Raw genomic sequence first — 57671 nt, forward strand, 5'->3', positions numbered from 1 at the left:
ATCTGTGCCGTCGGCGCCCACATCGTTCACATAGATCTCCGGTACTGTCAGGGTTTGGTTGTTGCTGAGCCTGGACCGGTCGTCTGTAGACATGGGCGCCTCCATTTTATAGCAGGCGGTTAAGATCAACAGGGTTCCCAGGAAGAAGAAAAGTTTTCCTTTTAACATAACAGGTATGCTTGCATACATTTTCCGGGTCATAACGAATTGATTTTGGATTTATAAAATGAGTAATTCAATCAACGCAAAAAAAGCGCATACCGGTCCTTTCCAAAAAAGCATAATAAGCCCTTTCCGGCCATGAGACCAGTTTACAAGCCATGCCATGGAAGGGCTGCTTATTGATAAGACAATCGGAAAACGGGCAGGGAGTACCCGGGAGGAAAAAAAAGAAAGGACTGCCGGAATTAAAGCAGCTCGGCCAGATCGGCCCGGTTGTTTTTCATAGCCAGCGCCAGCGGTGTAAGCCCTTCGTTGTTAAGAGCGCTGGAAGGCAGGTTGGCATTGCATAACAGCTGAATGGTGTTCTTCACCGTGCCGCGGGACAAAACGGCCTGGTGCAACAACGTATTCCCGTTTGCATCTCTTAACGCAGCTATGGCCGGTTTGAAATTTTTCAGGAAGGGCGCAAGCAGGTCCTGCTCATTTCTTTTCACCAGGCTGAAGATGGATGCGGGCATAACGGCGATCATCCATTCCAGCAGCCAGTGGGGGCGGGGAGAGAAGAATGCTTTGAAATGTTTCCTGGCCTTGTTGTTACTGGTGAAGCCGTTTACCAGGCATGTAGCGGCCGCTTCGTTGATATCTGCCCGCAGGCCGTCCAGGTAAGGTTTTAGACGATCATCCTCGAAAGGGAAAAGCGTGGTTAACCACTTCTCATTGACAGCCGCTACCCTGCTGAAAAATGAAGGGGGAAGCTCGTGCTCCTCCGGTGAGAGCGGTGAAAAACCAAGCGCCATCACTCTTAATATGACCTTCTCCTGCAGATCCGCTACATCAGGAGCATTATCCAGGCAGGCGATAAAAGTTCTGAAAGGATGAAAGCCGGGGGGTACAACTTTATGATCGATCACCCAAGGGAATACGGTATAATAACACGCGTATTGATCGCGGTTGCAAGGATAGGTGGGGTGACCGGTACCTAACGCCAGGTAGATGCACAACCATTCCAGGCAGGTGGAGCCTCCGTTGCCGGCGTAAGCTTTCTGTGCCCGCAGATCCGCTCCCGCGGTGATCGTCAGCCGGGTGATGCGGCTCGCGGTATCAAGACCGGCGGGACTGGTTATTTTGTGAATATCCTGGATGAACATGGCGAGGTTGTAAGTGCCCAGCTCATCATTTCCCAATAAAGTGGCGGAAGCTCCCGACCGCACAAGTTCCTGCAACGACCGGAAGATTTCTTCCAACCCGGAAAGTGATGCAAGCGTTTCAAATGCAGCTTTGAACTGTTCATCCAGGGCATTGGCTTCCGCTTTGCTCAATTTTTTTCTTGCAGCCGACCACGACGCAGTGTCCTTCTCCAGTTCAAGGCGGCTGGAAATGATATCCTGCTTTACCTGGAGGAAGGATTCCATAGGAAAATCAGGCGCTGTCGCATTGCTCCGGTTCATACTGTCTATACGTTTATATAGTTTGTGTTTTTCAGGCTATTGGGCTTAAGATAGATGTAAGTCCTTTGCGCATCGATGATGAGGTTGAATCTTTTCAGGATGTCGAAACCCATAATGCTCATCTTTTGCCTGCCGATGGCGCCTTCAAAGAAGCCGGCGGGAACGTTCAGCAGTTTTTGCCTGCCTATTTCCAGCGCGGGCAGCATCACTTTTTTTGTTTTTAAGACATTGCCATAGGAATCTTTCAGCTCTTTCTCTCCCACGGTTTGCAGTATTTTCCCCAGTTGGTGGTCCGCTACGAACTGGTCATCCAGCAGAAGCGCCCCGGAATAGCCGGAATGCAGCAGGAATTTATTGGTGAGCGTTCCTTTCCCGGTTTGGCAGGCTGCTTCCATGAACATAAGGTCGTTTTCAAAGACCAGCCTGAGCTGCCCGTATTTCCTGGATTTGCGGGGAAGGTTTTTATGCAGCACAATATGCCTTTGATCGAAATCTATTTCCACCACCCGGTTTTCAAAAAGATCAGTCCCGAATTTACCATCGGTACCATGCCCGGAGTTTTTATTTTCCCAGATGGAAACATTATTCCATTGCAGCCCGGCGATCTGAAGGGAATTGCCGGGGCTGAACCTGGCTGCATTGCCGCCGCCGCCCCAGCTGCTAACGGTATCTGTGTGGTTGAAATGAAGACTTGTTATTTTTTTGACGGCATCTTCCGTCAGGGTAAGCGAACCGGCTGCTGTGTGGAACATCAGCTTCACGGTATCGGTGTTGTTCAGCACAGCTTTTACCGCCAGGTTGTTGTGTCCGGTGATCTCAAAAGGGATGATGTATTTTTCCTGCGCGTGCGCAAACTGGAACAGGACAGCCAGGATGGCGGAAAGGTACAATCTGGTCTTGGGCATGGTTTCGTTTATGGGTTGATAAAGACAAGCGTTACTTCCTGATCCGTGAGGATCATGACGATCAAAGCTTCCGGAACTCCGTTTCCCGCCCTGCGCGGTCCTTTAGCCTGAATCCCGTGATCACATCTCCTTCTTTTTGAAGAACGACGAATAAATATGTCTCCTCCCTGGCGTAATTAAAAGCAATTTCCAGGTAATCGCCATACTGGTTGCTATGGAACCAGTAGGTGCCGATCTTATCGGCGCCTCCGCCTTGCCATACGAGTTTATGACCTTCCCCTTCCGGGAAGAACCGGATCGTTTGGCCGGATGCGGTATCCTTGAAAACAACAGCAGATGGGAACGACAGCATAACCGATCTTATTTAGATCATAATATAAACAAAAAATCACAAGGGCAATAACCTGCAGCCCGGCTTCGTTAAATCCACAGAGTCGTAGCCAAGCCATGTCGCATTAAATATACTAAATATGCGTTTTCCGTTGTTGATAGTGACCATCCTGCTTTTCCTGTTCAGCTGTGCCCGCGTCAGTCATGTTTTTGAGCGCAAGGAACGGGTTTACCAGCCCCCGCGTATCGGGGCGGAATCCCGTTTTGAAGAAGGGCTCAAAAGAGAAAAGCGCCCGCAGGAGCTGTTCAGCAAAAAAGAAAGGAAAGATATGGAGAAGATGGGCCTCATCACTCCCAGGGGCCGCTATGCTCCCGGGGAACGGATCACGATCGGGCAGGCAGACAGTATCCTGACCGGTAAAACAAGAGACACCACCAAAGTTCCAACGGATAGCATACAGGCCATCCCCGCCGATTCCACGCTCCCCAGCCCGGTGGATACTACCACGCGCCAATGATCACCATCACCGCCTTATGAACCCTCATCCTGCTTGTTACGGCAGCCCATACGATTTTTAAAGACGGGCCGAAAAAAGTAACTTCCGGTCATGCGCCTTCTCCACATCATCACGATCATCCTTTTCCTGGCCGCATCCGCAGTTTCCTGCCGCAGCACCTGGCAGCTTCCATTGCCGCCCCGGCAGCCGGAAGCCCTTACCGGCAGGGAGTTCTACCGGGTGGTGGATAGTATGAAATGGAATACCCGCGAGCCCATCGCTTTGAAGGAGATATTATCGGGTAATGTGCCGTCTTTCTTACGGAAGTTCGTGCCTGTCCATACCTCCGTTACCGGACCTGATGGCAAAACGGTTTCCGCCACCTGGTTTGTGGCGCCGGATTACCTCTCCATCGGCAGCGATGCGGACTTTGCAAGGATCCCCCTTACACCCATGACGGCCCAGCGGATTGCAGACAGCCTGCAATGTTTTCTGCCCACCCGGAAAATGGTGAACGATATCTACCTTGCCGCGAAAGTAAAGCTGGAACCCGTTCCGCTCTATGCTTTCCGCGACAGCGCCATCATTTTCCGGCATCATCATCTCATCATCGAAGGGCAACGGAAAGGCAGAAGCGGGCTTATTGCGGGCATCAAGAAAGATGTGGTGATCAGCAGCAAAATATCCGCCGACCCGCGCCCGGACCGCGTTGCCATTTATGGCTGGCATAAGCCGGACGGTAAGCCTATCCAGCCTTTGTATACAGGGCATGTGAACTGGTATGTGGATTATTCACACGGTATCAGGCTCGTATACCGGAAAATAAAAGTGAACTGGCGGTGGATGGATTATACCGAAGTGCTGAAACACCCGGTGTATAAGGCGTTGCTATGCGATGAAGAAGTATGTGATTATTTCCGGTACGGCCAGTGATTGGCGGGAAGGCTATTTATTTTAACCTGCCGGCGTAAACTTTTGTTGTATAGCTGATCCTGATCGTGCCATTTTCCCGGTATTTATCGAACAGCGTTTCAAGGTCGCGCATCATACCGGCATAACCGGCTTCATGGCTCAGCGGCATGTAGGACGACGAGGAAAGGCGGCCCTTCAGTCCTTCCAGGTCAAACTGCTGGCCATTGGTGAAAGATTCCATTTCCACCGGCAAAGGGGCGAAGAAGTCCGCAATATGCGCCATGTCTATATTCCGGTGCTGCACTTTCACATAATCCTTCCCATGCCGGTTGATCAATGCCTCGTATGCTATTTCAAAAGGGGAAAGCACGTTGCGTTCGTTCCATATCAGCACGGTTATACCGCCCGGCCTGAGTATCCGCTGGAATTCCGCCTTGCTTTTTTTCGCGTCGAACCAATGGAAGGCTTGCCCGGCGATCACTGCATCCACGCTTTTGCCCGCCAGCGTTGTGTTTTCGGCCGAGCCGTTCACGGCATGAAAGCCGGGGAATTTACCCAGCGTTTCAACGGCTTTATGCAGCATTGCCATATTGGGCTCCACTGCAAATACGGTATAGCCCGCGTTAAGGAATAACGCGGTGGAAATACCCGTTCCCGCGCCTACGTCCGCCAGCGTTTTATCTGCTGTCAGGCCGTGCTTTTCCTGCAGGTAAGCCACCACTTCCGCCGGGTAATCCGGGCGACAGGCGGCGTAGTTTTCTACACGGTTGTTGAATCTTTGAGTATTATCCATTCCGTAAGGTTTTCAAAGTGTGCCGGACCGCTGCTGGAGAAAATTTTCGAGCCGTTTGCGGGTGATGGTCTGGTTGCCGCGGAAGAACGGATCCGGATCATTCAGCCGCGCCAGCGAAGCGGTGGATTGAAAAGCCAGCCAGTCCACGAAAGCTTCCCTGCTTGCGAACTTCGAAGGAGCCCTCAAAAGGCCGTCCATATAGCCGTCGTGCAACTCGCCGTAAAGGTATTCGCCTTGCTCATTTTTCTGCAGGCCCATCCCGCAGTAATCGCGGTGAAAATAACCGAGGGATTGCCCTTCGTCTAATTGACCGGCCACCTGTGAGGCGAGGTGATGGCCGAAGTAAGCAGTGTCTGCCGCCAGTTCTTGCAGGTATGAAGCGTCCAATGGATATAGTTTTACAGCAAGTTAATTAAACCCTGCCGAAAAAAAATCCGGCTGTGTGTAACTTTTTCATTTTCGCCGCCGTTTAAACCATATCGCTAACATGAGGTATTTAACCTAACTATTTAAAATCGGAAACATGATGAAACACACATTGCGGACGCCGGGAAAGGCGCTGCTTGCTACTGCTTTGTTCGGTATCTTTCTTGCGGCTTGTAACGACGATGATACGCCGAAACCTCCGGCCAAACGCAGCAAGGAGTACGCGTTGACCGTATCCACCGGCACCGGAGGCGGTAAGATCACTGCCAAGGAACTTACAGACAGCACGTTCGACCTGATCATCCGCATCGACAAGTCCACCAGGGACACCACCTACAACTTCGCCCTCTACAAAGGCAAAAAGGAAGACGGTACACTGGAGATTTTCCAGACCATCACTTCCATCAAAAGTCAGACCACCGGCGCCGCTGTGGAAGCCAAATGGGCAAATGTGAAGAGTGTTACGGTAGACGGGCAGACGAAGAAGTTCAACTACGACAGCCTGCTGAAGTACAAAGCTTTTGCGCGCGTTTCGTTCGTGAAGAAAAATGTTACGCCGAATGCGGACAGCGTCGTGGCTGTTGGCAACATCGGCGGAAGCGCCCAGTAGTCCCCATTTTTAAGTTGATATCAGGAGAGCTGTTCCGTTCAAGGGACAGCTCTTTATTTTAGTTTGGCCGTGAGCCGGAAGGAGATCTTCCTGCGCGTGGTAAAACCCATATGCTCATACAGCCCGATAGCCCGTTCGTTTTTTTCGGATACATGCAGGAAAGGTATCTTCCCGGCTGCAAGATTGCTGTTCACCAGGTGAGCGATCAGCTGCTGTGCATATTTGCGGCCTGTAAAACCCGGATGGGTGCAGATGGCGCTGAGTTCCGTGAACCGGCCCGTGCGCATGCGTTCCCCTGCAATGGCCACCAGCTGGCCTTCCTGGCGGATGCCGTAGTAGTGGCCCATGCGGTGCGTGTTGAGCAGGTAATAGCCGGGCTGAACAAGCTGGACCAGATCGTACATCTCTTGCGCATGTTTTTCCTCCAGCGGCTGAATGCCGCTGCTGACGGGGATTGTGGCGGTCGCGTTGTATACCATCTGCAGGCAGACCAGGTCGTTCTTCACTTCCCAGCCGGCTGGTAACGGCGGCAGGTCGCCGATGATGAAGAATTGTTCGCCGGCTGCCATGAACGGGTCCAGTGAAGCGGCAGCTTCAGCGACAGGCTCCGCAAAAGCGGTGAACGATACGATATCAGGACGGTAACGTTTTGCCAGGCCACCGCCTACGGCAAACTCCTGGTGCTCGCTGGTAAGCGCGTTCCAGGCTGGATTATCCAATTCAGCATATTGATCTTTCATGCCGGGCTTCCTTTTTAATTTTCAGCGGAAGGAATATTTCTCCTCCGCTGAAAATTACGGTCTTTCCCGGTTTTTACCGTGCCCGTTTTTTGAAAATTGCTCCATCAGCCAGTGGGCCTACATCTCCCGGTTTCAGCATCTTCACGGTGACGGGTTTTGCCGACACCTGGTCTGCTCCCGCATCCAGCGGTGAAATGCGGGGCTGGCCGTCTAAATCCGCGATAACGGCGGGAAAATTCTCCCTGGCCGCTCCTATGGCCGGGCTGCCTTTCTGCAAATGGTAAATGCCGGCCTTATCCCTCGCCAGTTTTGGATCCGCCTGTACAAAACCCGAATCGGGCAGCTGTCCCGGCCCTTTTGTCTGGAAAATGATATTGCCTTTGAAAGAAGGCTCCAGGTATAAAGGCCCCTGTATGGAAACCGCTTCCCCACCGCCCTGGATAATGTTATAGGCCAGCGTGATAAACGTAGAGCCGATGCCGTTAGGACGAATAGTGCGGGTGATATTCTCTTCGTTGTCCACCAGCGTGTTGAACGCGATCAGCACACGGTCCGGCCGGTCGTGCGAGGTGAGCGGCGCCCCGTCCGCCACTTCAGCGCCCCCGTTGCCGATATTGATGGCCGGTTTGCACTTTTCGAAATAATTGCTGAAAATGATGTGATCGTCTCCGAAAATGCGCAGGCCGGGCGTAAGCGTGAAATAATTGCCGTACACCTTGCAGAAGTTCCCGTGGCGCAGCGTGAACTGTGCCTTGCAGTCACGGATGGTATTGTAACGGAGCGTTACCGCGGAGGCTTTCACGGAGATCAGTTCATTTTCCCCTTCACATTGCTCAAAAAGATTGTACTCAACGATGCTGTTGCTGGAAGAAAGGCTGTAGCCGCTGAGCCCGAACTGGAACGCTTCTGCGCCGTTGCCGCTCTGTTTGGTAAAATCCACAAAATAATTGTGATGTATCCAGAGGCGCTCCGCGATCTGCTTGCCCGTTCCCCTCACGCCAATAAACTTGCCCAGCGAACGTTTATGCTGGAAAGTGTTGTAGTCCACCTGGTGGTCGCTACCCATGATGGTGAGGTAATTGCCCTCGCCGGTGGTCTGGAACACGTTGCGGGTCCAGCGGCAGAAGGTGGTGCCGGGCTCCATCTTCGCTTTGTCTGAAGCATGGGTGAATGTGAAACCGGTGATCGTGATGTGCGAGGCCGGGCTTACGATCCGGAAACCGCCCGCACCGGTGATCTCCACCCCGCCGGGAGATTGCGCGCCGATGGTAATGGGCTTCTCCGCTGTGCCGGCTTTGTTGACCAGGATATCGTCGGTTGTGGTATACACTCCTTTTTGCAAAAGGATGATGTCGCCGGGAAGGGCATTGCCGATAGCGGCCTGAAGCTCGGCAATAGAGCGTACGACGGTCGTTTTGGCCGCCGAGGCATGGCATGCCAGTACGCACAGGCATAGGCCAATGAAAAGACTTGTTTTCTTCATGTGGAATTTTATTGGGTTAAAAATACAGTTATTTTATTCCGGACAAAATAGGGGAAGACATATTCGTGCGCGTCATTTATATAATTATTTCTTATACATAACTTCTTTTCATAGTTTAGCAAAGCAAAACAACCGACCTCATGAAGCACCGCTTGCGTCAACTTCTTATTTGCAGCATTTTATTGATGGCCGGGCTGGCCATCCAGGCCCAGGACACAGCCCGCACCGGGCGGCCGCGATACGACAGCCAAGGCTCCGGATCTGATACAGGCAGAAGGCGGTGGGATGGGGATACCAGCCGCAGGCGACCGGGCGATACTACCCGCCGCCGGGGAATGGGCATGGGAATGGCTTCGCTGTTCGCCGATTCCGCGAAAATGACCAGCAGCGATTACCAGCTGCAAATAGAAAATACCTACGTGATACTCAACAACGTGGAGAACAAAAGCGAGCTGCCCATTGCGGTAGAGCTGGTGGCCATCAAGCTGCAGGACAGCGATTCGGTGCTTTCCGTGTTGAAGGACAATGTGCTGAACAACAGCCGCGCACTCAATCTCCGCAACCTCCAGGTGTTCCGCACGCTGTTGCAGAACATCCAGCTGGACCTCCGGGAGCATCGCCAGCTGCTGGACAGTGCCGAAAATAAGCTGAACAGGCTCCGCGCCAGCCTGAAACCTTTGGCGGGCGATACCGTGCTGCGCCAGCTGATGCGCGACTCCGCGCTGCGCCAGCAATTTGCGCCGCAGCTGAAAGATATGCGGGAGGCCTTCCGTGGCAGCACGCGCGCGCTGCGGGAAAGCCTTGTACGGGTGAACAGCCTGCAAACCCACACCTCCGCCAATGCCATTACCACCAGCAAGCTCCTGGAAAAAGTGAACAACCTGCTGAATACTTCCGCCGCAAGGATCTTCGGGAAAGAATATAATTACCTCTGGGAAAAAGATACCGTAAACGTCTCTTCCAGCGCGCGCTCCTCCTTCGGCAAGGCATATGAAGGAGAGAAGAAGGCATTGAATTATTATTTTAAGGACAGCGGCAACAAGCGCCTGTTCCTGCTGCTCATCGGCGTGCTTTTTTTTATCTGGATCTTCCGCAGCATCCGCACCCTCCGCCGGAGAGACGCGCTGGGGGCCATCAGCGACCTGGACTTTGTATACCTGCCTTCAGGGTACATCGTTTCCTCCTTCATCACCATGTTCGCCATCGCCCCGTTGTTCGACCTGCATGCGCCTTCCGCTTACATAGAATCCATGCAGTTCCTGCTCATTGTGATACTGACCATCATCTGCTGGAAAAAATGGCCGCGCAGGCTGTTCCTGTACTGGATCGCCATGGTGGTGCTGTATATCTGCTTCTCGTTCACGCATCATATCGTGGATCCCGGCTTCGGGCAGCGTTTGTGGCTGATCCTGCTCAACGGGCTGTCTATCCTGTTCGGCGTGCTGTTCCTGTCGCGGATGAAGGAACATCTGCCGCTGAAAGGGTTTTTGCGTTATGTGATCATTTTGCATAACGTGATGAACGTACTATCTATCCTCTGTAATCTCTGGGGCCGCTTCTCCCTCGCCCAGATCTTCGGCAACGCCGCTATATTTTCTTTCACGCAGGCCATCGGCCTGGCGGTGTTCAGCAAAATATGCATAGAAGCCATCTTGCTGCAGATCGTGGCCAGCCGCGTGAAACGGGGCGTGCAAAGCCGCATCGACTATCAACCTGTGCTGGACAGCTTCAGGCGGCCGGTGCTTTTCCTCGTGGTCATCCTCTGGCTGATCGTGTTCACCACCAACCTGAATATCTATACGGTAGTGCTGAACGGGTTGATAGACATCTTGCAGGCGGACCGCAATATCGGCAACGCCACGTTTACCATCGGCGGCATTCTCCTGTTTTTCCTCATTATCTGGATCGCGCACCTGTTGCAGAAATACGTGGGTTACTTTTTCGGGGATGCAGGGCTGGATGAAGAGATCAGCAACAAAGGCCAGCGCAGCCGCCTGCTCATAGCCAGGCTGGTATTGCTCTGCCTCGGTTACCTGTTGGCTGTGGCGGCTTCGGGCGTGCCGGTGGACAAGATCACGATCGTGCTGGGCGCTTTGGGCGTCGGTATCGGTTTGGGTTTGCAGAATATCGTGAACAACTTCGTATCCGGCATCATCCTCATTTTCGACCGGCCTTTGCAGATCGGCGACGTGGTGGAGATCGGCGATAAATCAGGAAAGGTGCGGGAGATAGGCCTGCGGTCCAGCACGCTGCTTACGCCCAACGGCGCGGAAGTGATCATCCCGAACGGCGACATCCTGTCGCAGCAGATCGTGAACTGGACGCTGAGCAACAACCAGCAGCGCCTGGATATGGAGCTGACCGTGAGCGGCAGCAACGATATGGAAACCGTGTCTACCGCTGTGAAAAAAGCTATCCAGCATTCAAAACATGTGTTCGAAAACCGTGAGCCGCAGGTATTGTTCACCAAAGTGCACGAGAACGGCTTCGACCTGAAAGCGTACTTCTGGTGCAAGGATGTAGCGCGTTCGGAGGAAGCGATGAGCGAGATATTGCTGCTGTTGCATAAGAGATTGAATGAAGTGAACATCCATATTGAATGATAACTAACTGTACCGGCTATACGGTATTACGTTACCAGGGCGGCCCGCAAGGCCGCCCTTTTTTTTGCGCTGTATGCCTTATTTTTGAAAGGTGGAAAAAACAACGGAACCCGGCATTTTCAACCCTTTCCTCCAGGCATGGAACCTTACGCCCGATGGAGAAATGATCATCACCCACGGCAGCCGCCTGTTGCCGGTAAGGCAAGGGGAAATGCCCGCCATGCTCAAAATGGGGGTGAAAGAAGATGAGCGTTTCGGCGCGCTGATGATGCAATACTGGGATGGCGACGGCGCTGCCAGAGTGCTGGCGCGGGAAGACAACGTGATGCTGATGGAAAGGGCCATGGGGGAAAGGTCGCTGTTGAACATGGTGCAAAACGGCCGGGATGAAGAGGCTACGCGCATCATCTGCGGGGTAACGGCCCGCCTGCACAAGCCCCGCAACAAACCCCTGCCCGAACTGATCCCGCTGGAACAATGGTTCAGGGAACTGTTCCGGCACGCGGAAAAATATGGTGGCATTTTCCCGGAATGCGCGGCAACCGCCCGCAGGCTGTTAGACAGCCAACGGGAGATCGTTCCCCTGCATGGGGACATCCACCACGAAAACATCCTCGATTTCGGGGAACGCGGCTGGCTGGTGATAGACCCCATGCGCATTACCGGCGAGCGGACATTCGACTATGTAAACATCTTTTCCAATCCCCTTGATCTTGACTTTGTTACAGCACCGGGCCGCTTCCTGCAACGGCTGGCGATGGTAACCGCAATGGCTGGCCTGGAACGGGAACGCCTGCTGCAATGGATCTATGCATGGTCCGGCCTTTCCGCCACCTGGATACTGGAAGACGGCGACGATGCTTCTATTGACCTGGCGGTGGCCGGTATGGCCGCTGCGGCTATGCAGCGATGATATACGCTGAAAGTGAGGTAGGAAGTAAGCTTTTTTCCTTTTTATATTATTCTTCCCATCGCAGGGTCGGTAAACGATTCTTTGCCTGTTTCCACTCTTCCGGCATATCTTCTTTCAAAATCCTGCGAACCTTTTGCCAGCACGCTGAAATCGTACCAGCCGTGCTGTTTGCCCAGCGGCAATATCACATCTTTGCTGCCGCCTTTGGGAATGTCCAGGGTTTTGTCCGCCTGCTTGTAACCATGATCTTTAAACACCACGGTAGCGGCCTCGCCGGTATTTTGCACTTTTACCAGCAGGTTGCCGGTGGGTTTCTTTGCCCTGTCCAGCTCGTAGGCGCAGCTCACTTCCAGTGAAGGATCTTTTTTGCTGCCGCGGAACTCGCGGAAGAAACCGTTCGGGCCGTGCAGGCGGAGGTGATAACGTTGCGCGTCAAATTCTTTAATGGGCCATTCGTACTGAATGGTATCGCCGGCCACTACGCCAAAGTGCCAGTTGCGGGATACTTCGCCGTCGAAGCCGGTAGGCGCGTAAACGGTAAACGGCGAACCCTGCGACCTTTTGCCGAACACCTGGCTGCCCGCCGTCATGCGGATGGTGAAATGATCTTTTTTATCGTTCCAGCTGCCGTCTGCATACAGCTCATACGGCAATGCGCTGGAGGGGCGGATTCCTTTTTCCTGCGCCGCCAGAGGGTTGGCAGTGGCGGGATTGGCGATCATGCCGGAAATTTCTTCAGCAGTCAGTTTTTTATAACCGGAAGGCACATCCTTGAACTTCGCGTTGTAAATATCTTCAATGAACTGCGTTCTTCCCAAAAAAGGCAGCTTGTCGTTGCCTTCGTTGTAGGGACTGAAAGCGGCCGTGAGGTCGCCGCAAACAGCGCGGCGCCATTTGCTGATATTTTCCAGGCGGATATTTTTGTTGAACTTGTTGTTCACGAAATGTTCGAGGAACTGGATGGTGGAGGTATGGTCAAATACCTGTGAACATACCTTGCCGCCGCGGCTCCAGGGCGAAGCGATCAGCATTGGTACCCTGTAACCCAGTCCGATGGCGGCTCCACGGGCCTGTCTCTTGGGGATGCCTTGTGCAATTTCATTTTCCACCCGCACAAATTCCACCTCGGTGTCTATGCCTTCGGAAACCTTGCCGGTGCCGGGTTTTTTATTGTCGGGGATGGAGAAGGGCGGTACGTGATCGTAATAACCGTCGTTCTCATCATAGGTAACAATAAAAATGGTCTTTTTCCACACTTCCGGGTTGCTGGTCAGGATGTCCATTATTTCGGAGATGTACCAGGCGCCATACCAGGGCGCGCTCGGGTGGTCGGAATAATTTTGCGGGCTGGCCAGCCACGATACGGTGGGCAGCTTGCCTTCTTTCACATCCTGGCGGAACTGGTAGAACAGGTCGCCGGCAGGCACGGTAAGCTCGCGCGGACTGCCGCCGTCGTTGTATTTCAGCTGGGTGAGCTTGCGGAATTCAGGATCGGCGCTGTTGATCACGAAGGCGCGTTCGTACAGCTCTTTTTCCTTCGGGGAAAGTTTTGCGAAATTCTCCTTGTTCCACTGCGCCAGCTCAGCTCTTGCATTGTCCAGCGCTTCCTGTTTCTTCGCGATGTCTGTTTTCCGTTTTTTTGTTTCGTCGTCGGAGCCGGAGGTGGCTTCGTTCAGTTTATTGATCTCGTCGGGCAGCGTGTCCACCAGTTTTTGCAGGTTGCGCACGTAGCGTTCGGAGAATTTTACATTGAATGCTTTATAGAACTCCAGGTTGTTGCAGCCAAAGTTGGCCAGCCAGCTGCGTTCTTCGCCCACGTAACCGCCGCCGCAGCTGAGGTCGTTCTGGTAAAATTTCCAGTTCACGTCATTTTCCGTCAGCAGCTCGGGGAAAGTTTTCCAGGGCTGTTTGCCGTAGGTGTAATCGGTATTGCGGATGTTGGCTTTGGGCAGGCCGGCTTCTTCGCTGAAGATCTGCCCGGTCCAGAAGTAAGCGCGGTTGGGCGTGGTGCTTGTCATGGCGGAACAGAAATTCTGGTCGCATACGGTGAAAGCGTCTGCCAGCGCGTAGTTGAACGGAAGGTCCTCACGGGTGTAATAACCCAGGGTGAGGGGAATATGCCAATATTGTTTATTACCGGGTTTCTTGGATAACAGCCACTTGTCATATTTACCGCCGTTGTTGGCATCCACCTGGTCGTGACGGCCATGGGGCAGCGCGCCCATCCAGGTCACCTTGGTGTCTTTGATATGCAGCCGGAAAGGGGAATAGGTTTCGCCCTTGTCGTTGGTTTGCAGCCACACCGGCTTTTTGTCTGGCAGGGAAATGGCACGGGGATCGTTGAACCCGCGAACGCCCTGGAGGGTACCGAAGCAATGGTCGAACGACCGGTTCTCCTGCATGAGGATCACGATGTGCTCCGCGTCAAGAAAAGTGCTGCCCGGAGCGGGATTGATGGCCATGGCCCGTTGGATGGAGGCTGGCAGAAAGGCTTGAAGTCCGGCTGCGCCGGATAAGAGCATTGATTTCTTAAGGAATTCTCTTCTGTTATCCATTATGAATAAGGTGATTTGAGTAGCGGTTTTTTCCGTAATCGTGGACAAAGTATAAAAATAAGTCAGCCGGGTATACTTTCCAATGTTAATTCTATTTTATTTCATTTGGTTTCGTAATTCTTTTTTTAGGTCGTGCCTGAGAGGGGCGGCGAAAGATAATTTAAGGGAGGAAAGGACGAAACCGGGAAGGAAATGTTGGCGGAGGAAACCGTTTTCCAGGGCGAAAACGCTCTGGCCGTCTGCGGAAAAATGAGCGTCCGGACAGTCGCGGTAGGTAAAAACCCGCTGTTCCTGGAGGTCGAACAGCACAGATTCTTTCCGGCCGTTCACCAAAAAATAGCTGCCGTTGAAGGAGAAACGGGTGAATTCCAGGGATTTGACGGAGAAATGGATATCTTTTTCCAGTTCTCCTTTCATATTGTACTGCTGTGTGATATAGGAATTGTCAAACTGAACGAAGAGCTTGTCTGCCGTGCTGAAAACCCTGCTGATGAACCGCCGCCTGGTCTGCACGGTAGCCAGCAGCACGCCGTCCGGCGAAAAAAGATAGAATGAATCGCGCAGGGTGTTGGCTGGCAGCTTGCTGCCCATGTGCGAAAGGGGAAGGAAAATGTTGCCGCCGCATACCGCCCTGGTCCGGGAAAAAGTAGGCGAGCCCCCGGCGGGATAAGAGGCCACCGGCTTGCCGGAGAGATCGAGGAATGTAAGCAACTGGCCTTCCAGGGAAAGAATGATCCTTTGCAGGTCGGGGAGGATGGTAGCGCGGAGTATTGCTTTATCCGGCTTGATGCTGCAAACGAACTGGCCGTCGCGGAAGAAGTCTGCATGCCGTTTGTTCAGCAGGTGCAGGGTGTACACGCCATCGTTGCCGCCAGCCGCTGCCAGGATGCGCCCGGGCAGTTCGGGGTAGGCCTTGAGGCCGTCTTCAGCCCGCAGCACATGCCAGAAGTTGTCGCGGGTCTCGATCAGCAGAAAACGTGCGTCGTCAGTGAATGCCATGCTGCGGACGTGCTGCGTCTTCAGCGGGCGGCGCAGCGGGAGGCGGCCGTCTGTCGGTAAAAGAGAGAGCGTGCCGGCGGCATCTATCGTGGCTACTATCTTTTCATCAGGGCTGAAGGCGGAGTTCCGCGCATCCGGGATCTTAGCCGAATGCAGCAGACCGCGGGTGGCGTGATGGAGATAACTTTTTCCTGCCTGCGCATCTTGTAAAAAAAAGAAATTGTTCGCGGGAGAGGCGGTGAATTGCCGCACGCCTTCGTTTACGGAGAAATAAACAAAAGGAAGGAACTGGTCGTCCCACACCCGCACCTTCCCATCGCCGCCTGCGGTTATGACGGTGCCTGTGCCCGGTATGGCAAGGGCTTTCACGATCTTGCGGCTGTGATCGAAAGTGCGGAGCGGCTCGCCTTTAAAGCTGGTTTCTACAGCGCTGGAATCGGAACCCGAGATCAGCAAAGTATCGCCGTTGCCGGCCGCAATGTAATTCACCAGCGCTTCGAAATTGAAACGGTGCAATACGGCGCCGTTCCGGTCACGAACGGATACGTTGCCGTCTTTATCCGTGCTGAAAATATACCGGCCATCCTCCCGGATATGCACCACGCCAAGGTCTTCGCGCTGCGACACTACTTTGGTGAGCGTTCCGCTGCGGGAGAGGAAATACCCGGCCTGGTATGTTTCCACGTACAGCTTGCCCTGCTTCGTTTCGCGGATATGGCGCACGCCGGTGAGGCCGGCCTTCCCGCTGAGCCGGAAACTTGCCAGGCTGCGGACCTGCAGCTCTTCGTAAGCAAACAGCAACAGGCTTTTGCCTTTGTTCACGAGATAGACCTCCGAAAATTCTTCCGGGATGGCCAGCTCCTGCACCAGCTTCCCGTTCATATCCCACAACCGCCATTGCCCGCCGCCCAATGCGCCCACCTGCTGGCCGCCTGTTACGCGCTGCGTTTGGGTTACGGGCTGTTTGCCGCTGAGCAGCTTCTTTTGTTTTCCCAGCATCCACAATTTACCGTGCGAGGTCAGCGCCACAACGGTTTGATTATCCGCCATCACTTCCACCCACTCCGGTTCGCTGTGTAAAGTATAGGTGAGGTGATCCCCGTTTTCGAGGTTGACGATGAACACACGGTTGTCTCCGCCCGCAGTGGCCAGCAGGCGGCCGTTTACCGACAACGCGATGTCGTTCACGGAACGTTCGTGCGTGTACTCCCATTTGTAAAGCCCCCTGCGCTTCAGCAGCCATTCGTTGTTGAACAGCTGGCAAAGCAGGTAATTCACGCGGGCGGGCACAAACACATTGTGCTTGTGACAGATGCGCACGGCTTCTTCCAGCAGGCGCAGGGCTTGTGTGAGATCAGATTCTTCCAGCTGCTCCACGCGGTAGGAAATTTCCGACACGGTGATGAGCGCAAGGCGTCGCTGGTGTTGTTGCCGCCGCGTTTTCCGCAGCTCCCGGCTGTCGTGCAGGAAAAGTTCTTCCTGCCGGGTGAGGTACTGCGGATGTGAGTGGAGCAAACCGGCGAGGTCGTCCAGGTAAGGGCTGTCGTGCCAGAGCAGCGTTTCTTCGGCTGCGCCCGCGGTGGCCTTGTATTCGTTGGCCACGTCTTCCAATCTTTTCAATAGCGCAAAGGCCTGCATGCCCAGTTCTCCCACCCACTTTGCTATCTGCGGCCAGGAGCGCAGGAACGATTCATGGGCTACCTCAATATGCTGGTCGCCGGCTACGAGCAGGCGGTAATCGGCCGAGGTCATCAACGCCACCACCGCATCCATCCGCCGTTGTTCCGCGGGATCGCTGAAAACCAGCGCGGAGCGGCTGATGCGGCGGGAAATGATGCGGCCGCCGTCTGTATTGATCAGCCTGAAAAGAAGGTGGCGCATCGTGCGCTGGAGGTCTTCCTTTTTCCCAGGTATTTTTTCGTGGATGCGTTCGTACAGTTCATCGGCCATGATGCTGATAGCGCCGTACACGCCGTTCAGTTCATTGTATACTTTTTCCGACAGCACATGCCCGCCGGAACGCTTGAATACGATAGACATGGTGTACGACAGCAAAGGGAGCGGGCTGGGCGCCTGCGAGAGTTCCGTCACGATGTTCTCTTCCCAGCCTTCGGCGCCTTCAAATAACAGCACGGCCTGCTTGGCCGGTTGCAGCAAGGCTTCCCGCAGTTCTTCGCGGCTCATGGCGGGAATGGGGAAGCGGTTGGATGGCCAGGTTCCGCTGAAAGCGCCCTCAGTAAAGTAACGTTCAAAATCAGCGCGCACGGTGATGATGATGCGTGTGGGCAATGCCGCTACCTGTTGCAGGAATAATGCCGCATGCGGCAGGCGCAATGCTTCTTCAAACTGGTCGATGATAAGTATCTCCGGTAAAACGGGCGGGAATCCTTCATCTGGCCGTATGATGGCAAGGGTGCGTTTTTCCGCGCGCAGCAGCGGCACCAGCCCGGCCATTACCAACGAGGATTTGCCGCTGCCCGAAGAACCGGTCACCACGGTAAAGCTGCGTTCGCGGCAGAAGTCATACAACTCGCGCGTTACCCTTCTTCTCCCGAAAAAGAAATCCGCATCTTCTTCCCTGAATTTTTCCAGGCCTTTGTAAGGATTGAGACCGGGCGGTTTGGCAGGAAGCTCAGGCGGATGAACGTTTGGGATAAAAACGAATTCTCCTTTATCATGCCGCGCCAGCGGAAAAATGGCGGGCGTTTGCCGCAGGCTGAGGCTGGCGGTGAGACTGGTTTCTTCCACCTGCCTGCGCAAATAAAGATACAGTTCGGTGGCGGTAACGATGCCGTCGTTGATCATATCCGCTTCGCCGCGGATGCCTTTGAAAAGAAATTCTGCGAAAGGAGAGTGCTGGCTGCCGGCGGTTTCTCCACGGCTGCCGAGGCCCAGCAGCTCATCGATCGCTTTCTGGTCGTGGGCCGATGAAGTGATCACCTGCCAGGCCGCGTCGGTGGTATATCTTTCGAACAATTCCCTGTACATCACGTTGGGCACCCCTTCGCCAAGGTCGCGCAGGCCGATGGACCAGCGGAATGCACCGGAAAAGCAACAATCCAGCAGCAGGAGGAAATGCCGGCAGGGCAGGGAATTGATGAGTGCGGACAGCCAGGCCATGGAAACAAAGGTGGACACATCTTTCTGCCCGTCCCGCGGAATGAGCCAGCCCTCCGGGCGGTTGGCGTGATCGCGCGCGAGGCCGTGGCCCGCGTAATAAAGTATCACCCGGTCATTTTCCCCGATCTCTTTCCGCATGTTTTCCAGGAAATCCATCAGCTCCTGCCTGTCTGCATCATACAGCTCTTTCACGGTAAACTGCTGCCCGCGCAGCAGCTTCGCCAATTCCTTTCCGTCGTGCAGGGGTGTTTGCAAAGAAGCGAAAGAATGGTAGTTGCTGATACCGATGATAAAGGCTTTATGTGCGGCAAAGCTGAACATCAGGGGCGATCTGGCTTTTTATGTAAATTAACCAAATTTATAATGTGTGTGAGGGGGTTTTTTCGTTGGGTCTTCATAACAACAATGGTTTAACGCAAAGGACGCCGCCGGGCCGGCTGTTAGGAAATTCAAATTATTGAGTATCTTACCGGCAGTAAACAGTCAACCAGATCAGAATTACTGTGCGATCCGCTACTATTGCACAGCCACACGCAAACCACGGTAAAGAATGTAAGCCAATGAATCATTCTCCGGATACTCTTTTATTGGACCGCTTGAAAGAAGGGGATGAGACCGCTTTTGAAGCACTCTTCGAAAAATATTATAAGATGCTGTGCATAAACGCTTTCTGGTTCCTGCAACAGGAGCAGGAAGCGAAGGATCTTGTGCAGACGTTCTTCATCGACATCTGGGACAAGAAGCTCTATCACCAGTTCCAGGGCGATGTGAAGGGATACCTCCACACCGCGGTGCGCAACCGTTGCCTGAACCATCTCAAAAAGCAGCGCATCCGCCTGGATCATCATGAAGCATTTTTCAGCATGCATGAAGCCGGGGGCCATGAAGAGCCCGAAGCATCGCACGAATATTACAAGCAGCTGCATTCTTCCTTAAATAATATCACCGGCCAGAAACGCATGGCCATACAAATGATCTACCTGCAGGGCAAACGGTACCAGGAGGCGGCGGAGGAAATGGGCATCAGCCTGAATTCCTTTAAGACCCACCTGAAGCGCGGGCTGAAATTATTGCGGAGCACGGTACAACCTAAAAAATACTAACTTGTTAACCCGGTAACATGAAAGAACAGGATCAAATATTCCAATTATACATACAGCACCTTTCGGGGGAACTGACGCCCGAGGAGGAAAGTTATGTAGAAAAGAAGCTGAAGGAGGATGAGGGTTTCCGTGCAGTGTGGGCCTCATTTTCCGAAGGCGACCGCGCCCGGCGCACGGAAGCTTTTGCGCGCGACCTTTCTACCGACGGCGCGCTGGCCGAAATGAAGCACCGGAGAATTTCCCGTGGCGGCGTGCGCCGCATGTGGTATGCCGCCGCCGCTGTGGTGGCGGGCCTGGTGATCACGGGAAGTGTGTTGCTGTGGCCGTCCCCAAAAAATGCACCCGCCACAGCCCGGCTGCCGGAATTGCCGCCCAGCGCGGTGAACCTCGTGCTGGCTAACGGGCAGACCATCACCCTGAACGGCGACAGCACCCAGACGATCGCGCTGCAACAGGCTACGCTGAATAATAATAACGGCACGCTGGCCTATCAAAGCACCGATACTTCCAGCAGCACGCTGCGTGTGCCGGCAGGCGGCAGCTATAAAATGGTACTGGCAGACGGTACCACCGTTTGGCTCAATGCCTCCAGCAGCCTGCGTTTCCCGTTCAGCTTCGCCGGCCCTACCCGCGATGTGTACGTGGAAGGCGAGGCGTTCTTTAAAGTCGCGAAAGACGCGCAACATCCGTTTATCGTGCATACGCCTCAAACGCAAGTGCGCGTGCTGGGCACATCCTTCAATATAAACACCTACGAACCCGGCGCCGAGCGTACCTCCCTTGTAGAAGGCAGCGTGCAGATGCACAGCCGTAACGGGCAGCAGCTTACTTTAAAACCCGGTTTGCAGGCCGGCTTCTCCGGCGATGGCTTCAGCACCGTTCCTTTCGACGAAGAGGAAGTGACGGCCTGGATGAGCGGCGTATATTACTTCCATAAAATGCCGGTAACCGCCATCACTGCCGCTGCATCGCGCTTTTACGGCATCCGATTCCAGGCGGAAGAGGAACGGTTTGCCAAAGTGACCATTACCGGCGTGATGGACAGGGGGCGCCTGCAGGAATTCCTCAACGACCTGCAAACCACCGCCGGCGCGGAGATTCAAATCGAGAACCAGACCGTTTACCTGAGATAAATTAGACCAACATTAGACAGAGGGGGCATCATTGCGGGGAAAGACCGGCAATGACGGGCTTTTGTTTTGCTTCGTCGTCCCACCCGCTTTATACAGCCGCTTCCCGTAACGACGGCCCGGCATAAACAAATGAATAAATAATTTAAAAAAAGATCTCCCTGGCTGTCACCCGTTTCGGTTAAACGGGTGTAGTTATGCTGAATATCAACCAAACCAATTGTTCCGAAATGAGAAAATGTATGCGCAACCGGCAGGCTATGCGGCTCCTCGTGCTTAGCTGCATCCTGTTTTCCATGTTGCTGCCCGCCACGGGGCAGGTAAAAGATCCCTCCCTTCAAACGCCCGTAACGGTGGCAGGCAACGATATAAGCCTGTTGCAGGTGTTCAGGAGCATTAAAAAACAAACCGGCTTCACCCTCGTGTACAGCAACCAGTTGCTGAACGACGGTGAAAAAATCGACCTCAACTTCCGCAACGCCCGCCTGAAAGAAGTGCTGGACTTTGTGCTGAAGAACAAAGGCATCGTGTACGAAGTGCGGAGCAACCGCATCGTGCTGGACCGCAAGCCTCCCGAAGAAGCGCCTGCAAAGACGCTGACGGCGCAGGACGAAAAGCGGGAAGAAGCGGTGAAAGGCCAGGTGATGGACGCTGAAGGGAACGCCCTGCCCGGGGTGACCGTATCCGTGAACGGCACCAGCCGCGGCGTGATCACGGACGCCCTCGGTATATTCACCATCTCCGCCGCTCCCGGCGAAGTGCTGAAAGTGGTGATGATCGGCATGAACACCGAGGAAATAAAGCTGGCCGGGCAAAAAGTGCTGAAAGTAACCCTCACTCCCAAGATCGACAAGCTCAATGAAGTGGTGGTGGTGGGCTTCGGCAAGCAGAAAAAAGTGACCGTCACCGGTTCCGTGGCCACCGTGAACATGCAGGATATGCAGGCGCCCGTGCGCTCGCTTACCAATAACCTGGCCGGTAAAGTGGCCGGCGTTATTTCAATGCAGAGCGGCGGCGGCGAGCCTGGTTACGACAATCCCAACTTCACCCTTCGCGGCATCGGCACTTTCGCCGGCAGCGTGAGCCCGCTTATTATCGTGGACGGCGTACAGCGCGAAGACGTGAACAGCACTTACGGCGGTGCCTTCAACAACATCGACCCGGAAGACATCCAGAGCATCAGCCTGCTGAAAGACGCGTCCGCCACCGCTGTATACGGCGCCCGTGGCGCGAACGGCGTGCTCATCATTACCACCAAACGCGGCGTGGCCGGCAAACCGAAAGTATCCGCCAAAGTGGAAGCAGGGTATAACGGTTTCACCAAACTGCCCAGCCTGCTGGATGGTGTGACCTTCATGCAGCTTTACAATGAAGCGCAGGAAAACATCGGCGCACCGCCGGTATATTCAGACGAGACCATCGCCAAAACCGCCAGCGGCCTCGATCCATATCTTTATCCCAACGTAAACTGGATAGACCGCATCTATAAAGACTGGGCGCCCATGGCCAATGCGAACGTGAACGTGAGCGGCGGCGGAGAAGCCATGCGTTATTACGTATCCATGAGCTTTTATAACCAGGACGGCCAGTACAACGTTTCCAAAGCAAACGGTTACAACCCCAACCTCAATTTCAAACGATACGATTTCCGCAGCAACGTGGACCTGAACATCACCAAAACAACGACCTTATCGCTGAACCTCGCCGCCATGCTGGTGAACAGCCGGTACCCCGGCAATTCCGCCAATACCATCTGGTACAATTCATATTCCGCCAATCCCATTTCATTCCCTGTTCAATACCCTGACAATATGTGGGCCGGCCCGCGCAACAACGGCGGCGCCAATCCTTTCAACCTCGTGCAGAACAGTGGCTACAGCACGGAGTTCAGGCCTTCCGTGCAGTCCGTGCTTACCCTCACCCAAAAGCTGGACGGCCTTACGAAAGGCCTCAGCGCAACGGGCCGCTTTTCCTTCGACAGCTACAGCGAATTCGGCAATTCCCGCCTTGGCTCCAACGATCTCTGGTACGCGGGTTCCCGTACGCCGGACGGTAAGCTGAATTTCGAGCGTGTGCGCAATGGCCAGACCTTTCTTGGCTTCAGCCAGTATTCCACCGGCGAAAGAGTGATGTACCTTGAAGGCAATCTTACATACGACCGCACCTTCGGCGACCATACCGTTGGCGGGTTGCTAGTGGGCAGTATCAGGAACCGTCAGCTGGGAACAGCAGGCTCCGTGAAGAATTCCATTCCTTTCCGCAACCAGAGCCTCGCCGCAAGGGTGACTTACGGTTTCAGGGATAAATATCTTTTTGAAGTGAACATGGGCGCTACCGGTTCGGAGAACTTTGAACCGGGCAAACGCTGGGGCTTCTTTCCCGCCGTGGCAGCAGGCTGGGTGATCTCCAAAGAAGGATTCATGCAAGGGCAGGATTTCTTTTCTCTCCTGAAGCTGCGCGCCAGCTATGGTTCTACCGGCAACGACGCGATCGAACAGGACCGTTTCGGATATCTTACTTACCTCGAAGGAGGGGCGGGCATTTCCTTTGGCTCTTCCCCCCAGGCATATGGCGGCAATTACGCCCGGGTGATAGGCACGGAAGACCTTACCTGGGAAACTTCCGCCAAAGCCAACCTGGGGCTGGATATCGGGATCGCCAATAAGATCAATATCACCGTGGACGTGTTCAGGGACCAGCGTAAAGACATCCTTATCCGCCGAGCTTCCATTTCTTCCATCGGCGGCTTCGGCCAAAGCGACATCTTCGCCAATATGGGAGAGATGGTGAACAAAGGAATGGACGGGAGCGTGGAATACCTCGCGCAGTTCGGTAAGGATATTTCCCTGCGAGTGTTCGGCAACCTCACCTACGCCCGCAACAACATCATTTTCCAGGATAACCCGAAATATCTCTACGACTACCAGCAGCCGGAAGGGCGCATGCGTTGGGAATATTTCGGTTACAAAGCCATCGGCCTGTTTACCGATGAAGAAGATGTGGAGAAAAGCCCCACGCAGCTGCGCACGGTGTATCCCGGCGACATCAAATACGAAGACCTCAACGGCGACGGGGTGATCAACAACAACGACCGCACTTACCTCGGCAAGTCCGCTTTCCCGGTATGGTCCTACGGTTACGGCTTCAACCTGGGCATCCGCCGTTTTGAATTCAGCATATTGTTTGCCGGCGTGGCGGATGTATCCATCATGGCCAACGGCTCGCAGACCTCACTGAACGACGGCTCGGCCAACGGTGTGGGCGTAGTGCCTTTCACCGGTATCGGGCAATATCCCGCCAACATTCTCAGCAACGTAACCGACCGCTGGACGAAAGACAATCCCCGGCAGGATGCCTGGTACCCGCGCCTCACCGTTGCCAACACTTCCGATAACAACTACGTAGACAGCGACTGGTGGCTGAAAGACGGCAGCTTCATGCGCCTCAAGCAGGCTTCGCTGAGCTACAACATCATTACGGCAGCCAACCGCGTGAAAGGCGTGAGCCAGCTGCAGGTCTACGCTGCGGGCACCAACCTGCTCACCTTCAGCAAATTCAAAATATGGGACCCTGAGCTGGGCTCCAACGGCGCCAAATACCCGTATTCCAAAACCGTCACCCTGGGGCTGAGGGCACAATTCTAACGTTAAAAGGATGATCATATGAACAAGCATACGTACCTGATCCTGCTGTTGTCTTTCACTTTATTTTCCTGTTCCAAGTACCTGGACAAGAAGCCGGACAACCTGCTCACCGAAGAAATGATCTGGACCACCCGCGCCAACGCGGAGAGTTATCTCTACAATGTTTACAGTCATATTTACAATACAGACGGCGGCGATTTCGCCACCATGGGCGCCAGCGACGAATCGTCCGTTTCCATCGGCACGGTGGACGTGCGGCAGATGGTATCCGGCAACTGGAGCGCATCCAGCGGATATTTTTACAACTGGGGGTCTTATTACACCGGTATCCGCAAAACCTTCATATTCGAGCAGAATATAGACAAGGTGCCCGCCCACCAGCTGAGCGCCGAGCTGAAAGCGCAATACAAGGCAGAGGTGCTTTACCTGCGCGGTTATTTCTATTGGATGATCCTGAAGCAGTACGGCCCGTTTGTAAAAGTGACGGACGTGCTGAGCCCGAACGAAGATTATAACAAATATCCCCGCGCGCCTTTCGATGAATGCGTGGCAAATATCAACGAACTGATGGATGCGGCGGCTGCCGTGCTGCCAGAGGAATGGGAGTCCAGCACCAACCTGGGTCGCCCCACCAAAGGAAGCTGCTGGGCCGTGAAGGCCAAAGCCGCCATGCTGGCCGCCAGCCCGCTCTGGAACGGAAACCCTGCTTTCGCCAATTTCAAGAACCAGGACAATACGCCCCTGGCGCCGCTCACCGCCGATCCCAACCGCTGGAAAACCGCGGCGGATGCAGCCAAAAAATTGATAGACGGCGGCAAGTACAAACTGTTCACCAATCTCGACAATGGCGGCAGCACCTTCGATCCCTATGCCTCCGTTCGCGATGTGCATCTCACCAACTGGAACAACGAGATCATTTTCGCGGTAGTAGGCTGGAGCCGCTGGGGCTGGACCAAATGCGCTTCTCCGGGGCCGGGCGGCTACAATATGTACTGCGCCACGCAGAACCTGGTAGACGCGTTTTCCATGAAGAATGGCCGGACGATAGACGATCCGCTTTCCGGTTACGTGGAAACAGGCTTCTCAGGTTCCGGCGACGCCGCACGCCCCTGGGCGCACCGCCAGGGCGAATGGAACATGTACGCCAACCGCGAAGCGAGGTTCTACGCCAACATCATGTACAACGCACGGCCTGTAGTGCCCGCGCAGAATTCGGACGACCGCAATTATTACTCCTCCGACAACAATGCGGACGGGCAGGGGCGAGCCGAATTTTACTACAACGGCAAATCAGGGCAGAAGTCCGCCGGCAGCAGCACCATCACCGGCTACCTGGCGCTGAAACGCATAAGCCCAAGCAGCAACATCCGTTACGATAATGTGAGTTTCCACGGGCCGTATATCCTTATCCGTTATGCCGAAATATTGCTGGACTACGTGGAAGCCCTCAACGAATACGATCCTTCCAATCCCGATATCGTAAAATACCTGGACGAGATCCGCACCCGCGCGGGCCTGCCCGGTATCGGAACCGTGTACCCCGATGCAGTGGGCGACAAAGATAAAATGCGCGCCCACATTCTGCGGGAACGCCAGGTGGAACTGTGCTTTGAAGCAGACCGTTATTATACACTCACGCGCCGCCTGCTGGCCGGCCTGCCCAAATACACCACCATCTACGGCCTCGACGTGAACGCCAACGACAACGGGCTGGGCTTTTCCTTCACCCAGTTCTACAACCGGAAAGTATACCAGCAGCGGTACTGGGACAACAAGATGTACCTGTTCCCCATCAGCCAGGGCGATATTGAACGGGACCGTGCATTGGTGCAGAACCCCGGCTGGTAATTCATTTTTTCAGACCAATCAATCATTCCCGATATGATCAGATCATTTTTAACTTATATCATAGCAGGCAGCCTTATGCTGGCCGCCTGTAAAAAGGACGATGACAATAACAAACATGTTCCCGGCGCGCCGGTAGCGGTGGAGAGCTTCCTGCCCATGCAGGGCGGGGGCGGCACTTCCATCCTCATCAGCGGCAGCAACTTCGGTGATACCACCGAAGTGGAAGTGAGCATCAACGGCAAACGCCTTGCCGTAACCGGCAGCAACACCAAACAGATCATGGCCGTAGTGCCGAGAAAGTGCGGCTCGGGTAAAGTGGTGGTGAAAGTAGGCGGCAAAGAAGTGAGCAGCAATGCGGAATTTAATTATGTTTTCACGCGCAGCGTGACCACCCTGGCTGGCAGCGGCATTGCCGGCTTCGCGAACGGAAAGGGGGAAGACGCCATGTTCCGCTTCAACAGCGAAGGCTGGTACCGTGGCAGCGGCATTGCGGTAGACGATGACCTGAATGTGTACGTGACCGACCCGGGCAATCATTGCATCCGCAAAATAGACAGCACCGGCAGGGTGACCACCCTGGCTGGCAGTGCTGAAGCGGGCGACAACGACGGTACCGGTGCGGCTGCGCGCTTCCAAATACCTTACGGCGTAGCCGTGGATGCGCAGGGCAACGTGTACACCGCGGACCCAGGCAGCTGGAAAATAAAAAAGATCACCCCCCAGGGCGTAGTCACCACCTGGCTGGATGCAGGTACAGAAACCTGGCAGGTGGCCGTGGACAAGTCCACCAACGAAGTGTTTTATGCCAACAGCGGCGCCGGTGCGGTGTACCGCATTCCTTCCCAGGGCAATAAGGTACTGGTGGCAGATGGCATCAGCACGCCCGGCGGCCTCGACTTCGACAGGCAAGGCAACCTGTACGTGGCAGCCAGCACCAGGCACGTGATCATCCGCTATGCCAAAGGTACCTGGGAACCCGCCGTGATCGCCGGCCAGAGCGATGTGCCCGGTTATCTCAACGGCACCGGCACTGCGGCGAAATTCGCCAACCCCTGGGGCCTGGCGGTGGATGCGGATGGTAATATCTACATCGCAGGCAACGGCACCTGGGACGGCGGCGCTTACAACCCCGATCAAAGCATCCGTTTTATTACGCCGAAGAACTGGCAGGTGAGCACTTATGCAGGCAGCAATACCGCCGGTTATGCCAACGCCATCGGCGAAGCCGCGGCATTTGCAGGCCCGCTGGGCGTAGCCGTGGATAAGAACGGAACCGTGTATGTAGTGGATAAAAATAATAACCGCGTAAGAAAGATCGTATCAGAATAAAAGAAGAAAAACATTACCGGAACAAGATGATAAAAACAATATTCCTGTTGAGCCTGATGGCGGTTGCGGGCTGCAGCAAAAGCAGCTCGCCCGCCGCTACTGAACCTGCCCGCCAGAACACCTTTTACGTGTCGCCCACGGGCAACGATGCTTCGGCCGGCACTATACAGGCGCCGCTGAAAGGCATCAATGCTGCGTTGGCAAAAGCCACTCCCGGCGATACCGTGATCGTAAGAGCCGGCAACTATTACGAAAAAGTATTTTTTCCGAAATCCGGCAGGCTCGAAAAGATGATCACTCTCAAGGCCTACCCCGGCGAACGCCCGGTGATAGACGGAACAGGGCTCACCGTAAGCGGGAAGGAAGCATTGGTCACCATCCGCAATGCCAGCTACATCCAGCTCGAAGGTTTCGACATCTGCAACCTGAAAAGCAGCACCCCATGGGTGAATGTGAACGGCGTTCTGGCAGACGCAGGTTCTTCCAACCTTGTCATCCGCCGGAACAGGATCTACAACATAGAACATAATGTGGCGAAGGAAGACGGGCGCAGCGGCCATGGCATAGAGATAATCGGGAACACGGCCATACCGATGAAGAACATCCTGGTGGAAGAAAATGAAATACATGACTGCAACACCGGCTACAGCGAAAACCTGACCATCAATGGGTATGTAGACGGGTTCATCATCCGGAAGAACATCATTTACAATGCGGAGAACATAGGCATAGATGCGGCGGGCGGCTATGGAGCAAACCCGGTGCCGGCGAACAATTATTCCCGCAACGGGCTGATCACGGAAAATACGCTTTATAACATCGATATGTCTACAGGCCCGGTGGGCGGCGTTCATGGTCACGGGGCTATTGCCATTTACGTGGATGGCGCGAGAAAGATCACCGTGGAAAGGAACCGCATTTACGATTGCGACCGCGGTATCGGCATCGTGAGCGAGAACGATGCATACCCTACCAGCGACTGCATCGTGCGGAACAATATCGTGACCAATAGTTACAGGACCGGTATCTACCTCGGCGGATACCTGGGCTACACCAGCGGCGGTACGCGCAATTGTTATGTCGTGAATAATACTTTGGTGGGCAACAACCGCGTGCGCGGGGCTTTCGGGGAAATAGAAGGGGAACTGCGGCTCACGGAGCAATGCTTCGATAATGTGATCCGCAACAACCTGGTAGTGGCCGGGCCGGACGATCTTTTCCTGCACAAGTACACCAACACCGGCAGCGGGAACGTGATAGACAATAATCTGTACTATTCCGCAACGCCCGCCGGCTGGATATGGAACACGACAGACGGTGCGCCCTATATGGATTTCAGCGCCTGGAAAGCCGCCACCGGCGTGGACGCGAATTCCATTGCAGGCACTAACCCGATGCTGACGCAGGATTACCGGATCCCGGAGAACTCGCCCGCAAAACAGGCGGGACACACGTTGCCCGCGGAGGTGCTGGGCACCGTGGATTTTTCAGGCCAGCCGCGGGTGCAGAACAATAAAGTGAGTATCGGTGCGCATCAGTAAGATAATTATTTAAAGGCGGTCAACAGGATAGCGATGGTAATGGCCATCCCCACAATGCCGCCCAATATGCTGGCAAGGGCGTCCATGAATTCGTGATGGCCCTTGCCGGTGACCTTCGAGAATAGCTCAAACCCGTAGCTGATGCCAACTACCGCTATCAGCGCCAATATGGAAGCCACGGTCATATCCTCCGGCGATATGTAATGCGCCACGATCTGCACGATGCTTCCCATCGGTATCCCCACAAAAAAATGCCTCCATTTATCTTCCGCTATTTTCATATTCCGTTGCGATGGTGTTGTAAACTACAAAAAAAACCGCTGAACACGCCGATTTGCATCTTTCAGGGATTGGCAGTATTTTATTCGCCGGTAAAACCTGATTCTTTATGAAATATTCCACACTTTGTCTTTTCTTCTGCCTGCTGACAGGCCTGTTTAACCATGCTTCAGCCGCTACGCCTCCCGGCCGCGAATTCTACCAGATCAAAATTTACCATCTGAAAACGGAACTGCAGGTGCAGCGGGTAGACAGCTTCCTGTCCGCGGCTTATCTTCCCGCGCTTCACCGCGCAGGTATCCCGAAAGTAGGCGTGTTCAAGCCCATCCAGCAGGATACGGCGGACCTGAAGATATACCTGCTTATTCCTTTCCGTTCGCTGGAACAGTTTGAAAAATTACCCGCCGTGCTGGAAAAGGATGCTGTACTGGCCAAAGCCGGCGCTTCATACATAGACGCCGCCTATAACGACGTTCCGTACACGCGCCTGGAAACCATCCTGCTGAAAGCTTTCCGCGACCATCCAATGCTTCAGCTGCCTAACTTTACAGGGCCTAAAAGCGATCGCGTATACGAGCTGCGCAGCTACGAAGGGCCCACTGAAAAATATTACGTGAATAAAGTGAAGATGTTCAACGAGGGAGACGAGATCGGCCTGTTCCGCAGGCTGGGCTTCAATGCGGTGTTCTACGGCGAAGTGATTGCCGGCAGCAGCATGCCGAACCTTATGTACATGACCACTTTTAAAGACCGTGCAGATCGCGACGCACACTGGAAAGCGTTTGGTGCGGACCCTGAGTGGAAAAAGCTGTCAGCCTTGCAGGAATACAAAAACAATGTGAGCCGCAATACCCAGTACTTCCTCCGCCCGGTTGAATATTCGGATATTTGATTAACTTGGCTGTACATTAAACCTGTACCATGAAACAAAAACCATCGTTAGCATTCATAACTGCCTCCTGGGTTGCCCTGTTCACGGGCATGCTGGGTTACGTGATCGGCCTTTGGAACGCGGAGATGCAGCTCAATGAAAAAGGGTATTATTTCACGATCCTCATGTATGGGCTGTTTGCTGCCGTTTCTGTGCAGAAATGCGTGCGCGACAGGCTGGAAGGCGTTCCCGTAACAGACATCTATTACGGCATCAGCTGGGTAAGCATGCTGCTCACCATCATCCTGCTGATCGTTGGTTTATGGAATGCCACGCTGCTGCCCAGTGAGAAAGGATTCTACGCCTTCGCATTTTTGCTGAGCGTGTTTGGCGCTATTGCGGTGCAAAAGAACACACGCGATGCGCAGGTGGTAAAGAACAGTCTGCCGGAAGAAAAGTAGATCTTTTGAATTGTTATAAGAAGGCCGTTTCCGTACAAGGGAGACGGCCTTTTTTGTTGCCGGGTAACGGCAGGCGGAAAGTAGTCTGTCTTATTTACAGGTACGTTATGAAAAATGCGGGCGTGAAATATGTACAATAAACAAGTAGTTTTTATTGTGGCCTGTGCCGGCCTGCTTTTCTTCGGCATTACGCTCATCACCCTCGGCTCCGTGATGCTGGACCTTCGTCTGAAATTCGGGCTGGACGGGGTAGCTGCGGGCACCCTGTTTTCCATCATGCCGGTCGGTATTCTTACGGGTTCGCTTTTCTTCGGCCCCATCGGCGACCGCTGCGGTTATAAATTACTGCTGGTAATGGCCTGCCTTGGCTTGTGCGCGGGTTTCCAGGGCATTGCGCACGCCGGTTCGCCGGCGTTGCTGAAGGCATGCATATTTTTATTCGGGTTGAGCGGCGGGGTGATGAACGGGGCCACCAATGCCGTGGTGGCAGACATTACCGTCCGCGGGAAAGGCGCATCGCTGAGCCTGCTGGGCGTTTCGTTCGGGATTGGCGCGCTGGGCATGCCGCAGGTATTGGGCGCAATGAAACATCACTTTCAATGGTTCGAGATCGTCTCTGCCGTGGGCTGGCTGACGCTGGCTATGGCCCTGCTGTTTGCCGTGATCCGCTTCCCGCCTGCCAAACAACAGCAGGGTTTCCCGCTGGCGCAGGGCGGGCATTTGTTCACAGACGTTACACTGGTGATGATCGGGCTTTTTTTATTCTTCCAGAGCAGCTTCGAAGCCATCATTAATAACTGGACCACTACTTATCTCACCGCGGGCGGTCACATGGAAGAACAGGCCGCATTGTATGCATTGTCGTTGTACGTGGCGGGATACACGGTGATGCGCCTGCTTGCCGGCAGCGTGTTCCGCATGGTTTCCCCGGCCGGTATGCTCATCGTTTCGCTGCTGCTTATGCCTGCGGGCGTTGTGTTATTGCAGGTCAGCAATGCATTTGTATTGTCCGCTGCCGGGCTGATACTGCTGGGAGCGGGGCTGGCGGGCGGTTTCCCCATTATGCTGGGCTTCGTGGGCGAGCGGTATGCGGCGTATTCCGGTACTGCGTTCAGCTTTGTGCTGGTGATAGCCCTTACCGGCAATATGCTGGTAAACTACCTGATGGGGCTTATCGTGCAGCAATACGGCGTGCGGTACCTTACCACGGTAGCGTTCGCGGAATGGATTTTCATGGTGCTGTTATGCAGCAGCATCGTCAGGCGTCTGAAATAAAAAAAAGGCTGCCATGACGAAGCAGCCTTTGTTGTAAGTTGAGACTAGTAATCGAAAAAAAGATATCAGCAGTTGTCCACGGGCGGCACCAGGTGCTTTTGCAGCCCTGCCGGCAAAGCCTGTTCTGCTTTTTCACGGAATGAGGGTTTGTTATATCGCGGCTGATGCCATTTGATCTGTTTTCCAGGTGTTTTCTTTTTCACTTCTTTTTCCGCGCTCTTTTTGACCGGCACTTTTGATTTAACGGGAGCGGGCTTTTCCTGTTCCTGGATGCTGTACGTGGGTTCGATGAACAGCGACTGCTCCGCCTGGTAGGTAGCGTAGGCTGCGGTTTTCATTTGAATGGCGAAGTTGGCGGCGGTTTTGTACTTAGCGGTCACCTGCTGTGCAAATAGCCCGGGGCTTTTGGGCGTGCTGAAAGCGGTAGGTTGATCAATGCTTTCGACGGCCTTTGGTGCGATTTTTTGTTTGAAACTTTTTATGGAAGAATCAGGAAGGCGCCTGGACTTTATTCTTTTCAGCGAGCTGTCCATGTGCAGTTTATATTGAAGATGAACGCTGTCGTAGTTTATCTTTTGTAGTTTGGCGGTCTTCATTTTATGGTCCCGGGTCAGCACATAAGCGGAATCACTATAATTCAGGGCCTTCAGATAATACACCCGCACGTAGGTGCTGTCTGTCTCCGGGTGTTTCCTGTAAGAGCTGTCTGCCATTATTGCGTAGAGCTTTCCTTTCATTGGATTCAACCGGGAAGAGTCCTGCATCTGGCTGTAAATTTTATATACCAGCGCGCTGTCGTATTTTCTTTTAGCGCCGTACGTTTTGAGATAAACTTTGTAATGCAATGAATCGCCGCTGCGGAGTGCATGAAGGCTGTCCTTATGTTTTGTTTTCAGCTTGTACTTCAGCGTGTCTGCCCGGAAGTGCATTTTTTTAGGATGCAGCGTGTCTTTTTTCAGTTTGACAGTCTTGAAAGGCTTTACAGTAGTGTCTTTCACTATTTCCAGCGGTGCTTTCGGCGCAGGTTGTTCCCCTGCCGGCACAAATCCGAATACGGTGATGCCGGCGAGGCCGATGAGGAGAATGCCTTTTTCCATAATGGTCAATTTTTTGTTTTCGTTGGTAAGGATGCGCTTCACCCTGTCCAGCAGGTAAAATTTCGTCTGGCCTAAGCCCATGCCCAGCTGAACGCGCTGTCCGGCGTTTTCGAAAGCCACGAGGGCTTGCAGGTAGCTGGCCTGGCGGGGCGTGTGCGCAACGGCAATGTCGTCGCAACAGGCTTCCCTTTCTTCGCGGATGCACGCGGAGATCCACAGCAGGGCGGGATTAAAGAAGAAGATGATCTCGGCGAAACGCTGCAGGATGTTCACGAGATAGTCGCGGCGGCGGATGTGCGCCAGTTCGTGCAGGAGGATGGCTTCCAGCTGGTCTGCCGGCAATTGCGCCAGCAGGCCTGCGGGCACGTAGATGCAGGGTTTCAGCCAGCCAACGGTGAAAGGCATTTGCACCCTGGCGGATTCCATCAGTTTAACCGGCGCATGGATGCCGATGGAAAGGGCCAGTTGTTTGAGCTTTCCGGCCCATTCCACAGGCGGTTGAATGGTATTAGAATGGCGGATGCGGAAAATGTGGTAGAAGCCGGCGCCCAGCCTGATGCACTTCAGCAGGAACACCAGGGCCCAGGCCATCATGATCTGCCCGGAATGCGCATCGGTGAGCTGCAGGAAACGCGTTAGCAGGTCCGGTTGCGGAGCCGGTGCATATGGCGCGCCGGGAACGGCTATGGCAGCTGTTGCCGGGGCCGGTGCAGAGGAGGCCGCCTGCATTTCCAGGTAAAAGGTAAGGCCTGTTCCTGCGAGGAATAATAGCAGCACGGCGCCCAGCAGGTTGTAGCGGAGGCTGGCCCTGGAGTGTTTGGTGAGCAGGAGCACAAGCCCGGCCAGTAATGCGGCGGGAATGCCCTGCCAGAGGGAGTGCAGGAAGGTGCGGCAGATGGCCTGCAGGATGTCGTCGGGAAACCATGCGGTAACAGGCATAACAGAAAGTTTATTTTTCCATTTTTTTCAGGAGTTCCCTGATAGCGTCCAGTTCTTTTTTGGATGTCTTTTTATTGCCGAGCAATTGCATCATGAGGCTGCTGGCCGAACCGTTGAACATCGTATCCACAAACCGGTCCAGCAGATGGCCTTTGGTGGAGTTCTCCTCTACGGCGGGACTGTAAATATGTTTCATCTGGCTTTCGTCGCGGTTGAGCAGTTTTTTATCCACCATGATCTGCATGAGCTTGAGGGTGGAAGTGTATTGCACTTCCCGCTTTTGTTCATTCAGCACATCGTTCACCGTTCTGACGGTGGAAGGCCCCAGCTGCCAGAGCACCTGTAATATCTCCAGTTCGGAGCGGGTGGGCTCGGGATTCGTTTCTTGTTTCTGCTTCTTCATGTACTAAAGGTAGGAAAATTTTCGTACGAACAAAATATTACCCGTGGAAAGTAAGGCGAAAGAGGGAAGGGCTGATGCTCATAAGGTTGATAATCAATTCAAAACATGGATAATTTCCAGGCAAAAAAAATCCTACATTCGTTGTCTTATGAAAACTATACCCACTTTATATGAATGGGCCGGTGGCCAGGAGGTATTTGAGCGGCTGACGGAGCTTTTCTACAGCAAAGTGCTGCAGGATGAGCTGCTGGAGCCCGTTTTCAGGCACATGAGCCCTGAGCACAGCAAACATGTGGCGCATTTTATAGCGGAGGTATTGGGCGGCCCTAAAACCTACACGGAGGGCGACAAGGGCAGTCATGCCGGCATGGTGAGCCACCACCTGGGCAAGATGCTCACGGAAGCGCAGCGCCGGCGCTGGATGGCGTTGCTGCTGGACAGCGCGGATGAGATTGGGTTGGCCCAGGATCCGGAGTTCCGGTCTGCCCTGGTAGGATATATTGAATGGGGAAGCCGCCTGGCTGTGATGAACTCCAATACAGACGACAATCCCGTTAGCGAAAGCGAGCCGATGCCGAAATGGGGCTGGGGCGAAACGGGCGGTCCTTATCAGCCGTAAACCGCTGCCACAGCGCGATAAAAACTTTTTACGCCGAACTTTTGATTTTAACCATTTAGCCTGTATCTTTGCACTCCCGAATTTGAAATGGCGGATGTTATCCGGGGTTTCAGAAGGGGATTTTGGCGAGGTAGCTCAGGTGGTTAGAGCGTTGGATTCATAACCCAAAGGTCTCGGGTTCAACTCCCGATCTCGCTACGAATGGGATTTTCACCCAAATCATTAAAGGACTGTTCGATATAGAGCAGTCCTTTTTCTTTGAGCTTCACCGCGTTATGTGCAAGGGCCGGATTGATCGAAGGTGTTCTAAATGCGCCTTCGTGATATGTGAGGCCATGTTTGAACACCCCTCTCAGGATGCTGCGTTTTTGTGTAACAGTTGCTTTTCGATAGATGCTTTTTATGGAGGTGAGGTAGGGGAGAACCTGATACAGTTTATCCCATTTTTCATTCCTGTTTTTCGTGAGTGAGTTGATCTCTTCCATTAATACGGCCCGCTGTATTTGGAATTTCTTGTGCCACTTTTTGTAAGTGTCCGGCTCGATAACGTCCTCCATTAAACGGGTTTCATTCTTTTCAATCTTCTGGTTTACTTCTTCCAGCTGCTGGGATTTTATGGCTACTTGTTGGGTTCTTTCGTTCAAGGCTTCTCCCATTCTTTCTTTTGCCTTTTGGGCAATGAACGTGGTTTGATCCGGTCGGAAGCTGCTGAGTTCGAGAATTTCATCCAGCTGCGCATGCAATTTGGTGGCCGGGAAGTTACGGCTGTTATGTATCCGGCATCGGTAGTAATTGTAGTATTTTTTCTTGCCTTTGCTCTTGCCTGCTGTGAGGTTTTGGCCGCAAGTGCATTTCAAAACCCCACGTAAAGGTACTTCTTCAACGGGCATGCACTTGTTAGATTTCAGGTTGCCCAGTAGTTCTTGCGCCCGCCAAAACTCTGATTCTGTAATAATGGGTTTATGTAAACCAGGGATGATCCTTTCTGAGGTTTTCCTGTTGGCAGGCACTTTTATCAGCCCGGCATACAGACAATTATTCAGGACGCGAGGAACGGCGGAATTACCGGAGTAGGTAAAACCGAGCGCCTTTGCTTCTCTGTGTATTTGCTTAAACGGATGGCCTAACAGGTAATCGCGGAATATCTTTTTGATAACAAAGGCCCGCTCTTCGTCTATCTCTATGAATCCTTTCCCGCCTTCAGCTTTCACATTCCTGTAACCAAAGGGGGCCTTGTTGACGAAACGCCCACTTTCTAAAGCCTGCCGGATGCCTTGGGAAGTCCGGCGGCGGATGTTGAAAAGCTCGTTGTTTGCCATCATGTATTTGAAGGCGCGGGTCATGAATACATTGGGGTCCGTGGTATCAAGGTCTACCGGCTCACTGGTGGCCAGCACCTTTATCCCAAACTTCATTTCCAGATGGTTTATTTTCATGAGGGCTTCTGGCAGGTTGCGGCTGAAGCGGTCATGATCCATCACTATTAGGTACTGAACTTTGCCTTTATGCTTTTTTATGAAGGCTTCCAAGGCTATCCAGTCCGGGCGGTCGAAGGTGAAGCTGCTTTCCCCATCATCCTCAAACAGGTTCAATAGTTCAAGGTTGTTCCTCGCGCAATACTCTTTAATGCTGCTTTTCTGGTAGTCCAATGAGTATTTGGACTGGTCTTTCGTGCTGATTCGTACGTACCCGATTGCATTCATAACGTTTCGTTTAAAATAAGTTCGACAATGATACAGGCCATTAACTCACAAAATTCAATCTCTTCTTGATTCATATGCCCAGTGTTTATATTGTGGAAAATTATAAACTATGTGGTGAGGGATGCGGGGAATGTGGTGACGACGAATATACGAAATAGGAGATAGGGATTCCAAATTTTTGTTGGGTAAAATCGTTGACAAATGTCATCAATTTTCGTCAGTTAGGGTCTGTTGTTAGAATTTGTTAAAAAAGGTATAAAAAGAAAAAGCAGCCCGTCCCTGCTGCTTTGATGTCTACCTTTCAATGTATATGAAAAGCAGACTTATGCTTGTGTGTGGCCTTTTCAGGCGTTAAATTAGACGGAGCATAATATTTTAATAAACTTCTTGACTTTGTTTTGCATCCAGTTCTTTACCGAGGTTAAAATTAGACCATTTCGTGAACCAAAACTTCCGCTCTTTGATAATTTCATCTTTTAGATTACCATCGGTGATGCCGTACAAATTAAGGATTTTTTTTCTATAATCTAATTCTAAATAAGGACAAACGATTAAATCGAATAGTAATAATGTTAATTCAGTTCGATCTCCAATATTATCATTAACGAAACTGTTAAACTTAAGATAGACATGAAAAAGCAACGTTTTCTTTAAGTCAGCATATCTTTTCTTGTCTTTCATATAGAATAAGAGTACTGTTATTGAGAAATAGTTAAGATTTCCATTTATCTGATATTTCCCATGGGCTTTTTCTATATTAAAGTACGAACATAGTACGTCTTCGTTAAGCCAATATTCCTTTCCCAATTCACTCAGAGTTATTAGTAAATATAGAGTTTCAACCTGAGTATGTTCAACGGTTTTATTCTTATGAAGAATAAAATAAACATTGTCGTATATCTTTTTAAATACTAAATGCTTGAAATCTAGGTTTTTTACATTTTTAACTGTTAAGAATTCGGTTATTCTTCTCAGTATTCTGGATAGCTTTATAGTGGTATTCACTCTTGGAGATACAGCGTAAAGAAAAAAAGTAACATCTAGTATCTCTAAAAGCGCTTTTACAAGCTCTTTTTCATTATTCTTTTTCTTGGTTATTGATTTATAGTCTTTGATGATTTTTGCAACATGTCTGTCAATTAATGAAAGCGTATAGTTAAGAATGTCCTTATATTCTACTTTAGTTTCTTTTATAATGGTCTTGATTTTAGTTATAAGTTTGTTGGAGCTAACATAAATTGAACCGTAGAGAATTTGTTCCTTATCTGGTGGAATTGGAGCGTCTTTGGGAATTCCATCAGGATGAGGCTCAGTATTATTTTCTTCGATCTTAAAAATTAGATTATTCTTAATTGCTTCGGTGATCTTTTGTTTAGCAATTGTAATCTCAGTTATTATAGGTTTTTCATAAAGTAGATTTTTTGCGTCATTCAAGTAGAATTTGTATTCCTTTAGTTCCAATCTAAACGTTTTCAGAATTTCCTCTTTTGTAACTTCATTATTATAGAAGACGAAGAAATCATCCACATATCTGAATACCTCATAATCCTTTTTATGATATAATCCCTTTTTCTTTAGATTAAGGAATACATTGTTGTCAATACGCTGGAGAATTAATTCGGCAAAAATTCTAGAAAATTCCGGACCTATTACAATACCATTAGTTTCATTATAATTTAATTTTTGCATTAGAGCATCAAACTCACCTCCGAAAGTCTTATCAGATTCTGACAAATGGAGTTTAGTAATATCTTTATTGATTAATGCCCAGGTAATTGAATGTGTATAAATGCTATCGAAACACTTCGATATATCAAATTTGAGCAGTTTATTGTATTTTTTTTCGCACCTGTGGTATTTATACGATTCATAGAACTTGTGAATATTGCCATAGTTCTTGTAGACAAAATAAGTTTTGAGATGTTCATATTCCTTATCATGTTCTTCAAAAGATTCAAATTCTTGATCTTGAGCTAGAGAATTAATGTGGGTCTTGTCCTTAAAATATTTGAACTTGGCTACTTTGTGTGCTCTTCTGATGGAGAAAGGGCTGTTGTTGCAATAATGAAGGATCATTTCCTTATATTTCTCGTAGAACTCTACCATTGCAACCTGGCTTTTAGGATGAATTATAGTTAGAGTCCTAAAATCATTTTCCTTATGAGAAATCTTGTAATTAAAGGGTATAGTTGGGGAGCTTATATTTTTGATGGAATTATTGACGATCGGTTTATTTTTATTAATGCCAAATAGCAACTGAATTATGTTCTCTATTGCGGGAGAATTCTTTTTCCATTTGATACCGCCATTATCAATTTCAACCTTGTACCTAACCAAGAAATCATAAAAATGACGATTCGAAAAAGTGACGGGAATTTCGTAAGGAAGTATATCTGCAATTACTACTCGCTCTTTTTTATATTTAATAGGTATCTTTTTCTTTCCCATATTAATGATTTTTCCAAATTTTCATTATGGCTGATAATTCCATCGTCGTAAAGCGCGAAAATGTCCGAGAAATAAAACCTTTTTCAAATGAAAAATTTGAAATCCTTATTTTTAATTTCTCAGGAAGATCATCACTTTCTGTTCGTAGCCTTAAGTACCAATCCAAAGTTTTGAGGTCATCTAAATCTGTGAGAAAGCTATTTGAGAAGTAGATTCCGATTATAACATTTCTCTTGTTATTTATCAACCGAGTATTTCCGGTCAAAAACCGTAATCTTTTAACAATAATTTTTCTCGCTTTTTTTTCATTTACTTTTCTGAGATTGGCATAATTCTGAAATGAATCTGCGATCCTCTTTAAGTACTTGAATTTCTTTTTTGAAGTAAGCTTAATTCTTAGTGATATTCCTTTCCCTTTATCAAATCCAAATGTCATCTGGTATCCAAGGTATTCCAAAGTATGCTCTTGCTGCTTATGTTTGTCCCTATTGTCGATTAGTTGTGTTTTATTTGGATTAAGATCCAAACTATATTTGGCGGCAATCTCTTCAATTATTAGTTTAAAGTCTTTTTTTTCCCGTGTTATACTAGGCGCAAATACAATAACGATATCATCAACGTACCTGCTATAGTAAATGATATTGGGAAGCTCTTTAATTTCATTGTCGAAGTCACGCATGTATAATTCTACAAGATAGGCGCTAATGCCAATTCCCCTCGGTAATCCAACATTATTACCCGATTTAACCTTATAGTCACTGAGGATTTTTGCGATGACGCGTTTTGAGTAAAATGATAAAAGATTTTCTTCGTTTAACTTTTCAAGTAGTCTAGCATGAGGTATTCGTTCATAGAAATCTTTGATATCAGTTCGGAGAATTAGCTTTGGGAAACCATCATTAAGAAGGGTTTTAAGTTGGCTGATTATTAAATATCTATTTGCCTGTTTAACTTTATACAGTTTCCTAAAATTGTACTGAGTTTGTTTTAAAGCAAAAAAGATTTCTGGATTATTGGCTATTGTATATACCGGTTTCGATCCTATTGAATCGTTCTTTAGTATTTCGATCTTGAATTTTTTGCTGAGAATTATGTCACTTATTTTTTGTAGTTCAATTGACAGTAATTCATCTTTTTGGGCGATTAAAACATCTTTATTGTGTGAAAGATTTTTCTTCTCTTCATAATACTGCGCCTCTGGAAGGCGCTTTTTTGCGTCTCGTATTTGACCATTAATTTGTTTGATGCTTTGAATTATTGTAGCAACAGCTGGGAAGAATAAACTTCCGATGTCTTTTCCTTTTCTATTTTCATAATCAAGAATACTTCTAAAGTTCTCAGCAGAAAAAGATTGATCCAACATGTTATGCAATTATTTTAGATAGGTATAATATCCATTAAAGGCTTGGGCATTTGCTTGGAGTGGGGAATTAACTCTCTCTGCTTAATAAGGGATATAGAATTCCAAGGTAATAAATTTTTGATATATCAGTGATAGGCTATTCTAAAACTTAAAAAAATCAGAAAACGATATATTTAATTCCTTAAGAACTTTATACAAACTACTTAGTCTTAGGTCCTCGCTTCCTCGTTCATATTTCCCATATTGAGCACGCCCAATATCATGGTCAAAAGCGAATTGCTCATAGCTATTATAGCCGCGCTTTAAGCGCAATTCTTTCATGCGCTCTCCAACGTTCTTCTTGAAAAGCTCAAATTCAGGGTCTATTTCCTTCTGTGTTTTCCTACGTGCCATACCTAAAGTAAAACAAAATCCACCTATAAAATTACGTTTATATAAAACATATTAATTAATAGTATTTAAAAAATATGATCTAATTAATAGCTTTTTGATTTTTGTATTGTATATTTGATCCTGTAGGAATCAAGATGCAGTATTCCTGACACATTGCTACTGCCGTGAAAATCGTATTTTAGCGACTTCAGAAAATATTTGAAGCTCGCTTCTTTGAATCTCACCGGGAAAACCTTGGAAAGTTTAATATGGATGAGAGGAAAAGGAGAAAGCTCGCGTTAAAGCGCGGGCTCTTCTTGCCTGTCCATAGCCTTTCCAAGGGGCTTCCCGGCGGTGAGTTGAGTGCCGCGCTTCTTTTTTGTTAGCCCTCTTCTCCCTGCAAGCGCACCGTTCTATTATTCACTTTTTAAAATAGAGCATATGAGAAGAAGTATAATCACGCCCAACCCGCTTTGCGAAGCCCATCAACTAATGGTTAACCTAGCCAGGGAATTCCGGGAAACCGTCTGCCAAAAGACGCAATGGAGCGATTACGGTTACCTGTACAGGATACGGCGTAACTCCCATCTGAAGCGGCAGGAAGCCGAGGAAATTGCCGAGGTCAAGAAGGCCATTTTATTAAAAGCTCTCGAAACTTGTAGATAATCTATTTGGCCCTAAAAATAGTATCCATGAGCGCAAAGGAAAAGACAGCCAAGGAATTAACGGGACATGAAGCCTTTCGGGATTTAAAAGAGGCTTACCCGGAGGCTAAGCAGGTAAATGCTGAATTATGGGAATTGCTGATCGCGGCAATGGGAAGCGACCATGCGGACATGTGGGATAAGAAAGAGCGGACAAATAAAATGTTTGTAGTGGAACTGCTGGGTGCGCTCATGGACACGATTTATAAATAGCTCTTCATAGGAAACGGTTACAAGTTCAAAGATCCAATCATGAAATCCCCGGGCCTGTCAAGGCTCGGGGTTCTTCTTTTCCCCCCACCCGCACCCATGAAATTTGTTTGGAAACCCCTGCCGGGAAGGGGGAGGGGGAAGGGGCGGCATTAGCCCCTTCCCCGGTTTACATTCGCATACCCCTACTACGTGATACAGGCTGCATAATCCGTTGCTTGCGGTGTATTCGTTCAAGTGTCTGCTGAATGGTGGAAAGCGAATACCCAACCTCACTACCTTTTATCCGGACATTTTTAGCATCAATGAACGCGATACCCCGGCTCTTCTCCACCTTGTAGCCTTTATTTTCCATCAATGAAAGGAAAGCGGTAAAGTCCTCGGCTTTCACTAAAGCGGCTTTGATATCCGTCTTGAGGTTCTCTTTCCGGGTATCCTTTCGCGGTAATCGCTGAATAATCGGAGGAAGAAAACGCCGGGGCATCAGCACTTTTTTTAGCTTGAACCGCAGCTCCGCCTTCCGGCAAAACTGAGCGATCTTTTTATAATTATTGCTATCAGAAAGCGTTTTCCCATCATACCGCACCCGGTTGACAATAATATGAATGTGCTGGTGCCGGGTGTCATTATGAGATACCACCAGGTATTGGCAGTCAGAAAATCCCAAATCTTCGGCGCAGTTCTGAGCAATGCTTTCCATGCTGCCGGGTGAAGGTTTATCCTCTGGAGAAAGGCTCAGAATAACATGCATTACTGGTTTACCCAGCTTCGGATTCAGGCCACGGACTTCTTCAAACTGCCGGATCAGTTCGGCCTTGCTGCCATAGCAGTTATTGTAATGAAGCACGTCCGCCCTTTCACCTTCCCCTTTCTTCGGGTTAAGGCAGTATGAAATGCACCCTTTGAAACCTTTCCCGATAATGATTTTACCGATCATTGGAGGTAGGTTTTAATCTGGGCGGAAAGATTTTGGAGTTCCTGAAGGGTTCCTGCCAGCAACAATTTGTCAACTTCACTCAGGGAAAGCCCGAAGTTTTGTTTCCTGGCGATCTGGTTTAATAGCCCGGCTGAGTGGTTTATCCTACCGGTAAAAGCTAAAGCCTCTTTGGGAATTTTCGCCCGGACCACCTGCATGCCAAGCCCGGCCTTGAGTAAATATTCTGATACCGTCAGACCTGCCGTTCGGGCCATTGTCCGGATAACAAAGCGGTCGGTTTTCGTACACATAACCGCCAGCTGCTCTGTCTTCTTATCCTGCTTACGCGGTCTTCCTCCTCTGTTTCTCTTCACTAACATAAGCTGCTTTTTAAATCAAACTCTCAATTTCCCCTCCCCAAATGCCGCAGGCATGAGGGGAGCCAGCCAGTTTTGACGAAGTCAAAACATAGCTGGCTCCATCCATTTCTCAGAAATTATTTTCTTCTTATCGAAAATAATAACCTATTTCAAATCTCCTTCGAATTGTCAATTATGATTCGCTCTGTTAATAATCTCATTAGGTAAATTTCTGGCAAAAGATATTTGTCATCCTTAAATGGCGTATATTTCTTTTTATCGGTTTCTTTACTATGCACGATAGCGTTCCTCGTATAATAAATTCTTTTAGATAACGCTTTGAATATCTCATCGGGTGATAGATCAAAATTTACCTGGTTGCCCCTAGAGAATGGAACTTCATTTGCTTTATAATAATCAGATAAATTTCCTTGAATTTCATTTAATTCGGATTTTATTTCATCAATATCAATTATATATTTCTTGAGTGTAAGCTCCAGTGCCTCAAGTTCATTAATTTGAAATTCTTCGCGCTGAATTTTGGTCCTGTTTTGAATTACCTTGATGAGAGATTCGATATCTGATTTTTTCTTATATGAAAAGCCAGGCTTAGTTAATTCGTTACGGACTTTTAATTGGAGGTCTTCATGGTAAATCTTTTCAAAGAAATGTTCAATGATATGATAAAACGACAAAAATTGATTGTCTAAACTCTCGGAACTTAATGCTTTTTGATAGTGAAGTATTAAATCATTAATATATGATCTCTTTGGAGGTTCAATACTGTCTAGTCCATTTCGTCTGATACTTTCAACCCTTAATGGGGAAAGGAATTCATCAAATGTTTTAACAGGATAAATTGTATAACTTAAATTATAACTTAACGAGAAGATGTATGAATATGTATAATTTTCAAAGATGGTTTTGCTAATACTTTTTGTCGAAGTAAGGATAATTGTATTCAAATCTCGGAGACTTGTTTTAAGAAATTCAAATATTGGAACAGTAAAAAGCTCTTGCTGACCCTCATAATTTCGCATGCTTCTCAGCCTTCGATACCTCAAAACATCAAAAACTCTTCTAGGTACTGCAGTGGATGATGTAATTATTTTCTTCAATGTATATAATACAAATAAGTTTGAGGGCTCTCCTTGGGAGTAGGTAAGCCCATTAACTTGATCCGTCAGAGTGTTTAGTTTATCTTTTCTTATATATTGTCTGCTGGATTCAAATATTAAAACCTCATAATATTGTTCATTATAAAGCTCTGTTTCTTCTTGATTGTACGAATCTTGAAGTTCCGAAAGTAAGCGTGCTATTTCATTTGTGTCTAATTCAAGCTTGTATTCGTGATAATTGAAAATCACACTGTTATCGTCTTGTGATTCTATTTCAAGGCGAAAGGTTTTTTTAATATACTCAATTAATTGTGTGGGTGTCATTTGGAATGTAAGTTTATGAGGCAGTTGTATGGTATTGGGGCATTTACTAATCAGTTGCTTTATTTGCCTCTAATTTATCCTTTTTCTTTTCAAAATCATTAATAATTGGGAAAAGGCTATCCGCCAGCTCCACCAGGTGTTCAAACAATCTCCCGATCTCGCTACAAGATTAAAGGCTTCAGTTTTGAAGCCTTTTTCTATTTAGAATTATTGCATGCAGAAGTCACTCCAGGGGAACTTACTCCCAATCCTGGTCTTCAATTTCAAAAATCTCGTCAACTTTGCAATGCAATATTTTGGCGATCTTAAAAGCTAATATCGTAGAAGGAACAAATCTGCCTGCTTCAATTGAAATGATAGTTTGCCTGGCGACTTTCACTTTTTCGGCTAATTCTGCTTGTGTTAAATTTTGTCTTGCCCGCTCCACCTTTATAAGATTTTTCATTCCTCTCCATTTAAGGTTTCCTGATGCTTCAGGTAATAGAAGTAGGCCGTAGCGATCATTAATGTTAATGCTAAAAACTGATAAGCAGAAATAGAAAGGATGATATCATGCTCTCGTTTTAAACGCCAATTAAGAAAAAGATAATTGTAAAGATGGGTAATGGGAAATGCGACAATTATTGCCCTCGCTAACGCTTTAAATTTCAGGCTTCGTATCATTTCATCGTCCGTTTTTTCTTTGGAAAAGAAGATAAAGACAAGCCCCCAACTTAATCCTGCTGCTAATTCATTGAAATCAAAAACGCCCTTTTTATGGTGTTGAAGGAAAAAGCTAATAATGCCGGCAGCAATTATCAGTATCCCCAGTATTTTAGCCCAGTGTGAATATGGAAAAGGATTTTGCGTCATAAAATGTAATTTTTACATTACCAAATGTAATGTATAGGTTACATTTTGACAAATTTATTATACTTATTTAGAATGTAATGTCTTTCAGGTGGATTGGTAGTATAGTTAGCAAATGACATAACTTCTGGCTCAACATTTTCTCTCTTTCTTGCTGCAGGAAAAACCGCTTATTTTCTTCTAAGATAATTCAACACCATCGCATCATCTTCTTCCGTCGTTTCCCCACAAATGGTAATACCAATACCGGGCCGCAACCTCTCCAGGATCTGCTTTAAATCCTGCATGCTTAACGTGAGGTAAGCCAGCTTATCCATCTGCAGCAGGGGAGAAAAATCAGTGACCGGCGTTCCGTAAAGCTCCAGCTGCGACAGTTTGGTAAGACCGGCGAGAAAAGTGATATCCGTTACATTGGTATCGCTGAGGTTCAGATGCACGAGATTTTTCAGCTTGCCCAGTTCCGTGAAGGAAGGGAATTGTTTTCCACTGATATCAAGCTCGGTAAGCTGGCGGAGGGCGGCAACCTGCGACAGATCCGCCACCGCCGTTTTTTCTATACTCAGTGTTTTGAGCTTCGGGAGTTGCTGCAGCGCCTCCAGCGAAGCGACGGGCGTGTCGGACACCGACAGCTGCTTCAGTTCTTTGAGCTGGGCAAGCGGTGAAAGATCGCGCACATTGGTTTTGGCGATATAAAGTTTGTTCAGCGACTGCAGCGAAGCAAGTGGTGAAATATCCTCTACCGGGTTGCCGCTCAGCAACAATTCCCGCAGGCCGGTGAAGCGCCCCAGGGGTTGCAGGTTCGTGATGTTCTTTCTGATCAGGTTAATGTTTTTGATACCGGCCAGCGCGGCAAAACTTTGACCGGCGCCGACAACCTCCTGCCAGGTGGCATCCAGCGCAGCGAACCATGCGCCGTAGTCTTCTTCGTCCGCGGCTGCCGCAGGCGGTTTGCTGCCGAAGGGGAGCTGAAGGCTTTTTAAAGCATCAAGAAAATGACTATTGACGGGCTCTTTCAACAAAAAGCTACGGGGTTCCTCATCTTCTTCATCCCCGTTTATTTCGAATCTGTAGTTGCCGTTTTTAACATGGTGCAGGATGAATTCCATGAACCCCGCAAGGCTGGGTGCGATCACAAACCGCGTGTCTTCATCCCTTCCGAAATTGATCACCTGCCCGCTCACGCCATCCGGGCCGGGATCGAGGTCTATCCCGATATTGTTTCCGCCGTAATCTTTACTGATGGGAAGGTAACGGGTATTGACATATTGTTCTTTAATATGATTGGCAGGAACGGAAGTGATGCCCGGATCAAGCGACGCCGTGGAACCGGCGAGGCTTTCCCAGGTTTTCCATTCTGCCAGCGCCTCATCGATGCTGATGAATGGCAATCCGAAAAACAGGCCTGCATGGCCCGACTCGCCGTTGTGCAGGCGGTACAACTGTTTTAGCTCGTCCGGTAAGGCGAGGCCGGTGGCGGTTTCGAACCGGGTGATGTCTGCCTCCGTGGCGGGCGGGTTAAGAGACGCATTCAGCTCTGGGTATTCATTTGCAAGCAGGGCCTTTATTGCGGCAAGCGTGTTTCCGATCATGGGTCCGGGGTTTTGAATCCTAAAATAGGATAAAATCGTAAACATGCAGGCGTAAAAAATCATTACCCCGCCAGAAAATAAATTGCTATTTTTAGCGCATTACCAACCTGATCCGACCAGGAGCGCGGCGTATGGAAGAAAGATTGCATAACGAACCTGAAATTTGGCGACGCCTGGCAGCTGGTGACGAAGCCGCCTTCACCGTGCTCTTTTACCATTACAACCGCAGGATCTATCCTTTTGTATTACGTAAAGTAAAATCCGATTCCGCCGCAGAGGAGATCATTCAGGAAACATTCCTGAAACTCTGGGCCTCCCGCGAGCAGATCGCGGTGATGCATTCGCCCGACGGCTACCTTTACCGCATTGCCGTTAATCTTACGCTTGATCATCTTCGAAAACAGGCCCGGAACCAGGATTTCCTGGACACGCTGAAGAATTCAGCCTGGCAGGCGCCCGCACACATCGAGCAGCACCTGTATTACCGCGAAACAAAACTGGCGCTGGAGAAAGCGCTGGAGCAACTGCCCCCGCAGCGTAAAACAATCTACCTGCTGCGGCAGGAAGGACTGACCTATGAGGAGATCGCCGCGCAATTGCAAATATCACCAAACACCGTCCGCAACCAGCTTGTATCCGCTTTCCGTTCGATCCGCGAATACCTGCAGGGGCAAGGCATTTCTATGCTGATCGTCCTGCTGCTCTGGAAAGGCTTTTAAATTTTTTCTGAAGGTCGGATAGTCCATTTGTTTTGCCCGTTCGTTTCAAGCTTATATAACCTCTCCTTGATGACACTGAACAGAATCAAATACCTGTTTGCGCAATATGATGCCGGAAAGGCAACGGAAGCGGAACGCCTGGAGCTGTTTGGATTGCTGGATACGTATGACGGCGACGATCTGCCGGAGTATCTGACCGAAGAGCTTCGGCATACCGAGCCGCTCCCCTGGATAGATGAGGCCCGCTGGCAACCGGTGCTGAGCGGTATACTGCGACCGGTTTCAAAAAAGCGTACGCTATACAGGTGGATGGCGGCCGCGGCTGCCTGCATATTAATGGCGGTAGCGGGTTATATATATATGTACCCGGTCCGCTCACCGGTAACACAGGCCCCGCAGCATGACGTACAGCCGGGTTCAAGCAGGGCCGTTCTTACGCTTGGAGATGGCTCTGTAGTGAGGCTTGACAGTGCCGGCAACCAGCAAATACAGCCCGGTATCTTCAGCCGCGGCGGAGAACTGCAATATGACAGCGACGCGCAGTTAGTGGCCTACAATACGCTTACCACGGCAAACGGAGGTAATTACCGGATCGTGCTTCCTGATGGCACAAAAGCCTGGCTGAATGCGGGCTCATCCCTTCGTTATCCTACAAGCTTCACCGGCGCTGAGCGGCAGGTGGAAATGGAAGGGGAAGTATATTTTGAAGTGGCCAGGCAAGCGAAGAAGTTCCTGGTGAAGATCAGGGACCGCGCGGCCATAGAAGTAACAGGCACGCATTTTAATGTCAATGCCTACAGGGATGAACCTGTGCTGCGCACATCGCTGCTGGAGGGCCGTATCAGTTTGAACGGAAAGCAGCTGTTGCCAGGAGAGGAAGGCATACTTTATCCCAATGGCAGGGTCACTACGCGGGAAGCGGATGTGTATGCCGCTGTGGCATGGAAGGATGGATATTTCTCCTTCAATGATGCCGGCCTGCCGGAGGTGATGCGCCAGCTGGCAAGATGGTATAACGTGGAAGTTGAATTTCGCGGGCGGGTGGCGGACGATGTGCTCTTCTCGGGAGAGATAGGCCGTTCGCTGACCTTATCGCAGGTGCTGAAGGGACTTTCGCGTACTGGTGTGCGTTTTGAGATCGAATCCGGTAAAAGGATACTGATAATTCCTTAATCTAAACCTGGTAGTTTATGCACTAAGAAAGGAAAAATCCCGGCCGTACGACCGGGACCCTGAGCTGTGATGTGCGACCATCACAGGCGCGGGGATCGTCATTAATCGTCATGTGAATGAAAATCAATTAGTCACCCAAAATCAAATGTATGAATTTTATTGCCTGGTTACAACACCAGCCTGGCATCCTATGCCTGTGGAAACGGAAGGGAAAGCTCCTTCCGGTATCAATCAAAATCAGAAGGGTCATGAGAATTACTGTTTTTTTACTGTTAGCGGCCTTCATGCAGGTACATGCGGTAGGGTATGGGCAGAAAGTGACCATCGAGGCACGTTCCGCTTCTCTACAGCAGGTTTTTCAATCTATCAGGAAACAGACGGGTTATGCTTTCTTCTTCAAAAAGAATGATCTGGCCGGTATATCCCCCGTTACGGCGGTATTGAAAGATATGCCGCTGAATGCGGCGCTGGATACCCTTTTACAGCATCAACCGCTGAGCTACACAATAGAAGGCAATACCGTATTTATTGTCCGTAGTATTAAACGTCAGCCTCTCCTCCCGCCCATTCATGTAAAAGGAAAAGTGACCGATGTAAAAGGAAATCCAATCCCGGGCGTATCCGTTCAGGTAAAAGGCCGGGGAAGAGGGGTACAGACGAATGCCGAAGGTGAATACGATCTGCCTGATGTGCCCGACAATGCCACGCTGGTATTCACGTCCATCGGTTTTGAAAGGCAGGAAGCTGCTGTGGGTAAGAATGCGCAGGTCGATATCGTGCTGAAGCTGGCAGAAAACAAGCTGACGCAGGTATCTGTCATCAGCACCGGCTATGAGACTGTTTCGAAGGAACGTTCCACCGGCTCTTATTTCCAGATGAACCAGGAGTTGTTCGATCGCTCGGTGACGACGGATGTGCTGGGCCGGTTGCGGGATGTTGTGCCGGGGTTGATCTTTGATAATAATGCGGTGGCTTCCCCACGTAATAAAACGAATATCTTCATCCGCGGTCAAAGCGTGCTCAGCACACGTACCGATCCCCTGATCGTGATCGATAATTTTCCCTATGAAGGAGATTTGAATAATATCAATCCGAATGATGTGGAATCCATATCGGTGCTCAAAGATGCCGCGGCGGCTTCTATCTGGGGAGCCAGGGCGGGGAATGGCGTCATCGTGATCGTCACAAAAAAAGGGAAGTACGGGCAACGGCCTTCCGTTTCTTTTAATTCCAATGTAACGGTCGGGGAAAAAACAGATCTCTACTATCTTCCCAAGATCAGTTCCGCAGATTATATAGAGATGGAGAAGACCCTTTTCACGAAAGGATTCTACAATTCGCTGGAGAACAATGCCAACAGGTCGCCGCTTACGCCAGTGGTGGAGCTGCTGATCCGCAAGCGGGAGGGTTTGGTGGATGGCGCGGAAGCTGACCGGCAGATAGAGGCGTTAAAGGCGTATGATGTGCGGAAGGATTTTGAAAAGTATTTTCTTCAGAACCCGGTGAACCAGCAGTACTCGCTCAACGTCAGCGGCGGTTCTGAAGGGCAGCGGTACTATGTTTCCGCCGGGTATGACCATAACCTGAACGCAAAACCGGGTAACGGCTACGACCGCATCACCATCAACGCCAATAATACGTATTCGCTGCTTAAACAGAAGCTGGAGGTCAATACCGGCATCTATTTTACCATGAGCAAATCTGCTTTAAAAGAACCGATGATAACAGAGATAGACGCTGTGTCCAGCCAACGGCTTTATCCCTATGCGCAGCTGGCAGACGAAAACGGGCGGGCGCTTGCGGTGAACAAATATTACCGCGGAAGCTACCTGGACACGGCAGGCAGGGGCAAGCTGCTGGACTGGAAGTATCGCCCGCTCGACGAACTGCAGTACGGAAGCAACACCACCCGCCAGACGGATTACAGGGTCAATGCCGGCGTCAAATACCGCGCGCTGCCCTGGCTGAGCGCTGAAGCGCTGTACCAGTATAATGGCGGAACGTCTGCCTACCGCAACATTCAAAGTGAGCAAAATTATTACGTACGGGATCTTATCAATAAGTTCTCCAGCATAAACGACGCCGGGGTGGTTACGAGACCTATTCCCCTTGGCGGCATTCTGGACATTGGCAATACCGCGGTCAATACACACAGCCTCCGCACACAGCTGAGCTTTAGCAAAACATGGTCGAAGCATGTAGTAAGCGCTATCGCCGGCTGGGAAGTACGTGACCAGGGCACGCTCGGCAACACCAGTCGCTCTTTCGGGTACAGTGAAGCATTGGGCACGAGTAAACCGGTGAGCTATACCACTTATTACCGCTATTACCATAATTCTACCTCTGGTACTTTCCTGATACCCCGCAGAGAATCTGAAAGTGATCTTACTGACCGTTTCCGTTCTTATTACACTAATTTCTCTTATGCCTGGGCAGGGCGTTATATACTGTATGGCAGCGCGCGGATCGATCAGAGCAATCTTTTTGGGGTGGAGACCAACCAGAAATCTGTTCCGCTCTGGTCCGCCGGCGCCGCATGGAATGTACACGCTGCGGATTTTTACCGTCTTAACTGGTTGCCGGTGCTCAAAATACGGACGAGCTATGGTTATGCCGGGAATGTAGACAAATCCCTGTCTGCTTATACAACGGCGTATTATTCGGCTGATAATGGAGTATCCCTTCCCTTTGCTATGGTGGTCAATCCCCCTAACCCGAAATTGCGTTGGGAAAAGATAGGGATTACCAACCTGGGGATCGACTTTGAGACATCCGGGCAACGGATCTCGGGGTCCATCGAGGTTTACCGCAAAAGCGGCATCGACCTGATCGGATCTACAGAGCTTGCCCCCCAAACCGGCCGCACCTCGTTCAAAGGAAACTTCGGAAGCACCCTCACAAAGGGCGTTGAGCTGAACCTTCAGTCCCGCAACCTGACAGGCGCATTCCAATGGAATACAGTTTTCCTTTTCACCGCACTGCGGTCGAAAGTAACTGGTTATGATATAAAACCAACGGTTTATAACCTGCTTTCCCTTCCAAGCTCCAGCCCGAATCCCGGCAAACCATTATCCGGCATATATTCTTATCCCTGGGCCGGACTGGATCCTTCTACCGGTGATCCATTGGGCTACAACGGGAAAGAGGTTTCCAACGATTACCAGGCTATTTATACGAATACCACGGTGGAAGACCTGGTATATCACGGCCCCGGCCGGCCGGTGATCTATGGCGGACTGCGTAACACGTTCTCCTGGAAGGGCATTTCCCTGTCCGCCAACATCAGCTACCGCCTTGGTTATTACGTCAGGAAAGAATCAGTGAACTATGGAGACCTGCTGAGCGGCAAGGGCATACATGGCGATTATTACCGCCGCTGGCAGAAGCCCGGCGACGAAGCCTTCACAGACATTCCATCTGAGCCGGCCGGCGTGGTGGCAAGGCGGGATGAATTTTTCCTGAGAACACCTGCTGTGGTAGACCGGGGAGATCATATCCGCCTGCAGGACGTAACCGCGTCGTACGAGCTTACGCGTGATGCCTGGAAGCAGCTGCCGGTCCGCAGGATACAGGTTTATATGTACCTCAACAACGTGGGGCTGCTCTGGAAAGCGAACAGGTGGGGAATGGATCCGGATGCCCTGGATATCTACACACGCCCGGTTGCGCGTACTATGGCATTTGGGTTAAAAGCTGACTTTTAAAAATTGATAATGATGAGAAGCAAGATCATAATTGCGATATTAACGATCATAATATTAACATCCTTAGGTTGTGGAAAGGGATTCCTGGAAGTTAAACCGGATAAGGCACAGGTGGTGCCGGAAAGGATCGAGGACTTCCAGGCGCTGCTGGACAATACGAACATCGCCTTTACCGCTTCCGGTGGACTGGCGGGTATTGCATCCGATGAGTATTTCCGCTTTGACAGCGATATGCCTGTGCTGCTTGGCGTGGAGAACAACACCTATACCTGGGAGAAGGATATGTATGCGGGATGGCGTGATATATGGGATTGGAATCAACGGTATGAATCCATTTTCTATGCAAACATCGCACTGGAGGGCCTGGAGAAGATCCGGCCCGCGGCGGAGCAACAGCTTGCCTGGAATATTGCAAAAGGAACGGCCATGTTCTACCGGGCCATCAACGTATACCAGCTGGCGGAATATTTCTGTCAGCCTTACGACAAGGCTACGGCATCTTCCATGCCTGGTGTGCCGCTGCGGACCTCTGCAGATGTGAACGGGATCGTGCAAAGAGGCACGCTTGACAGGGTGTATGAATTCGTCATCCGGGAACTGGCGGCGGCAGAGACTTTGCTGCCGGATCGCGGCCTCAATTTGTACAGGCCCGGCCGCGCGGCTGTATTTGCCATGCTAAGCCGCGTATGTCTTTCCATGCAGGATTACGCCAATGCGGAAAAGTATGCGGAAGCCTGCCTGCGCCTGCAACGGACGCTGATCGATTACAATACGGTAGACAGGGTGACGGAGCAGCCGTTCGAGTCCCCTCTTACGGATCCTTCGCGCAATCCCGAAATTATCCTCTTCGGCACCGCTTCCGGCTTTTCCTTTAATGTTGACAGGGACACTTATGTGGACACAGCCTTTTACAATACATATGCGGATAACGACCTGCGGAAATCCATTTTCTTTCACCCGCGGAAAGGATACCATTTTTTTAAGGGAGGGTATGACGGTGGGCGCTCCAGGCATGGCGGCCCTTGTACGGACGAAATGTATCTTATAAAAGCGGAATGCCTGGCCCGCGCCGGGAACGTTGCTGCAGCCATGGATACGCTCAATGTGCTGCTGGTGAAACGGTATGATAAGAGTTCATTCGTGCCCCAAACGGCCACGGACGCAGAAGATGCATTGCGCAAGGTACTGACCGAAAGAAAAAAGGAACTCATCGGCCGTTGCATTCGCTGGCTGGACCTTCGCCGGCTGAACCGCGATCCGCGGTTCGCGGTTACCCTGCAACGGTTGCGCAATGGAAAGCTTGTTACCCTTTCGCCGGGTGATCAGCGCTATACCTTTCCCATACCGGAACAGGAAACGGAAAACAGCGGGATAGAACAAAATCCACGCTAAAACAATCACTTTTCAATCTACTTGCCATGAGATTTATATTGATGCTCCTGGGCGGGCTTGCCTTGCTCATATCATCCGCCAACGCACAAAAGCACCCCGACGTTGTTATCAGCGGGGAAATTCAGACAGGGCATGCCTCCGACACGATACAGCTCATTATACGCGGAGAATTCAGCCATGACGGCGACGCCGAGTTTTCGCCGCTGAAGAACGAGATCACCGTTACACGGAACGGGCGTTTTTCTTTTACTGTACCCGGCATTGAACATCCCGTTCATGCCGATATTTACATTAATCCGCAGCGTCACCCGGTAAACAATATATTGCAGTCGGAAGGCCAGCTCCAGTTCCTTTTGCTGGAGCCTGGCGACAGCATCAGGGTGACCGGCAGGAAAGGTAATCTCATTTTTTCGGGGAAAGGCTCGGCTAAATGGGACTACAGGCAATCGCAGATCTTCCTGCATGGGCTATATGACAATATGAAGCCATCCTACCGGGCGGCCGGCGATAAATTCGATCATGACCGTTATATAGAAGACGGGCAGCGGTTGAAGAACGCGCTGCTGGAATCTTTCCGCAGGCGGCTAAGCCGGGAAGCCTGGATTATTTTTGATGCCGATATCCGCGGTAGCTATGGGTTCTATTACCTGATGAAGGCCGGAAGGGTTGATTCCCGTAACGCTCCGCGCTCGCAGGAGCAAAAACATTTCTACGAGCAATATGTCCGCGATATGCACATCGATACTTCCAATGCTGCGTTGGTGCGTTGGTCCGGCTATCCTGGTTTTGTCAGGCGTAAGCTATCGATAGACTATGAGTATGCGAAGCTGAACGGCGCTGTAGCAGAGCGGAACTTGTATGAATATGCCGCCAACAGGTTGCACGGCATACTGCAGGAAAAGGTGCTGATGTTGATAATGGAAATGGATATTGCCTTTAGCAAGCTCTCGGATGAAACGCTGGATTTCATGGAAGCCAGGGTAAAAACGCCTGTTTACAGAAAAAGGATCGGGGAGATGAAAGAAACGTATGCTACAGGCAGCGAGATGATCGATTTCGCTTTCAGGGACAAGGATGATAAAACAGTACGCCTGAGCGATTTCAGGGGAAAAGTGGTGTTGCTGGATATGTGGTTTACCGGTTGTTCCGGATGTGTGGCGGTTGCCAATACGCTTCCTGCCGTTGAAGAAGCTTTCAGGAGCAACGACAGCGTGGTGTTCGTCAGCTTGTCCATCGACCGGCATCGCGATCTATGGCTGCAAAGCATCGACCCCGACAAAAAAATTGTGGCAGGGAAACGCGCTTATACGCATTATACAACGCCCACTACTGTTTATCTCTATACGGGAGGCACCGGTTCCCACAGTCCTTTTATTCGCAAATATGTGCCAGGCAGCACTTACCCGCATCTTCTGCTGGTGGGGAAAGACGGGAAAGTATTTGCTGCGGATCCGCCCAATCCTGCCTTTGAGGGAGGGCAGGAAAAACTGACAGCCTTGATAAGACGGGCTTTGGAACGACCCTTAAAATGAGCGGTGATCTATATAAAAGAGTTGGTCCATACCAGGCCAGCTCTTTTTTTACCTGGCCTTATTCCCCCCTTAAGTTGACAAAACATCACCCATATATTTAACTTATTCCGGCTGAAATTTGTTTTGACGAACACCTGCATCAATAATGTTTTTCAATTCATCTAAAAAGCCACCAGCATGTTAACAACAATTTTCGACGAATCAGTCAGGACTACATTGATCAGCCGGATCAATTCGCTGAGCGAGAGTAACCAGCGCCAATGGGGCAAAATGAATATCTACCAGATGATGGGCCATTCTATTTTCTGGAATCAATGGATATTGGGAAAGAACGGCCTCATCACCAAACAGTCTTTTTTAGGAGTTGTTTTTGGCAAAATGGCGCTTAGAGGTATGGTAAAGGATAACAGCCCGATGAAAAAGAATATGCCCGCTGGAGGCCGTTTTATTAATAAAGAAAAAGATGACGGTATAGAAGCGCAAAAGAAAGAATGGGCCGATCTGATAGCCGCTTACGCTGATTTTTCCAATCACGGCTTTACGCATGATTTTTTTGGAAAAATGACCAGGGAAGAAATTGGTATCTTGGCTTATAAACATATGGATCACCACTTAAGGCAGTTCCAGGCATAAGTTAATTAAAACCATCACAAATGCCAGACATCCGTCACCAGCTCATCATAGCCGCTTCTCCCGAAAAAATCTTCCATGCCGTCACCAGCCAGGAAGGCCTGTCTGCCTGGTGGACGCCGGGTGCAACGGCCAGGCCGGAGCTGAACAGCATAGCACGTTTTCCTTTCGGCCCTGATTATTACAAGGAAATGAAGATCGCCGGACTAAAGCCATCTGAACTGGTGAAATGGATCTGCCTGAAAGGAGACCAGGAGTGGATAGGCACCACGCTTTCCTTCAGCCTGGAGCCGGGCAACAAGGGATCGCTGCTATACGCTCATCCTGAAATGCGGGGACAGGCAGAACAGCTGAAGAGCGGCGAAAACCTGACACTGCTGATCTTCCACCACGAAAATTGGAAAGACTATACCCCGATGTACGCTGAATGCAACTTTACCTGGGGCCGGTTCCTGTGGAGCCTGAAATTGCTGTGTGAAACAGGGAAAGGACTGCCCTGGCCAAACCAGCACCGCGTATGATAGTTTTGCTGAGTCAGGCTTCCCTTATTTTTTTCTGTCGATCTTTCCTTCCAGCCCGGTGATGAGATTGATGCAGGTTTGTAAGCGGGTATAACACGTGCTGCCGTCGAGGGCCAGGTCTTTTTTGGTAACCTCAAAACCGGCCAGGAAAACCTCCAGGTGCGATAAGTACTGGTTGGGCTGTGTATATAGCGTGTTGTATATCGCGTCGTTTAGCTTGTCGCCCTCTTTCCTGAGCTCTTCATTTGTCAGATCCGTCACCTCGCGCATGCGTCGCATCACTTCGTTCATCTTCAATTTGAGGGCTTCCAGGTTTTCCGGGTCTTTTTTCCCGGGTGCGGCGTTGTTCCGGAACAAGCTGTCGGACAGCCTCTTCCTGGCTTTCATGTAGTCGCCAAGGTCCTGTTTCAGGAACGCAAGGCTTTCTTTTAGCTGCGCGCTTTTTTCGTGGGTGTAATATTTATTGAGATCGCCGTCCAGGTGTTTCACCCAGGTCAGCAACTGGTTGGTCACATCCGTTACGACAGGCGTTTGGCCGTAAGTATTGGTGGCAAAGATCAGGAACAGGAAAAGAGTGAACCTGGAAAGTACATTACCCGTCATCGTTTTTTTTTGTGGGAATTTAAGTTAAAAATCCGGGTTTTCAGCCAGCTCATCCAGCAGCGCTGCCTGCGCCGGGTTGATCTTTTCCCGGGCTTCGGGCAGGGTGAACCATTCTGCTTTATCCACTTCCGGGACCATTTGTTTTTTGCCCGATTTAGGCGGCCATTCCAGCTCAAATGTATTGCTGTTGATCATCGTTACATCGAGATCTCCTTTCATGGCCCAGGCCAGCACCAGTTTGCCGCTTTTTTGTTTCACCGGGGTAAGCGGGATGCATTTCCCTTTCTTTACCGGGATGCCTGTTTCTTCCTGAAGCTCGCGCAGGGCAGCTTCCAGCGGATCCTCTTCCGCTGAAAACTCTCCTTTGGGAATAGACCAGGCGCCGGCGTCCTTATTTTTCCAGAAAG

The 57671-nt window shown here is 50.5% G+C and carries 49 protein-coding genes and 1 tRNA gene (2 of these 50 only partly in view); 25 read left to right on the top strand and 25 right to left on the bottom strand.

The features are described 5' to 3' along the window. From ACTJIK_RS10490 to ACTJIK_RS10505, 4 genes are all read right to left on the bottom strand, one after another. Positions 1–168 carry the start of a right-handed parallel beta-helix repeat-containing protein gene (locus ACTJIK_RS10490; RefSeq protein WP_440646322.1) on the bottom strand. 843 nt of this gene lie to the left of the window's left edge, so only the first 168 of its 1011 coding nucleotides appear in the window; the start codon lies at positions 166–168; its stop codon lies beyond the left edge, outside the window. Between the two features lie 239 nt (positions 169–407). Continuing rightward, on the bottom strand, positions 408–1610 hold the full coding sequence (locus tag ACTJIK_RS10495) for an ankyrin repeat domain-containing protein (protein ID WP_440646323.1): 1203 nt from the start codon (positions 1608–1610) through the stop codon (positions 408–410). A gap of 5 nt (positions 1611–1615) precedes the next feature. Beyond that, complete coding sequence (locus tag ACTJIK_RS10500) at positions 1616–2515, bottom strand: hypothetical protein (protein ID WP_440646324.1); 900 nt, start codon at positions 2513–2515, stop codon at positions 1616–1618. Between the two features lie 61 nt (positions 2516–2576). After that, positions 2577–2867, bottom strand: a complete 291-nt coding sequence (locus tag ACTJIK_RS10505) for a hypothetical protein (protein WP_440646325.1) — start codon at positions 2865–2867, stop codon at positions 2577–2579. Between the two features lie 118 nt (positions 2868–2985). Here ACTJIK_RS10505 and ACTJIK_RS10510 point away from each other — a divergent pair, with 118 nt between their 5' ends. After that, the gene (locus tag ACTJIK_RS10510) at positions 2986–3363 is read left to right on the top strand and encodes a hypothetical protein (protein WP_440646326.1); all 378 of its coding nucleotides are present in this window, start codon (positions 2986–2988) and stop codon (positions 3361–3363) included. 90 nt (positions 3364–3453) lie between these two features. Next, positions 3454–4275, top strand: coding sequence for a hypothetical protein (locus ACTJIK_RS10515; RefSeq protein ID WP_440646327.1), 822 nt, complete (start codon positions 3454–3456; stop codon positions 4273–4275). A gap of 16 nt (positions 4276–4291) precedes the next feature. Here the strand turns inward: ACTJIK_RS10515 and ACTJIK_RS10520 are convergent, their stop codons facing one another. Together ACTJIK_RS10520 and ACTJIK_RS10525 are read right to left on the bottom strand one after the other, a co-directional pair. Next, positions 4292–5047, bottom strand: a complete 756-nt coding sequence (locus tag ACTJIK_RS10520; protein WP_440646328.1) for a class I SAM-dependent methyltransferase — start codon at positions 5045–5047, stop codon at positions 4292–4294. A 12-nt stretch (positions 5048–5059) separates the two neighbouring features. Next, positions 5060–5434 (bottom strand): hypothetical protein, encoded by a 375-nt coding sequence (locus tag ACTJIK_RS10525; RefSeq protein WP_440646329.1) that lies wholly within the window; start codon positions 5432–5434, stop codon positions 5060–5062. A gap of 136 nt (positions 5435–5570) precedes the next feature. Here ACTJIK_RS10525 and ACTJIK_RS10530 point away from each other — a divergent pair, with 136 nt between their 5' ends. Next, complete coding sequence (locus tag ACTJIK_RS10530; protein WP_440646330.1) at positions 5571–6083, top strand: hypothetical protein; 513 nt, start codon at positions 5571–5573, stop codon at positions 6081–6083. Positions 6084–6136: 53 nt separating this feature from the next. Here ACTJIK_RS10530 and ACTJIK_RS10535 read toward each other — a convergent pair whose 3' ends face one another. Next, positions 6137–6823, bottom strand: a complete 687-nt coding sequence (locus tag ACTJIK_RS10535) for a GNAT family N-acetyltransferase (RefSeq protein WP_440646331.1) — start codon at positions 6821–6823, stop codon at positions 6137–6139. Between the two features lie 73 nt (positions 6824–6896). After that, complete coding sequence (locus ACTJIK_RS10540; RefSeq protein WP_440646332.1) at positions 6897–8306, bottom strand: polysaccharide lyase 6 family protein; 1410 nt, start codon at positions 8304–8306, stop codon at positions 6897–6899. A 140-nt stretch (positions 8307–8446) separates the two neighbouring features. On the opposite strand from ACTJIK_RS10540, the gene ACTJIK_RS10545 reads away from it, so the two are divergent. Continuing rightward, positions 8447–10909 (top strand): mechanosensitive ion channel family protein, encoded by a 2463-nt coding sequence (locus tag ACTJIK_RS10545; protein ID WP_440646333.1) that lies wholly within the window; start codon positions 8447–8449, stop codon positions 10907–10909. A gap of 91 nt (positions 10910–11000) precedes the next feature. Next, positions 11001–11822 (top strand): aminoglycoside phosphotransferase family protein, encoded by an 822-nt coding sequence (locus tag ACTJIK_RS10550; RefSeq protein WP_440646334.1) that lies wholly within the window; start codon positions 11001–11003, stop codon positions 11820–11822. 41 nt (positions 11823–11863) lie between these two features. Here ACTJIK_RS10550 and ACTJIK_RS10555 read toward each other — a convergent pair whose 3' ends face one another. Both ACTJIK_RS10555 and ACTJIK_RS10560 read right to left on the bottom strand, forming a co-directional pair. Next, positions 11864–14377 (bottom strand): phosphocholine-specific phospholipase C, encoded by a 2514-nt coding sequence (locus ACTJIK_RS10555; protein WP_440646335.1) that lies wholly within the window; start codon positions 14375–14377, stop codon positions 11864–11866. A gap of 96 nt (positions 14378–14473) precedes the next feature. Continuing rightward, positions 14474–18817, bottom strand: coding sequence for an nSTAND1 domain-containing NTPase (locus tag ACTJIK_RS10560; protein ID WP_440646336.1), 4344 nt, complete (start codon positions 18815–18817; stop codon positions 14474–14476). A 239-nt stretch (positions 18818–19056) separates the two neighbouring features. Between ACTJIK_RS10560 and ACTJIK_RS10565 the strand changes: the two genes are divergently transcribed. The 6 genes from ACTJIK_RS10565 (at position 19057) to ACTJIK_RS10590 (ending at position 29091) form a co-directional block, all read left to right on the top strand. Further along, positions 19057–19599 (top strand): RNA polymerase sigma factor, encoded by a 543-nt coding sequence (locus ACTJIK_RS10565; protein WP_440646337.1) that lies wholly within the window; start codon positions 19057–19059, stop codon positions 19597–19599. A gap of 17 nt (positions 19600–19616) precedes the next feature. Further along, positions 19617–20732, top strand: coding sequence for a FecR family protein (locus ACTJIK_RS10570; RefSeq protein ID WP_440646338.1), 1116 nt, complete (start codon positions 19617–19619; stop codon positions 20730–20732). A gap of 194 nt (positions 20733–20926) precedes the next feature. Further along, positions 20927–24373 (top strand): TonB-dependent receptor, encoded by a 3447-nt coding sequence (locus ACTJIK_RS10575; protein ID WP_440646339.1) that lies wholly within the window; start codon positions 20927–20929, stop codon positions 24371–24373. An 18-nt stretch (positions 24374–24391) separates the two neighbouring features. Next, complete coding sequence (locus ACTJIK_RS10580; protein WP_440646340.1) at positions 24392–26221, top strand: RagB/SusD family nutrient uptake outer membrane protein; 1830 nt, start codon at positions 24392–24394, stop codon at positions 26219–26221. Between the two features lie 33 nt (positions 26222–26254). Continuing rightward, complete coding sequence (locus ACTJIK_RS10585; protein ID WP_440646341.1) at positions 26255–27550, top strand: SMP-30/gluconolactonase/LRE family protein; 1296 nt, start codon at positions 26255–26257, stop codon at positions 27548–27550. Between the two features lie 26 nt (positions 27551–27576). Then, positions 27577–29091: a DUF1565 domain-containing protein gene (locus ACTJIK_RS10590; RefSeq protein WP_440646342.1), complete on the top strand. Its 1515-nt coding sequence runs from the start codon at positions 27577–27579 to the stop codon at positions 29089–29091. A gap of 5 nt (positions 29092–29096) precedes the next feature. Here ACTJIK_RS10590 and ACTJIK_RS10595 read toward each other — a convergent pair whose 3' ends face one another. Beyond that, positions 29097–29372 (bottom strand): hypothetical protein, encoded by a 276-nt coding sequence (locus ACTJIK_RS10595; RefSeq protein ID WP_440646343.1) that lies wholly within the window; start codon positions 29370–29372, stop codon positions 29097–29099. Between the two features lie 107 nt (positions 29373–29479). Between ACTJIK_RS10595 and ACTJIK_RS10600 the strand changes: the two genes are divergently transcribed. The 3 genes from ACTJIK_RS10600 to ACTJIK_RS10610 all read left to right on the top strand — a co-directional run bounded on the left by ACTJIK_RS10600 (position 29480) and on the right by ACTJIK_RS10610 (position 31977). Next, positions 29480–30262, top strand: coding sequence for an NIPSNAP family protein (locus tag ACTJIK_RS10600; RefSeq protein ID WP_440646344.1), 783 nt, complete (start codon positions 29480–29482; stop codon positions 30260–30262). Positions 30263–30291: 29 nt separating this feature from the next. Further along, positions 30292–30702 (top strand): inner membrane protein YiaA, encoded by a 411-nt coding sequence (yiaA, locus tag ACTJIK_RS10605; protein WP_440646345.1) that lies wholly within the window; start codon positions 30292–30294, stop codon positions 30700–30702. Between the two features lie 129 nt (positions 30703–30831). After that, positions 30832–31977, top strand: a complete 1146-nt coding sequence (locus ACTJIK_RS10610; protein WP_440646346.1) for an MFS transporter — start codon at positions 30832–30834, stop codon at positions 31975–31977. 65 nt (positions 31978–32042) lie between these two features. Here the strand turns inward: ACTJIK_RS10610 and ACTJIK_RS10615 are convergent, their stop codons facing one another. Next, entirely contained in the window at positions 32043–34013 is a 1971-nt protein-coding gene (locus ACTJIK_RS10615; protein WP_440646347.1) for a M56 family metallopeptidase, read from the bottom strand. A 10-nt stretch (positions 34014–34023) separates the two neighbouring features. Continuing rightward, on the bottom strand, positions 34024–34416 hold the full coding sequence (locus tag ACTJIK_RS10620) for a BlaI/MecI/CopY family transcriptional regulator (protein WP_440646348.1): 393 nt from the start codon (positions 34414–34416) through the stop codon (positions 34024–34026). A gap of 148 nt (positions 34417–34564) precedes the next feature. Between ACTJIK_RS10620 and ACTJIK_RS10625 the strand changes: the two genes are divergently transcribed. Both ACTJIK_RS10625 and ACTJIK_RS10630 read left to right on the top strand, forming a co-directional pair. Beyond that, complete coding sequence (locus ACTJIK_RS10625) at positions 34565–35035, top strand: group II truncated hemoglobin (protein WP_440646349.1); 471 nt, start codon at positions 34565–34567, stop codon at positions 35033–35035. Between the two features lie 124 nt (positions 35036–35159). Then, a tRNA-Met gene (locus ACTJIK_RS10630) sits at positions 35160–35233 on the top strand. On the opposite strand, the gene ACTJIK_RS10635 is transcribed toward ACTJIK_RS10630, so the two are convergent. The 4 genes from ACTJIK_RS10635 to ACTJIK_RS10650 all read right to left on the bottom strand — a co-directional run bounded on the left by ACTJIK_RS10635 (position 35215) and on the right by ACTJIK_RS10650 (position 40942). Further along, positions 35215–36738, bottom strand: a complete 1524-nt coding sequence (locus ACTJIK_RS10635; protein ID WP_440646350.1) for a recombinase family protein — start codon at positions 36736–36738, stop codon at positions 35215–35217. The genes ACTJIK_RS10630 and ACTJIK_RS10635 overlap by 19 nt on opposite strands. 375 nt (positions 36739–37113) lie before the next feature. Further along, a complete protein-coding gene (gene drt3b / locus ACTJIK_RS10640; RefSeq protein ID WP_440646351.1) occupies positions 37114–39186 on the bottom strand; it encodes an antiviral reverse transcriptase Drt3b in 2073 nt (690 codons plus the stop codon). A 1-nt stretch (position 39187) separates the two neighbouring features. After that, on the bottom strand, positions 39188–40549 hold the full coding sequence (gene drt3a, locus ACTJIK_RS10645) for an antiviral reverse transcriptase Drt3a (protein ID WP_440646352.1): 1362 nt from the start codon (positions 40547–40549) through the stop codon (positions 39188–39190). 141 nt (positions 40550–40690) lie between these two features. After that, positions 40691–40942: a helix-turn-helix domain-containing protein gene (locus ACTJIK_RS10650; RefSeq protein ID WP_440646353.1), complete on the bottom strand. Its 252-nt coding sequence runs from the start codon at positions 40940–40942 to the stop codon at positions 40691–40693. A gap of 420 nt (positions 40943–41362) precedes the next feature. Between ACTJIK_RS10650 and ACTJIK_RS10655 the strand changes: the two genes are divergently transcribed. Further along, complete coding sequence (locus ACTJIK_RS10655) at positions 41363–41587, top strand: hypothetical protein (protein WP_440646354.1); 225 nt, start codon at positions 41363–41365, stop codon at positions 41585–41587. A 26-nt stretch (positions 41588–41613) separates the two neighbouring features. Next, positions 41614–41838: a hypothetical protein gene (locus tag ACTJIK_RS10660; RefSeq protein WP_440646355.1), complete on the top strand. Its 225-nt coding sequence runs from the start codon at positions 41614–41616 to the stop codon at positions 41836–41838. A gap of 166 nt (positions 41839–42004) precedes the next feature. Here the strand turns inward: ACTJIK_RS10660 and ACTJIK_RS10665 are convergent, their stop codons facing one another. The 6 genes from ACTJIK_RS10665 to ACTJIK_RS10690 form a co-directional block, all read right to left on the bottom strand. Further along, on the bottom strand, positions 42005–42772 hold the full coding sequence (locus tag ACTJIK_RS10665; RefSeq protein ID WP_440646356.1) for a relaxase/mobilization nuclease domain-containing protein: 768 nt from the start codon (positions 42770–42772) through the stop codon (positions 42005–42007). Then, on the bottom strand, positions 42769–43131 hold the full coding sequence (locus ACTJIK_RS10670) for a plasmid mobilization protein (RefSeq protein WP_440646357.1): 363 nt from the start codon (positions 43129–43131) through the stop codon (positions 42769–42771). Before ACTJIK_RS10670 ends, ACTJIK_RS10665 begins: the two co-directional genes overlap by 4 nt. A gap of 149 nt (positions 43132–43280) precedes the next feature. After that, positions 43281–44552: a hypothetical protein gene (locus tag ACTJIK_RS10675; protein ID WP_440646358.1), complete on the bottom strand. Its 1272-nt coding sequence runs from the start codon at positions 44550–44552 to the stop codon at positions 43281–43283. A 238-nt stretch (positions 44553–44790) separates the two neighbouring features. Next, complete coding sequence (locus ACTJIK_RS10680) at positions 44791–44997, bottom strand: helix-turn-helix transcriptional regulator (RefSeq protein WP_440646359.1); 207 nt, start codon at positions 44995–44997, stop codon at positions 44791–44793. Then, positions 44994–45404 carry a hypothetical protein gene (locus ACTJIK_RS10685; RefSeq protein ID WP_440646360.1) on the bottom strand — a complete coding sequence of 137 codons (411 nt, stop codon included), beginning with the start codon at positions 45402–45404 and terminating at the stop codon, positions 44994–44996. Before ACTJIK_RS10685 ends, ACTJIK_RS10680 begins: the two co-directional genes overlap by 4 nt. Positions 45405–45571: 167 nt before the next feature. Then, positions 45572–46990, bottom strand: a complete 1419-nt coding sequence (locus tag ACTJIK_RS10690; protein WP_440646361.1) for a leucine-rich repeat domain-containing protein — start codon at positions 46988–46990, stop codon at positions 45572–45574. Positions 46991–47121: 131 nt separating this feature from the next. On the opposite strand from ACTJIK_RS10690, the gene ACTJIK_RS10695 reads away from it, so the two are divergent. The 7 genes from ACTJIK_RS10695 to ACTJIK_RS10725 all read left to right on the top strand — a co-directional run bounded on the left by ACTJIK_RS10695 (position 47122) and on the right by ACTJIK_RS10725 (position 56661). Beyond that, the gene (locus tag ACTJIK_RS10695; RefSeq protein ID WP_440646362.1) at positions 47122–47709 is read left to right on the top strand and encodes an RNA polymerase sigma factor; all 588 of its coding nucleotides are present in this window, start codon (positions 47122–47124) and stop codon (positions 47707–47709) included. A gap of 69 nt (positions 47710–47778) precedes the next feature. Next, complete coding sequence (locus ACTJIK_RS10700; RefSeq protein ID WP_440646363.1) at positions 47779–48882, top strand: FecR family protein; 1104 nt, start codon at positions 47779–47781, stop codon at positions 48880–48882. 248 nt (positions 48883–49130) lie between these two features. Beyond that, positions 49131–52586 carry a SusC/RagA family TonB-linked outer membrane protein gene (locus ACTJIK_RS10705; protein WP_440646364.1) on the top strand — a complete coding sequence of 1152 codons (3456 nt, stop codon included), beginning with the start codon at positions 49131–49133 and terminating at the stop codon, positions 52584–52586. A 9-nt stretch (positions 52587–52595) separates the two neighbouring features. Next, positions 52596–53978, top strand: coding sequence for a RagB/SusD family nutrient uptake outer membrane protein (locus ACTJIK_RS10710; protein WP_440646365.1), 1383 nt, complete (start codon positions 52596–52598; stop codon positions 53976–53978). 26 nt (positions 53979–54004) lie between these two features. Next, a complete protein-coding gene (locus ACTJIK_RS10715; protein ID WP_440646366.1) occupies positions 54005–55510 on the top strand; it encodes a TlpA family protein disulfide reductase in 1506 nt (501 codons plus the stop codon). 177 nt (positions 55511–55687) lie between these two features. After that, positions 55688–56143 (top strand): DinB family protein, encoded by a 456-nt coding sequence (locus tag ACTJIK_RS10720; protein ID WP_440646367.1) that lies wholly within the window; start codon positions 55688–55690, stop codon positions 56141–56143. Between the two features lie 20 nt (positions 56144–56163). After that, a complete protein-coding gene (locus ACTJIK_RS10725) occupies positions 56164–56661 on the top strand; it encodes an SRPBCC family protein (RefSeq protein WP_440646368.1) in 498 nt (165 codons plus the stop codon). A 24-nt stretch (positions 56662–56685) separates the two neighbouring features. On the opposite strand, the gene ACTJIK_RS10730 is transcribed toward ACTJIK_RS10725, so the two are convergent. Both ACTJIK_RS10730 and ACTJIK_RS10735 read right to left on the bottom strand, forming a co-directional pair. Further along, positions 56686–57264: a hypothetical protein gene (locus ACTJIK_RS10730; protein ID WP_440646369.1), complete on the bottom strand. Its 579-nt coding sequence runs from the start codon at positions 57262–57264 to the stop codon at positions 56686–56688. A gap of 24 nt (positions 57265–57288) precedes the next feature. Next, on the bottom strand, positions 57289–57671 hold the 3' portion of the coding sequence (locus tag ACTJIK_RS10735; RefSeq protein ID WP_440646370.1) for an NUDIX domain-containing protein. The gene runs 136 nt beyond the window's last position; only the last 383 of its 519 coding nucleotides appear in the window; its start codon lies off the right edge, out of view; it ends in the stop codon at positions 57289–57291.

Origin of the sequence: Chitinophaga sp. 22620 (genome assembly GCF_052044405.1) — a bacterium.
Taxonomy (GTDB): domain Bacteria; phylum Bacteroidota; class Bacteroidia; order Chitinophagales; family Chitinophagaceae; genus Chitinophaga.

Excerpts from the sequence above, each read along its gene's own strand:
- ACTJIK_RS10500 (WP_440646324.1), bottom strand. The coding sequence starts at position 2,515 with ATGCCCAAGACCAGATTGTACCTTTCCGCCATCCTGGCTGTCCTGTTC.
- ACTJIK_RS10615 (WP_440646347.1), bottom strand. The coding sequence starts at position 34,013 with ATGCCTGTTACCGCATGGTTTCCCGACGACATCCTGCAGGCCATCTGC.
- ACTJIK_RS10625 (WP_440646349.1), top strand. The coding sequence starts at position 34,565 with ATGAAAACTATACCCACTTTATATGAATGGGCCGGTGGCCAGGAGGTA.
- ACTJIK_RS10515 (WP_440646327.1), top strand. The coding sequence starts at position 3,454 with ATGCGCCTTCTCCACATCATCACGATCATCCTTTTCCTGGCCGCATCC.
- ACTJIK_RS10670 (WP_440646357.1), bottom strand. The coding sequence starts at position 43,131 with ATGTTAGTGAAGAGAAACAGAGGAGGAAGACCGCGTAAGCAGGATAAG.
- ACTJIK_RS10575 (WP_440646339.1), top strand. The coding sequence starts at position 20,927 with ATGCTGAATATCAACCAAACCAATTGTTCCGAAATGAGAAAATGTATG.
- ACTJIK_RS10580 (WP_440646340.1), top strand. The coding sequence starts at position 24,392 with ATGAACAAGCATACGTACCTGATCCTGCTGTTGTCTTTCACTTTATTT.
- ACTJIK_RS10585 (WP_440646341.1), top strand. The coding sequence starts at position 26,255 with ATGATCAGATCATTTTTAACTTATATCATAGCAGGCAGCCTTATGCTG.
- ACTJIK_RS10570 (WP_440646338.1), top strand. The coding sequence starts at position 19,617 with ATGAAAGAACAGGATCAAATATTCCAATTATACATACAGCACCTTTCG.
- ACTJIK_RS10675 (WP_440646358.1), bottom strand. The coding sequence starts at position 44,552 with ATGACACCCACACAATTAATTGAGTATATTAAAAAAACCTTTCGCCTT.
- ACTJIK_RS10600 (WP_440646344.1), top strand. The coding sequence starts at position 29,480 with ATGAAATATTCCACACTTTGTCTTTTCTTCTGCCTGCTGACAGGCCTG.
- ACTJIK_RS10660 (WP_440646355.1), top strand. The coding sequence starts at position 41,614 with ATGAGCGCAAAGGAAAAGACAGCCAAGGAATTAACGGGACATGAAGCC.
- ACTJIK_RS10635 (WP_440646350.1), bottom strand. The coding sequence starts at position 36,738 with ATGAATGCAATCGGGTACGTACGAATCAGCACGAAAGACCAGTCCAAA.
- ACTJIK_RS10710 (WP_440646365.1), top strand. The coding sequence starts at position 52,596 with ATGATGAGAAGCAAGATCATAATTGCGATATTAACGATCATAATATTA.
- ACTJIK_RS10665 (WP_440646356.1), bottom strand. The coding sequence starts at position 42,772 with ATGATCGGTAAAATCATTATCGGGAAAGGTTTCAAAGGGTGCATTTCA.
- drt3a (WP_440646352.1), bottom strand. The coding sequence starts at position 40,549 with ATGTTGGATCAATCTTTTTCTGCTGAGAACTTTAGAAGTATTCTTGAT.
- yiaA (WP_440646345.1), top strand. The coding sequence starts at position 30,292 with ATGAAACAAAAACCATCGTTAGCATTCATAACTGCCTCCTGGGTTGCC.
- ACTJIK_RS10545 (WP_440646333.1), top strand. The coding sequence starts at position 8,447 with ATGAAGCACCGCTTGCGTCAACTTCTTATTTGCAGCATTTTATTGATG.
- ACTJIK_RS10700 (WP_440646363.1), top strand. The coding sequence starts at position 47,779 with ATGACACTGAACAGAATCAAATACCTGTTTGCGCAATATGATGCCGGA.
- ACTJIK_RS10695 (WP_440646362.1), top strand. The coding sequence starts at position 47,122 with ATGGAAGAAAGATTGCATAACGAACCTGAAATTTGGCGACGCCTGGCA.
- ACTJIK_RS10535 (WP_440646331.1), bottom strand. The coding sequence starts at position 6,823 with ATGAAAGATCAATATGCTGAATTGGATAATCCAGCCTGGAACGCGCTT.
- ACTJIK_RS10680 (WP_440646359.1), bottom strand. The coding sequence starts at position 44,997 with ATGAAAAATCTTATAAAGGTGGAGCGGGCAAGACAAAATTTAACACAA.
- ACTJIK_RS10495 (WP_440646323.1), bottom strand. The coding sequence starts at position 1,610 with ATGAACCGGAGCAATGCGACAGCGCCTGATTTTCCTATGGAATCCTTC.
- ACTJIK_RS10590 (WP_440646342.1), top strand. The coding sequence starts at position 27,577 with ATGATAAAAACAATATTCCTGTTGAGCCTGATGGCGGTTGCGGGCTGC.
- ACTJIK_RS10705 (WP_440646364.1), top strand. The coding sequence starts at position 49,131 with ATGAGAATTACTGTTTTTTTACTGTTAGCGGCCTTCATGCAGGTACAT.
- ACTJIK_RS10715 (WP_440646366.1), top strand. The coding sequence starts at position 54,005 with ATGAGATTTATATTGATGCTCCTGGGCGGGCTTGCCTTGCTCATATCA.
- ACTJIK_RS10690 (WP_440646361.1), bottom strand. The coding sequence starts at position 46,990 with ATGATCGGAAACACGCTTGCCGCAATAAAGGCCCTGCTTGCAAATGAA.
- ACTJIK_RS10505 (WP_440646325.1), bottom strand. The coding sequence starts at position 2,867 with ATGCTGTCGTTCCCATCTGCTGTTGTTTTCAAGGATACCGCATCCGGC.
- ACTJIK_RS10595 (WP_440646343.1), bottom strand. The coding sequence starts at position 29,372 with ATGAAAATAGCGGAAGATAAATGGAGGCATTTTTTTGTGGGGATACCG.
- ACTJIK_RS10530 (WP_440646330.1), top strand. The coding sequence starts at position 5,571 with ATGATGAAACACACATTGCGGACGCCGGGAAAGGCGCTGCTTGCTACT.
- ACTJIK_RS10610 (WP_440646346.1), top strand. The coding sequence starts at position 30,832 with ATGTACAATAAACAAGTAGTTTTTATTGTGGCCTGTGCCGGCCTGCTT.
- ACTJIK_RS10540 (WP_440646332.1), bottom strand. The coding sequence starts at position 8,306 with ATGAAGAAAACAAGTCTTTTCATTGGCCTATGCCTGTGCGTACTGGCA.
- ACTJIK_RS10650 (WP_440646353.1), bottom strand. The coding sequence starts at position 40,942 with ATGGCACGTAGGAAAACACAGAAGGAAATAGACCCTGAATTTGAGCTT.
- ACTJIK_RS10510 (WP_440646326.1), top strand. The coding sequence starts at position 2,986 with ATGCGTTTTCCGTTGTTGATAGTGACCATCCTGCTTTTCCTGTTCAGC.
- ACTJIK_RS10720 (WP_440646367.1), top strand. The coding sequence starts at position 55,688 with ATGTTAACAACAATTTTCGACGAATCAGTCAGGACTACATTGATCAGC.
- ACTJIK_RS10620 (WP_440646348.1), bottom strand. The coding sequence starts at position 34,416 with ATGAAGAAGCAGAAACAAGAAACGAATCCCGAGCCCACCCGCTCCGAA.
- ACTJIK_RS10730 (WP_440646369.1), bottom strand. The coding sequence starts at position 57,264 with ATGACGGGTAATGTACTTTCCAGGTTCACTCTTTTCCTGTTCCTGATC.
- drt3b (WP_440646351.1), bottom strand. The coding sequence starts at position 39,186 with ATGGGAAAGAAAAAGATACCTATTAAATATAAAAAAGAGCGAGTAGTA.
- ACTJIK_RS10565 (WP_440646337.1), top strand. The coding sequence starts at position 19,057 with ATGAATCATTCTCCGGATACTCTTTTATTGGACCGCTTGAAAGAAGGG.
- ACTJIK_RS10560 (WP_440646336.1), bottom strand. The coding sequence starts at position 18,817 with ATGTTCAGCTTTGCCGCACATAAAGCCTTTATCATCGGTATCAGCAAC.
- ACTJIK_RS10685 (WP_440646360.1), bottom strand. The coding sequence starts at position 45,404 with ATGACGCAAAATCCTTTTCCATATTCACACTGGGCTAAAATACTGGGG.
- ACTJIK_RS10555 (WP_440646335.1), bottom strand. The coding sequence starts at position 14,377 with ATGGATAACAGAAGAGAATTCCTTAAGAAATCAATGCTCTTATCCGGC.
- ACTJIK_RS10655 (WP_440646354.1), top strand. The coding sequence starts at position 41,363 with ATGAGAAGAAGTATAATCACGCCCAACCCGCTTTGCGAAGCCCATCAA.
- ACTJIK_RS10520 (WP_440646328.1), bottom strand. The coding sequence starts at position 5,047 with ATGGATAATACTCAAAGATTCAACAACCGTGTAGAAAACTACGCCGCC.
- ACTJIK_RS10725 (WP_440646368.1), top strand. The coding sequence starts at position 56,164 with ATGCCAGACATCCGTCACCAGCTCATCATAGCCGCTTCTCCCGAAAAA.